Source organism: Azospirillum tabaci, from assembly GCF_014596085.1.
Lineage (GTDB): Bacteria > Pseudomonadota > Alphaproteobacteria > Azospirillales > Azospirillaceae > Azospirillum > Azospirillum tabaci.
This window is the reverse complement of sequence record NZ_JACCJY010000025.1, coordinates 1-56598: the sequence shown is the minus strand read 5'-3', so window position 1 is coordinate 56598 and position 56598 is coordinate 1. Positions and strand designations below refer to the sequence as shown.

Genomic DNA, 56598 nt, shown 5'->3' with positions numbered 1-56598 from the left:
CGCGCCGGAGGTGGTCTTCACGCTGGGCGTTCCGGTCCTGGGCATCTGCTACGGCCAGCAGACGATGTGCCACCAGCTCGGCGGCGCCGTGTCGGGTTCCGACCACCGCGAGTTCGGGCGCGCCTTCATCGAGGTGAAGCAGACCTGCGCGCTGTTCGACGGCCTGTGGGCGGTCGGCTCGCGCGAGCAGGTGTGGATGAGCCATGGCGACCGCGTGACCGCGCTGCCGGACGGCTTCCAGGCCGTGGCGGTCAGCGACGGCGCCCCCTTCGCCGCCATCGCCGACGACGCCCGCCAGTTCTACGGCGTGCAGTTCCACCCGGAGGTCGTGCACACCCCGCACGGCGCGCAACTCCTGTCGAACTTCGTGCACCGCGTCGCCGGGCTGAAGGGCGACTGGACCATGGCCGCCTTCAAGCAGCAGGCCATCGAGAAGATCCGCGCCCAGGTCGGCACCGGCAAGGTGATCTGCGGCCTGTCGGGCGGCGTCGATTCCTCGGTGGCCGCCGTGCTGATCCACGAGGCCATCGGCGACCAGCTCACCTGCATCTTCGTCGACACCGGCCTGATGCGCGCCGGCGAGGCGGAGGAGGTGGTGACCCTGTTCCGCGACCACTACAACATCCCGCTGGTCCACCGGAGCGCGTCCGACCTGTTCCTGGGCAAGCTGGCCGGCGTCACCGACCCGGAGCAGAAGCGCAAGATCATCGGCGGCCTGTTCATCGAGGTGTTCGACGAGGAGAGCGCCAAGGTCGGCGGGGCGCAGTTCCTGGCGCAGGGCACGCTGTACCCCGACGTGATCGAGAGCGTGTCCTTCACCGGCGGCCCGTCGGTCACCATCAAGTCGCACCACAACGTCGGCGGCCTGCCGGAGCGCATGAAGCTGAAGCTGGTGGAGCCGCTGCGCGAGCTGTTCAAGGACGAGGTTCGCGCGCTTGGCCGCGAACTCGGCCTGCCGGCCGCTTTCATCGGCCGTCACCCGTTCCCTGGCCCCGGCCTCGCCATCCGCGTTCCCGGCGAGATCACTCCGGAGAAGCTGGACATCCTGCGCAAGGCCGACACGGTCTATCTGGAGGAGATCCGCAACGCCGGCCTCTACGACGCGATCTGGCAGGCCTTCGCGGTGCTGTTGCCGGTGCGCACCGTGGGCGTGATGGGCGACGGGCGGACCTACGACCATGTGCTGGCCCTGCGCGCGGTGACCTCCACCGACGGCATGACCGCCGACTGGTACCCGTTCCCGCACGACTTCCTGGCCCGTGTGTCGAACCGCATCGTCAACGAGGTGCGCGGCGTCAACCGCGTCGTCTACGACATCACCTCGAAGCCGCCCGGCACCATCGAGTGGGAGTGATCCGCGGCGGTTGCTGTCAATAAGGAATAAACTTCCAACCATCGCCTCTCGGGTGGTGGCGGATGAACAAGGAGGGCCGTCCGGAGCAGCGAAGCCCCGGACGCCCTTTTTCGTGCGCGGACAAACCCCGAAATCGTCCGGTGGAAGCGGCCGGAGCGCCTTCTTCGTGACGTCGCGGCCTACTGGACAGGAAAGGCCAAAAATGACGAAAAATATTTGTTTATTAAAATTTCATAAATCTATCATATCAGTAGATTTTGTTTGACAGGGCGCCGATCGGTTGGTGTGATTGGGGGGTAAATCAACCTCGGCGGCGCCATCTCGGGAGGCTTCGATGACAGCGGATGTGAAATGGCTCGGATACACCGCAAGACGGGCTTTTCTCGGCATGACCCTGGCGGCGGGCATGGCCCTCGTCTCTCCCGGTGGGGCGCGGGCCGAGGCGACGGACCTGACCATCGCCATCCAGTACGGGCTGAGCTACCTGCCGCTGATGGTCGCCAAGAATCAGGGGCTGATCGAAAAATACGCCGCGGCGGAGGGGATCGGGCCGGTCAAGGTCAATTGGCTCGTTCTGAACGGCGGCGTGGCCGCCAACGACGCGCTGCTGAGCGGCAACGCACAGATCGTCTCCGCCGGCATCTCGCCGCTTCTGGCAGCCTGGGACAGGACGCGGGGCGGCATTGGCGTGAAGGCCATCTCGGGGCTGGACTCTTCCGCCTTCTGGATCAACAGCAACAACCCCAACGTCCGCAGCATCCGCGACCTGACCGACAAGGATCGCATCGCGGTGCCGGCGGTGAAGGTCTCGATCAACTCGGTCGTACTTCAGATCGCCGCGGAGAAGGAATTCGGGCCGGGGCATCATTACGATTTCGAAGCGCTGACCACGCCGCTCAGCCCGCCGGACGCCACCGCGGCGCTGGTTTCCGGCAAGACGGAAATCACCGGCCACGTCACCACGCCGACCTACGGCACTCTCCAACTCGCCCACCCGAACGTCCACCGCATCTTCAATTCGCGCGACGTGATCGGCGAGGCGACGCTGGTGCTGAGCTACACCACGCAGAAATTCTACGATGAGAACCCGAAACTCACCGCCGCCGTGGTGAAGGCGATGGGCGACGGCTTCGCGCTGATCAAGCGCGACAAGGCCGAGGCCGCCCGCATCTATCTGGCGGAGGAGCGCAGCAAGCTGACCCAGGACGAGGTCGTGGCGCTGCTCAACAACCCCGACATCAGCTATTCCCAAATCCCGCACAACACCGGCGTGATCGCCGACTACATGCACCGCGTCGGCTCGATCAAGACCAAGCCGGCCTCGTGGAAGGACTACACCCTCCCGATCCTGCACAGCGAAACGGGGAGCTGATCCATGACCAGCGACCGTGAACCGCCGGTGGAGTTGATCTGCCTGCCATTTCCAGAGGCCATGGCGTTGTGGCTGCTCATGTCCAATCCCGGCGAGACCGATCCCTCGCTCGATCTGCGGCGTCTCCACAGCCTGTCGGTGGCCTTCGTGCTGCTGGCCTTCGGCGCCGTCGCTCTGCTCGCCTGGCTCCGCGCCGCCTGACGGGCGGCCGCTTTCCACCCGCTTCTCAGCCAGCCCTTCCGCTTGTCCGTTCCTTCCGCCTTCCCAAAGGAGCCTGTCCGATGAGCCTTCCCAGCGGTTTCCACATCAAGCCCATCAACGGCAACATCGGCGCCGAACTGCGCGGCGTCACCCTGTCCGGCGACCTGCACCCGGCGGTGCTGAAGGTGATCCAGGACGCCGTTTACGAGCACAAGGTGATCTTCGTCCGCGACCAGCACCACATCGACGATGCCCAGCAGGAGGCGTTCGGGCGGTTGTGGGGCACGCTGGTCGGCCATCCGACCGTCCCGTCGCTCGATGGGACCGAAGGCATCTTGGATGTGGACGGCTCCCGCGGGGAACGCGCCAGCTCCTGGCACGCCGACATCACCTTCCTCGGCGATTATCCCAGCATCACCATCCTGCGCCCGCATGAACTGCCGGACCGTGGCGGCGACACGCTGTGGGGCAACACGGTGGCGGCCTACGCCGAACTGCCGGAGCCGTTGCGCGACCTGGCCGACAAGCTGCGGGCGATCCACACCAACCAGTACGATTATGTGGGCGACCGTGGAAACGTCCGCGAGGACGGGCTGAAGCGCTTCAACGAGGTCTTCACCTCGACCGTCTACGAGACGGACCATCCGCTGGTGTCCGTGCATCCGGTGACCGGTGAGCGCACGCTGCTGGTCGGGCATTTCCTGCAACGGCTGGTCGGCTTCGGCACCTCCGATTCCAATCGGTTGATCGGCATCTTCACCGACCACGCCACCCGTCCGGAAAACACGGTGCGCTGGCATTGGTCGCCGGGTGATGTGGCGATCTGGGACAACCGCGCCACCATCCACCGCGCCGTCGACGATTACGGTGACCGTCCCCGCGTCGTCCGCCGCACGACGGTGGCCGGCGATGTGGTGGTCGGCGTCGATGGCCGTCCCAGTGTGACCCGCGTGCTCGGCCGCAAGCCGAGCCTCGCCGCCTGACGTTCGTCTGGTGCGGCATGGGTGGTCCACGCCCCCCAATGCCGCACTGGATCGACGCGGAGCCGGCGGACGTGTATGCCGGCTTCGCATCTTCTGCGGCCATATATAACAAAATGAATTAGTAATTAATGTCTATTTTCGCTGTTGAATCATTCGTGGAATCGTGGTGTCATTTTCCTACTAGAGATTAGGTAAAATTTTCGGAGGTTCGTATGTTCCACCCTGGACGTGTCATCCGCCACGCGCTCTGCGCCTTGGCAGGGCTGGGGCTTGCCGCCGCAGCGCTGGCCGGTCCGGCGGCGGCGGAAGGCCGGATACGGATCGCCGAACAGTACGGGCTGGGTTATCTGCCGCTGCATGTGCTGCGCCACCAGAAGCTGATCGAGAAGCACGGCAAGGAGCTGGGTCTCGACATCAATGTGGAGTGGGTGCAGCTATCCGGCGGCGCGGCGATGAACGACGCGCTGCTGTCGGACAGCATCGATCTGGGGTCGGCGGGCGTCGGTCCGCTGCTGACCATCTGGGACCGCACCAAGGGCAACGCCAACGTCAAGGCCATCGCCGCCCTGAACAGCATGCCGCTGTTCCTGACCACCACAAACACGAACGTCAAGACGCTCAAGGACTTCACCGACAAGGACAAGATCGCCCTGCCGGCGGTGAAGGTCGGCGTCCAGGCCCGCGTGCTCCAGATGGCCGTGGAGAAGGAGTTCGGGGAGGGCAAGTTCGACGCGCTCGACAAGCTGACCGTCTCGCTGCCGCACCCCGACGCCACCGCCGCCCTGCTGTCCGGCTCGTCGGAGATCACCGGCCACATCTCCGGCCCGCCGTTCCAGTACCAGCAACTGCGCAACCCGAAGATCCACAAGGTCTTCAGCTCCTACGACGTGCTGGGCGGGCCGCACACCTTCAACCTGATCTGGGCGAAGGAAGCCTTCCGCACCAAGAATCCTAAGACCTATCAGGCCTTCCTCGGTGCGCTGAAGGAGGCGATGGACGTCATCAACGCCGACCACTCCGCGGCGGCGGACATCTATCTGGCGCAGAACCGGGGCGATCTCGACAAGGCCTTCGTCATCAGCATCCTCGACGATCCGGACAACCAGTTCACTGTCGCCCCCGCCCGCGTCGGGGTCTTCGCCGACTTCATGCACAAGGTCGGCGCCATAAAGAACAAGCCAGCCTCCTGGAAGGATCTCTTCTTCGAAGACCTGCACGGCGAAACCGGGAGCTGATGCGATGAACGCCTTCACCTATCCCGCCAGCGTCGACACCGACGGTGTGGACAGCGCTAGCGTGTCCGAGCGCCCGCTGCTGGACGTGTCCGGCGTGACGCTCCAGTACAAGACGCGCCGCCATCTGGTGACCGCGACCTACCGCGTCGATTTCCAGGTTTTCCAGGCGGAGCGCTACGTCCTGCTGGGGCCGTCCGGCTGCGGCAAGTCCTCCTTGCTGAAGGCGGTGGGCGGCTTCCTGGCGCCGGTGGAGGGCGCCATCCGCCTGAACGGGCGGGCGGTGACCGGTCCGGGGCCGGACCGCATGATGGTGTTCCAGGAGTTCGACCAGCTCCCGCCCTGGAAGACGGTCAAGCAGAACGTCATGTTCCCGCTGCTCGCCAGCGGCAAGGCGTCGCGCCGGGAGGCCGAGGAGAAGGCGCTGGACTGCATCGAGCGGGTGAATCTGTCCAAGTTCGCCGACGTGCATCCGCACATGCTGTCGGGCGGGATGAAGCAGCGCGTCGCCATCGCCCGCGCCATGGCGATGGAGCCGGACATTCTGCTGATGGACGAGCCCTTCGCGGCGCTGGACGCGCTGACGCGCCGCAAGATGCAGGAGGAGCTGCTCCAGCTCTGGGACGATCTGCGCTTCACCGTGCTGTTCGTCACCCACTCCATCGAGGAGGCACTGGTTGTCGGCTCGCGCATCCTCGTGCTGTCGCCGCATCCCGGGCAGGTGAAGGCGGAGCTGAACTGCGACGGTTACGACCATTTCGCCGTGGGCAGCCCGGCGTTCCAGGACACAGCCCAGCGCATCCACACCATGCTGTTCGCCGACGAGGTGGAAACGGTGAAGGGGGCAAGTTCATGAGCGGCTTGTCCTTGGCGCCGGAGGGCCGCCGGGTGCCACCCGTCCGCCCGGAGTATGAGCGGACGGTCGCCACCACCGGCCCCATCGGCGATGTGGCCCGCCCGCTGTCCCTGTGGGAGCGGATCGGCAACATCACAGCGCTCCGCCGCTTCGCCGTTCTGGCGGCGGTGGCGCTGCTCTGGCAAATCGCCGCGACGTGGCAGAACAACCCGCTGATGTTCCCCACCTTCACCGCCACCGTCACGGCGCTGTGGGAGGGGATCTGGCGGGAGAACCTGCTGTCGATGGCCTGGGTGTCGCTGTCGGTGCTGCTGAAGGGCTACGCCATCGCCGTGGTCTTGGCCGTGCTGCTGACCAGCTTCGCGGTGTCCACGCGGATCGGCAACGATGTGCTGTCCACCCTGACCTCGATGTTCAACCCCCTTCCGGCCATCGCGCTGCTGCCCATCGCCATGCTGTGGTTCGGGCTGGGGGCGGTCAGCCTGACCTTCGTTCTGGTCCACGCGGTGCTGTGGCCGCTGGCGCTGAACACGCACGCCGGCTTCACGTCGGTGTCGGAGACGCTGCGCATGGCCGGGCGGAATTATGGGCTGACCGGCATCCGCTACGTCGTCACCATGCTGATTCCGGCGGCCTTTCCGGCAATCCTGACCGGGCTGAAGGTCGGCTGGGCCTTCGCCTGGCGCACGCTGATCGCGGCGGAGCTGGTGTTCGGCGTCTCGTCGGGCAAGGGCGGGCTGGGCTGGTTCATCTTCCAGAACCGCAACGAGCTGTACATCGACAAGGTGTTCGCCGGCCTCGTCACCGTCATCCTGATCGGCCTCGTCGTCGAGAACGTCGTCTTCCGTTGGATCGAGACCCACACCGTCCGCAAGTGGGGCATGGTCCGCTAGCAACCAAATCCCCTCTCCCGCCCCGGGAGAGGGAGGGACCCGCCGCTCCGCGGCGGGCGGGTGAGGGTATCGGCGAGGATCGGTGGTTCGATCCTTGCGCGACCCTCACCCGCCCGCTTCGCGGGCACCCTCTCCCGGGGCGGGAGAGGGGATGCTTCAGCAAGGAAATCCATCCGTGCCTTTCGACAGCAACCTGACCACCGAGCGCCCGACCTTCGTCACGCATCTGGAATGCGCCTACACCGGCGAGCGGTACGAGGCCGACACCGTCCACAACCTGTCCAAGGCCGGCAAGCCGTTGCTGGTCCGCTACGACCTGGAGGGGGTGCGCGGCGCGCTGACCAAGGACGCGCTGGCCGAACGCCCGCAGGACCTGTGGCGCTATCGCGAGCTGCTGCCGGTGCGCCGGGTGCAGGACATCGTCAGCCTGGGCGAGGCGGTGACCCCGCTGGTCGCGCTGCCCAAGCTCGCCGCGAAGCTGGGGGCGGCGGAACTGCTGGTGAAGGACGAGGGGCGTCTGCCCACCGGTTCCTTCAAGGCGCGCGGGCTGGTCATGGCGGTGTCCATGGCGAAGGCCTTCGGCATCAGGCACATGGCCATGCCGACCAACGGCAACGCCGGCGCGGCGCTGGCCGCCTACGCGACGCGGGCGGGCATCAAGACGACGATCTTCTGTCCGGAGGACACGCCGGAGGTCAACGTCTCCGAGATCGAACTCCAGGGCGCCACCGTCTACCGCGTCAACGGGCTGATCGACGACTGCGGCAAGATCGTGGGGGAGGGGAAGGCCAAAGCCGGCTGGTTCGACGTTTCCACCCTGAAGGAGCCCTACCGGATCGAGGGCAAGAAGACCATGGGCCTGGAACTGGCCGAGCAACTCGGCTGGGAGGTGCCGGACGTCATCTTCTATCCGACCGGCGGCGGCACCGGGCTGATCGGCATGTGGAAGGCCTTTGCGGAGCTGGAGGCCATCGGCTTCATCGGGTCCAAGCGCCCGCGCATGGTTGCCGTGCAGGCCGCCGGCTGCGCCCCGATGGTCCGCGCCTATGAGGCGGGGGAGGAGCACGCCCCGCGCTGGCAGGATGCCCACACCATCGCGTCCGGCATCCGCGTGCCGCAGGCGGTCGGCGATTTCCTGATCCTGCGCGCCGTGCGGGAGAGCGGCGGCTTCGCCGTGGCGGTGCCGGACGAGGCCATCCAGTCGGCCCTGGACGAGGCGGCGCGGGAGGAAGGCTTCCTGCTCTGCCCGGAGGGTGCGGCGACCTACGCCGCCTACAAGCAGGCGCTGGCCGACGGGCGGGTGGGCCGCGACGAGCGCGCGGTGCTGTTCAACTGCGCGACCGGGCTGAAATACCCGCTGCCGCCGGTTCACCGGACACTCGACCGCCACCAGCCCATCGACTACTCGGTGTTCTGAGGATGGGACCTTACGCGGCGGACCGTCTGGTGGCTCTGCTCGACGCCATCCTGCAGCGGTCCGGAAGCAGCCCGGAGGAGGCGGCCGTCGTCGCCGCCAACCTCGTGGACTCCGATGCCACCGGCCACGCCAGCCACGGCGTGTGCCAGATCGCCGTCTACGCGAAGAGCCTGGAGCTGGGCCATCTGCAACCCAACCGTCACGCCCGCATCGTCCGCGACGAGGCGCCGTTCCTGGTGGTGGATGGGGAGGTCGGCTATGGGCAGGTGATCGCGCGGGAGGCGACGGACCTCGCCGTCGCGCGGGCCAAGGCGGGCGGGGCCTGCGTGCTCGCCCTGCGCAACGCCCACCACATCGGGCGGGTCGGCTCCTACGGCGAGCAGTGCATCGACGCGGGGTTGATCGGGGTCTTCTTCGTCAATGTGGTCAGCCGGCCGCTGGCCGCACCCCATGGCGGCGGGCGGCCGCGGCTGGGCACCAACCCGATCTGCATCGCCGTTCCCGCCACACCGGGCCATCCGCCTTTCCTGCTGGACTTCGCGACCAGCGCGGTGGCGGCCAACAAGTGCCGCGTCGCCGCGGCCTCCGGCAAGGAGGTCGCCGACGGCCTGCTGATCGACGAGCGGGGCGCGCCGACGCGCGACCCCGGCGTGATGTTCCGCGACCCGACCGGCGCCATCCTGCCCTTCGGCGGCCATAAGGGCTACGGGCTGGCGCTCGCCTGCGAGATCCTCGCCGGGGCCTTGGCCGGCGGGTTGCCGGCCCTGCCGGAGAATCTCCGCCCCGGACGGGTGGTGAACAACGCGCTGGCCTTTCTGATCGACCCGGCGCGGGTGGCCGACGCGGAGAACGGCGGCTGGCGGGCGCTGACCGATGCGGTGCTGGACCACATCCAGGACACCCCGCCGGTGCCCGGGGGTGACGGTGTTCTCGTGCCCGGCGGGCCGGAGCGGCAAAGCCGGGCGCAAGCGGCGGAGCGTGGCATCACGCTCGACCCCGACACCGTGCGCGCCCTGCACGACATCGGGGGCGCGCTCGGCCTCGACGTTCCGGCCTTCCTGGGGGCCTGACGGGGGATCAGGGCAGGATGCGGTTGCGCAGAACCCCATCCTCCAGGAACAGGCGGGCGGTTTCGGCGGCGTTGCGCCGCATCTCGATCGCCGCCTCGTCGGAATGGAAGGCGTTGTGCGGCGTGACCACGAGACGGCCTTCCAGCCAGGACTCCCGCCGGCGCCAAGCGTCCAGCAGCGGGTGAGGGGCGGGCGGTTCGGTCGGCAGCACGTCCGTTCCCACGGCGGCGAGCTGGCCGCTGCGCAGCGCCGATTCCAGCGGATCCAGCCCGGCGAACATCTCGCCGCGCGCCGTGTTGACCAGCAAGGCGCCGGGCTTCAGCTTCGCCAGGAATTCTGCGTCGATCAGTCCGCGGGTCTCCGGCGTCAGCGGGCAGTGGAACGTCACGATGTCGGATTCGGCCAGCAACTCGTCGAGCCGGCGGACACGGTGGTAGCCGACCGCCTTCTCGTGCCCGGCGGGCTGATGCGGATCGTAGCCGAGGATGCGGTAGCCGAAGGGCTTCAGCCGGTTCACCACCGCCGTGCCGATCCGCCCCACGCCGACGACGCCGACCGTCGCCGCGTTGGAGCGCCGCAGCGGGGTCAGTGTGTTGGCCTGCCACGTCGTGCTGTAGCCGCGGGCGCGAGCGTCATGCTCCCACAGGCGGCGCTGGAGGGAGAGCAGCAGGGAGACGGCGTGGTCGGCCACCTCCTCCGTCCCGTAGTCCGGGTTGTTGCAGAAGGGAATGCCGGCGGCCTCGAGCGCCGCCACGTCGACCTTGTCGTAACCTACCCCGAATCGCACGACGATGCGGCAGCGCGGCAACTTCGCCACCGTTGCCGGGCCGATGCGGGTGCTCCACACCAGCAGCGCGTCCAGCCGGGCCAGCCGCTCCGGATCGAGATCCTCTTCGCGGCGGGTGTCGAGGAAATCCACCTCGGCACAACCGTCCAGAACCGCCGCCTCCAGGTCCGGCGGAGGGATCATGTGGTCGGTGATTCCGACAACGAAGGGTGCACGCTTGCCCATGGTCATTCTGCGGTCTGGCTCCTGCCGTTCGAGGGAAAATCAACAAATCTTACAAGTGCTTATTTGCGCATGAGGTATGAAAGCACATGCGATACAGCAAAAGCCAACTTGTTAAATAGGGATTCATGGTGCTCTAATGATGTCAATTCGGGGGCGCCCCGCGGGGTGCTGGACACAGGGAGAGGAACGACGAGCATGCCGTCCCACGACACCGCGCACAGCATCGCCATCGTCGGCGCCGGCTTCACCGGCAGTATCCTGGCGGCCCATCTTCTGCGCAAGGCGGAGGAACCGACGCGCATCCATCTGATCGAACGCGCCGGCACACTGGGCACCGGGCTGGCCTATTCCACCGACAGCGCGGCGCATCTTCTGAACGTGCGCGCCTACAACATGAGCGCCTATCCCGACGACCCGCGCCACTTCCTGCGCTGGCTGTGGGCGAAGGACCTTGGTGGCGACGTGCCGCCCAGCGGCCACGCCTTCGTGTCGCGCCGCCTCTATGGCGAGTACATCCAGGACGTGCTGCGCGAGGCCCAGGCGGAGGCTCCATCCCATGTGGCGCTCGACACCGTGCGGGCGGAGGTGGTCGACGCGGCGGTGGATGGCACGGCGGAGGGTGGCGTTCGTCTGCGGCTCGCCAGCGGGGAAAGCCTCGTGGTGGACCGGGCGGTGCTCTGCGTCGGGCATTTCCCGCCCTCGCCGCCGCCCGTTGCGGCGCCGGAGGTGTTCGCGTCGGAGCGCTTCATCGGCGATCCCTGGAACCGCGAGGCCGTCGCCGCCATCGATCCGGACGCGCCGGTGCTGATCCTCGGCACCGGGCTGACGATGGTGGACGTGGTGCTGTCCCTGGAGAACCAGGGGCATCGCGGCCCGATCCTGGCGCTGTCGCGCCGCGGCCTGCTGCCCACCACCCATCTGGAGACGCGGCCCTTCAAGAGCTTCGTCCATCCTCAGACGATGCCCGGCACGGTGCTGGACGTGCTGATCGCCCTGAAGGCGGACGTCCGCCGCGCGCGGGAGGAGGGGCTGGACTGGCGGGCCGCCTTCGATTCCCTTCGGCCCTTCCATCCGCTGATCTGGAAACATCTGCCGTTGGAGGAGCGGCAGCGTTTCCTGCGCCACGCCCGGCCCTATTGGGAGGTGCACCGCCACCGCATGGCGCCGGAGGTGGCTGCCCGCATCGAAGCCTTGAGCGAGAGCGGACGGCTGACCGTCCGCGCTGGACGCCTCCAGTCGCTGGCCTTGAGGCCCGATGGTGTGGAGGCAACGGTCCGCGCGCGGGGGGCGGAGGATGCGTTCTGGACGCGGACGGTGGGAGCCATCGTCAACGCGACCGGCACCGAATGCGACTTCGGGCGCATCCGCCATCCCCTGATGCGCGCCTTGCTTCAGCAGGGTTTGGCCCGTCCCGACCCGCTGCGCCTCGGCCTCGACGTCACGGAGGAGGGGGCGCTGATCGGCGAGGGCGGCGCCGTGTCCGAACGCCTCTTCGCGCTCGGCCCGGTCAGCCGTGCGCCCTTTTGGGAGATGACCGCTGTGCCCGAACTGCGCAGCCAATGCGCGGAGGCCGCTCTGACGCTTGTCCGCCAGTGTGCCAGGAAACGCCTTTCCGTATAAAAACAGAATATGTATGTAAATAACGCTCTATAAAACCTATTCCAATGATAGATTATTTGTGTCTATCATAAGGTCCAGTGTTGATTCCCGCCCGGCAGCCGGAGGCGTCTCCGGCGGGCCGGCACCGCTCCCGGTCCGCGCGGCTGTTCGCCGCCGCTTCGGTAGAGAAGGAGGATGTCATGCCGGACACAATCTTGCGGCCCGCGGCGGACCGCCTGGACCCGCAGGTGATCGCGATGAACGAGGCGGCGGCCCGTCTCGGCGCCGCTCCGGCCGATCCCTTGAGCCTCCCGCTCGCCGAAGCCCGTGCGGCGGCGGAGCGTTACCACGGCTTTCTGAACGGCCCCACGCCGCTTCCCGCGGAGGTGACGGAGGTGACCGTGTCCGGTCCCGCCGGCCCTCTGCCGTTGCGGCTCTACCGCCCGGCGGGCCGCGGGATGGAAAGCCTGCCCGTCCTGGTCTATTTCCACGGCGGCGGCTTCGTCGTGAACAGCGTGGACACCCACGACCGCCTGCTCAGGGTGCTCGCCCGGCACAGCGGCGCCGTGGTCTGCGCGGTGCGCTACAGTCTGGCGCCCGAGCGCCGCTTTCCCCACCAGCATGAGGAGGCGCTGGCCGCCCTGCGCTGGATTGCCATCGCGGGGCGCGCGCATGGGATCGACCCGGACCGGATCGCGGTGGGTGGTGATTCCGCCGGGGCGAACCTCGCGCTCGGTCTTGCCCTGGCCGCCCGTGCACCGGGGCAGCCGCGGGTGTGTTTCGGGCTGCTGTTCTACGGCATGTTCGCCCACGACTTCGACACCCTGTCGCACCGCCGGTTCGGCGATGGACGCTATGGGCTGACGACGGCGCGGATGCGCTGGTACTGGCAGCAGTATCTCGGCAGCGCGGCCACCCCCGACGATCCGCGCGCCGTGCCGTTGCTGGCCGACCTGCATGGCCTGCCGCCTTTGCTGCTGCTGGCCGCCGACCTCGACTGCCTGCGCGACGACACCCTTCGCTTGGCGGAGCGGCTGGCCGAGGCGGCGGTTCCGCACCGGCTCGCCGTCTATGACGGGCTTCCCCATTCCTTCGCCACCGCGACCCGCCTGGTCGATCGCGCACACGGCGCCGTCCTGCAGGCCGCCCTAGCGCTGCGCCGGCACTTGGACGCCTGACCTCTGCAATGCGCCGCCGGGGCCGGCGTCGGATCGGTTGCCCGACCCGATGCCGTTCCCGGTCAGGGCCAGAGCGTGCGTGTCACCAGCGGTAGCGCAGACCGCCGCTCAGCGTGTGGCCGGTGGCGTCGCGGCGCAACTCCGCGTCGTAGCTGCCATAGGCCTGGAACCGGTCGCCCAGATCCGCCGTCAGGCCCGCCCCCAGCACCGCGGCGTCGCGCCCCGGCTGGGTGCCCGACACCGTGTAGGAGGCGCCTAGCAGGCGTGCGCCGCTGCGCGCAGTCACATCGAGGAAGTCATGGTCCCAGCGGGCGCGCAGCTCAGGCTCCAGCGCCGTCTCGCCGGCCTTCAGGCGCCAGCTCGTCCGCAGGCCAAGGCTGGTCCGCAGCGTGCTCAGATCCGTGTCGTCCACTGAGAGGCCCAGCGCGCCGGCGCCGGTTTCGCTGAAGCCGTCGCGGGTCACCCGGTCGAAGCGGAGCCCGGCGAAGGGCTCGATGCGGGTGCCGTTCCAGAGCATGGCGTAGCCGGTGCCGATGGCGGCCCCGAATGCGTGGCCATCGCTGTCGCTCTGGGCGCTGCCGTTCACGGCATTTGGAGACCCGATCTGGAGGACGCGGCGGCTGTCGTACTGACCGAACCCGTACATGGCCTGGGCATCGACGAACCACGCGCCGACGCGGTAGGTGCCGTAGAGCGCCGCGCCGTAGCTGTCGATGTCCGTCCGGTCACCGCTGTTCCGCACATCCACCGCCGTGCGCTGGTAGCCGAAGGCGGCGCCGGCGGTCATCGTGTCGGAAAGGTCGCGGTCGGCACCCAGCGCGATGCCGCCGGTGCGCTGCCGGTAACCGGCGGCGTTGCCGTCGCCGTCGGAATTGGCGAAGCGGCCCAGCGCCCGCGCCCACAGGCCGAGCGCCGTTCCACCTTCCGCCTCCGGCGTGGCGAGCGGAGCGGCGGACTTGGCGAGACCATCCGCGCGCAGCGCGGCCATGCGCCCCTGCACCGCGTCTCCGAACAGCCGGGCGGAATCGCGAGCGGCGGTCACGGCCTCCGCATGAACGGCGCCGCCCAGGCTGTCGAGCGCCGCGGGGATGGCTTGGCCGGACAGCGGGTAGAGAGCGTCGAACAGCGGCTTCGCCGCGTCCGACGGCCGGGTGCCCGCGGTGGGCCGGACGGAGTCCAGCGCGGCACCGACCGCCGACTGGTTCGACGTGGCCGAGACGCCAGCCGCCGCCAGCCGGGCGTAGCTGGCCGGGGTGGCGGTGAGGGTGATCGTGTTGGGGCCGTAGACGGTGTCGAACCGCGTGCCGACGGGCAGGCCGCTGGTGGGCTGCGCGATGCCGGCGAAGGCGCCGGTCACGCCGCCGCTGGCGGTGACGATGGTGAAGCCCTGGCCGAGGCGCGGCGTGAAGGCGTTGGTTGCGACGCCGCTGATGCCGCGGGTGACCGGGACCAGCGTACCGCCGGCGGCGAAGATGCCGGGCGTGCCGGTGACCGCCACCTGATCGTGGAAGCCGGCGCCGGTCCCGGCGGTCGGCCCGTCGATCTCGACGCGCAGGGTCGATCCGGCGGCGTTGGTGACGGCGCCCTCGACGGTCAGGACGCCCGGCGAGTTGCCGGGGCTGAGCGTGCCGGCGTTGGTCAGCGCGCCGGCGATCCGCCCGCCGCCCGACAGCAGGCCACCGCGCTCCACGGTGACGGTCGGGCTGGCGAGGCGCGTGTTGACGGCAAGCTGGGCGTTCACCTTGACCGTGGTGGTGGCGACCGACTGCGCGCCGGAGGCCAGCGCGACGCTCGTCGCCGTGCCGGTGCTCGTGCCGATCTGGAACTGGGCGAGGTTCGAGACGTCGGCGCGGACGGTGGAGGTTCCTTCCAGCGTCAGGCTGTCGCCGCTGCCCGACCCGGCGATGGCGAAGCCGACGTCCATGTTGGCGATGTTGACGCTGTTGCGCTGCCCGTTGAACGGGTTGCCGGGATTCAACTGGAGCAGGACGGCGTTGCCGGTCTGGCTCAGCGCCAGGGTGCCGGCGCCGAGCGGCGCCGGGTTCAGCCGCTCGACGGCGCCGAACTGGCCGGTCACCCCGCCGGAGGCGGTCAGGATCTCGTAGCTGCGCCCGGTCAGGTACAGCCCGTCGGCCGCCGTCACCTGGACGGTGGCGCCGTTCGACACCGTGGCCGCTCCGCCGACCGCCAGCTTTGAGGCGTTGCCGGCGGGGTCGATGCCGACCTGGAGGCGGGAGCCGGCGGCGAAGGAGAGGTTGCCCGCCACCGCCAGCGCGCCGGACGCGCCGTCGCCCGGTGTCACGGTGCCGGCCACGGTGGCCGCCGGCACGGTGATGGTGCCGGTGCCGGACAGCGTGGCGCCGGAGGCGACCGTCAGGCCGTTGCCGAGAGTCATCGGGGCGTTCACCACCAGCGTGCCGCTGCCGACCGTCGCGGTGGCGAAGCCGCTGTAGACGTCCCGCGCGCCGATGACGTAGCGCCCGCCGCTGCCGAGCTGGACCTCCAGCGCGTCGGTGCCGCCGCCGCCCAGCACCTTGCCGACGATCGAACCGCCCTGGATCACCAGCCGGTCGTTGCCCGCGCCGAAGGCGATGGCGACGGGATCGCCGCCGCCGCCCGTGATGGTGCCGGAATTGGTGATGGTGTTGGCGTAGGGGCCGATCAGTGTGATGGCCGGGCCGTCGCGGCTCTCGATCCGTCCGGCGTTGGTGATGGTGGTGGCGCCATAGGCCGCCCCCTCCGCCCCGTCGTCCACCATGATGCCGTGGCCGGTGCCGGAGATGACGCCGGCGGCGGAGTTGGTGATGGTGCCGCCGCCCATCGCGATGCCGTCGGCGCCGTTCGGGCGTCCGCCGGAATCAACGCCGCCGGCTCCGGTGCCGCGGATCGTCCCCTCGTTGACGATGGTGCCGATGTAATCGATGTCCACGCCGTCGCCATCGCCGTTGGTCGAGGCGATGCCGCTGCTGTTGAAGATGTTGCCCGCCCCGGCGTAGTCGCCGGAGATCAGGCCGCGGTTGATGACCGTGCCGTTGCCGTCGGACCCGACGCCCGAGCCGTTGCGCCCGACGATGGTGCCGCCGGCCTCGTTGATGACGGTGATGTCGGTGTCGGCGGTGATGCCGTGCCGCGCGCCGGAGATCAGGCCGCCCGACCGGTTGGTCACCGTCACGCCGGTCCGCCCGCCCGCGTCGATGGCGTCGGCGGTGCCGTTGGCGCCGCCGCTGGTGTTGGCGCCGGAACTGCGGATGATGCCCGCGTTGTCGATGGTGGCGTTCAGGCCGGGCCGCAGGGCGTCGTCGTTCAGCGCCTCGATCACGCCGGAAGCGCGGTTGATGACGATCAGCGGCACGCCCGCCGTGTTCATCGTGCGCAGGTCGAGCGCCTGCCCCTGCACCGCGCTCGCCGGATCGGTGGGGGCGGCGGCGCGGATGGTGCCGGCGTTGTCGATGGTGACGCCGCCGCTGGTGATGTTGGTGTTGATGCGGACCGCGTCGTTGACGTCCGATTGGATCAGCGCGCCGGCCCGGTTGGTCAGGGTCAGCGTCCGCACCGTGTTGCCGCCCGACGTGTCGAAGCCGCGCCCGCCGGTCGAGCGGATGGTGCCGGCGTTGTCCAGCACCACGTTGCCGGCGGTCCCGCTCTGCGTGACCGCGGCCCCGGTGGTCTGCAGCGTGCCGCCGACGGCGACGGTGCCGGTCTGGGTGCCGGTGAGGGTTTGCGACCCGGTGACCGTGCTTCCGCCCGTCACCGCGAATTGGGCCAGCGCCGGGCTGGACACGAACAGCAGAAGGCCCACGCAGCCGTGCAGCGCCGTGGTTGCCAAGAGCCCTTGGCGGGTCGGCATGGTCACACTCCCTGTGATGACGCGATTCCGCGATGGCGGATGTCTTGCGGACGGGGTGGAGGCGCGCGCGACGGTCGAATCCGCAGCGCGTGCTCAGCCGGCGCGAGTGATAGCGGCCTTGCATGACCGTTCGGTGACGGATCGGTGATGATTGAGGGTGCGAACGGACACGGAAACCGGTCCGGCGGCGGCGGCTCCGCCACAGCCGGGTCATTATTGCAGGCGTGGTGGTTGTCAGCGGGCCGTCACCCACCAATCTGAACGGCAGCCGGGCGGTTCCATGGCCGCCCGGTTCCCCACCGGCATGCCTGCCGTCCGACACTCCACCAAGGAGGCGGCCCGAGAGGCCGAAACTATATGCGTCGTCACCGCCGCGCGAAGATCGTTGCCACGGTCGGCCCCGCCAGCAACACGCCCGAGATGCTGAAGCGGCTGTTCCTGGCCGGCGTCGATACCTTCCGCCTGAATTTCAGCCATGGAACGCACGAGGATCACGCCAAGGTCCACGCCGCCATCCGCGCGCTGGAGGCCGAGATGGGCCGTCCCATCGGCATCCTTCAGGACCTGCAGGGACCGAAGATCCGCGTCGGCACCATCCGTGACGGCAAGATCACCGTCGCCGCCGGCGAATCGATCCGCTTCGTCCTGTCCGGTGCCGACGGCGACAAGACCGCGATCCCGCTGCCCCATCCGGAAATCTTCGCCGCGGTGATGCCGGGCCACAATCTGCTGATCGACGACGGGCGCGTGCGCGTCGCCGTGACCGGGCTGGGCGACGACTACATCGACGCCAAGGTGGTGATCGGCGGGACCATCTCCAACCGCAAGGGCGTCAACCTGCCCGACACGGTGCTGGAGCTGTCGCCCCTGACCGCCAAGGACCGCGTCGACCTCGCCTTCGGGCTGGAACTGGGCGTCGACTGGGTGGCGATGTCCTTCGTGCAGAAGCCGGCGGACCTGCTGGAGGCCCGCGGGCTGATCGGCGACCGCGCCGGGCTGATGTCGAAGATCGAGAAGCCGGCGGCGCTCGACCGCATCGACGACATCATCCGCCTCTCGGATTCCGTCATGGTCGCCCGCGGCGACCTGGGCGTCGAGATCCCGCACGAGGAGGTGCCTGGCCGCCAGAAGGAGCTGGTGCGCGCCTGCCGCCTCGCCGTAAAGCCGGTGATCGTGGCGACGCAGATGCTCGATTCCATGGTCAACGCGCCGACCCCGACGCGGGCCGAGGCGTCGGATGTGGCGACCGCCATCTATGACGGCGCCGACGCGGTGATGCTGTCGGCGGAATCGGCCAGCGGCGCCTTCCCGGTGGAGGCCGTGGAGATGATGGACCGCATCATCCGCAGCACGGAGCAGCACAAGCTCTACCGCTCGATCATCGACGCCTCGGACCCCGGCGAGGAGCAGACCGCGCCCCACGCGGTGGCCGCCGCCGCCGCCGATCTGGCCGAGGTGATCCACGCATCGACCATCGTCGCCTACACCTCCAGCGGCACCACGGCGGCGCGCATCGCCCGGCGCCGTCCGGCGGTGCCGATCCTGGCGATCACGCCGCACGCCGCGGTGTCGCGCCGCCTGTCCCTGCTCTGGGGCGCGCACAGCGTCCTGTCCGCCGACATCCACACCTATGAGGAGATGGTGGAGCGGGCGCTGGGCTTCGCCAAGGAAGAGGGCTTCGCGAAGCCCAACGACCAGATGGTCGTGGTGGCCGGCATTCCATTCGCGCAGGCAGGGACCACCAACAACCTGCGCGTGGTGCAGGTCGAGGGGTAAGGCGCGGGCGGCGGCAACGGTGCCCCCTCCCTAACCCTCCCCCGCTTCGCAGGGGAGGGGACAAATCTCCCTCCCCTGCGTCAGCGGGGGAGGGCCGGGGTGGGGGCAAGGGTCAGCGCCGCCTGTACGTCTCGCTGTCCATGTGAACGAGCTGCGCCTCCGGGTAGCGCTCGCCCGCCGCGGCGCCGGGCGGCAGGGCTTCGGCCAGTTGCGCCAGATCCTCCGCCGACAGGGTGAGGTCCAGGGCGCCCAGCGCCTCGGCCAGACGGTCGCGGCGGCGGGCGCCGACCAGCGGGACGATGTCACGGCCCTGCGCCGCCACCCAGGCGATGGCGACCTGGGCGACCGAACCGCCGATGCGCTGGGCGATGTCCCGCAAACGCTCGACCAGCGCCAGATTCCGGTCGAGATTCTCGCCCTGGAAGCGCGGGCTGCGGCTGCGGAAATCCTGGCCCGTCCGGTCCTTGCTCCAGTGACCGCTGATCAGGCCGCGCGACAGCACGCCGTAGGCGGTGACGGCGATGCCAAGCTCCCGGCAGGTGGGCAGAATGGCCTCTTCGATCCCGCGGGAGATCAGGGAATATTCGATCTGCAGGTCGCTGATCGGGTGCACCGCGGCGGCGCGGCGGATGGTCTCCGGACCGACCTCCGACAGGCCGATGTGGCGGATGTAGCCAGCCTTGACCATGTCGGCCATGGCGCCGACCGTGTCCTCGATGGGAACGCTCGGGTCGAGCCGCGCCGGGCGGTAGATGTCGATGTGGTCCACCCCCAGCCGGCGCAGCGAGTAGGTCAGGAAGTTCTTCACCGCCGCCGGGCGGGAGTCATAGCCGTTCCAGCCCATCTGCGGGTCGCGCAGGGCGCCGAACTTCACGCTGATCAGCAGCTTGTCACGGTCGTGCCCGCGCAGGGCGTCGCGGATGAGCAGCTCGTTGTGCCCCATGCCGTAGAAGTCGCCGGTGTCGAGCAGCGTGATCCCGGCGTCGAGCGCCGCGTGGATCGTGGCAATGCTCTCCTCCTGGTCGGCGGGGCCGTAGAAGTCCGACATGCCCATGCAGCCGAGACCGATGACCGAGCTGGCGGGGCCGGCGGCCCCAAGCGTGCGCTGTTCCATGGTCCTGATCCTCTCCGTCCGTCGCGGCGCCGTTCGAACGCCGCCTTGCCCAGGATGATGACCCGGCGGCATTGATCCGATAAGCTGGACAATGCCGAACGGGCTGTTCACTGAATCGAACAATCGGAATTCGGGATGGACGACACCGACCTGCGCGACCTGCAAGCCTTCGCCGCCGTCGCCCGCCATCGCAGCTTCCGCCGCGCGGCGCTGGAGCAGCGCGTCTCCCTCTCCAGCCTCAGCCAGCGGATGCGGGAACTGGAGGAGCATCTCGGCGTCCGCCTGCTGAACCGCACGACCCGCAGCGTCGCCCCGACCGAGGCCGGGGAGCAGCTTCTCCGCCGGCTGGAACCGGCGCTGGGCGAGGTGGCCGGCGCCCTGTCGGACCTGCGGGAGCGCCAGGGGCGTCCGGCGGGGCGGCTGCGCATCAACGCGCCGGCCCCGGCGGTGGATCTCGTGCTGGCCCCGATGGTCACGCCCTTCCTGACCCGGTTTCCGGATGTGGAACTGGAAATCACCGTGGACATTGCCCTGATCGACATCGTGGCGCAGGGCTACGACGCGGGCGTGCGCTACGAGGAACATCTGGCGCAGGACATGATCGCGGTGCCGCTCGGCCCGCCGCAGCGCTTCGTGCTGTGCGCGGCGCCGTCCGTGCTCGACCGTTTCGGAGTGCCGGAGCGGCCCGAGGACCTGCTGGGCAAGCCGAGCGTCTCCACCGTCTACGCCAGCGGCGCCCACCCGCCCTGGGAGTTCGAGAAGGATGGGCGCATCGTGCGCATTCAACCCGGCGGACCGTTTCACGCCGGGCACACCGGCATTCAACTCCGCGCGGCGCTGGACGGGTTGGGGTTCCTGATGACCTTCGACGAGTATGTGCGGGAACACATTGCCGCCGGCCGCCTCGTCGCCGTGCTGGAGGACTGGAGCCAGAGCTTTCCCGGCCCCTTCCTTTACTACCCCTCGCGCCGCCAGCCCCCGGCGTCGCTGCGCGCCTTCCTCGACTTTCTCAGGGACTGGCGCCGGCAGGCTGCGCCATAGGGTGTCAGACGGTGCAGAGGAAGCGGCGTTCCCCGCCCTCCAGGACGAGCGCGGTCAGCCGGTTGGAGGCGTAGGCGCCGGTGTCAATGCCGATGCGGTTGGACCGGACGTCCGGCTGCTCGACGATGGTGTGGCCGTGCACGATGACCTTGCCATGGTCGAGGTGGGAGGTCAGGAACTCCCGCCGGATCCACAGCAGATCCTCGTCCCTCTGGCGGTGCAGCGGCAGGCCAGGGCGGATGCCGGCATGGACGAACAGATAGTCGCCGATGGCGACGCTGGAGCGCAGCCCGGCGAGGAAGGCCCGGTGATGGGGCGGCAGGGCCGCGGCGAAGCGCTGACGCGCCTCCGCCACATGCTCCGGCGGGGCGTCCTCGACGGGAGCCGGAACGCCGTAGCTGGCCAGCGTCGCCCGCCCGCCATACTCCAGCCAGTCCGGCCCGGTCTCCGGCTTCTCGATGAAGTCCATCATCGCGGCTTCGTGGTTGCCGCGCAGATGGATGGCGCCGAAGCCGGGCAGCGGCTCCCGGCACAGCCGTTCGATGACCATGGCGGAATCCGGCCCGCGGTCCACATAGTCGCCGAGAAAGACCAGATACTTGACGAGGTCGGCGCCGCTCGTCGCGTCCCGGTCGATCTGCACCAGCAACTGGTCCAGCAAATCCAGGCGCCCGTGGATGTCGCCCACCGCGTAGACGCGCACGCCCCGCGGCACAAGGCTCGCGGCGGGTTCCGGGTCCGACCACAGTTTGCGCGCAAAGCCGAACACGCTCCGCTCTCCTCCGTCCTCGATGGGTGGGTCCTGCCTTGACAGGATGGGGATGACGGCGCGCGCTCTCAAGTCGGACACCCGCTTGCCCGGACCGCCCCAACCGATTCATCCACAGCGATGGACTCCGATCAGCATGGACGGGCAACGTCAAGAGGCTGGAATGGTTACCCCGGTCGGCGCGGTCAGGAGCCCGGCATGGCCCGGTCCAGCGCCTCCAGCAGGCCGCCCAGCCGGAACTCCACGGTCCGCCGGTCGAGCCGCGGCCAGTGATAGACCTGGGTCGCGCTGTTCGCCTGCCTCTGAAACTCCAGCCGCAACGGGCGATCCGAGCGGATCAGCGGCATCAGGCGCTCCATCGGGCCGCAGGTCAGGCCGATGCGCCGCGGCTCCTTGATCGCGGCGAAGCGCCTCAGCATCTCAGGCCCGGCGTCCTCGTCGGCGATGGCGCGCTCGGCCACCTGGGTCAGGAAGCGGGTGAACTCAGGCGGACCAGCTTCCGGCCCGGTGCCGGTCTGCGGTCCATCATCAAGCGCGTTGGCGAGGTCGGAAAGCTGCCGCGGCGTGTAGAAACGCTGCGACGGCGCGCCGTCCACCGTCAGGGTGACGGGGCGGGCAAGCGCGATGGGCTCGTCGAACACGATGTAGAGGGACGTGCAGGCCGCGTCGCGCACCGCGCTGATGCTCAGTTCGCCGAGGCCGCCCCGGTTGTCGGCGAAGGGCTGGACGGCGGACACGGTGCAGCGCTGCCCTGCGCCCTCTCCGGCGCAGACGGTGTCGGAGACGGGGGCCTCCACGGCCAGGGCGGACGTGGCCGTTCCCAGTCCGGCCACCAAAAGGAACAGCCCGATCCGGCGCGTCATTGGCAAATGAACCCTCCTTCGGCGCATGATCTGAACGGGGGGACGCTACCAGGGCCGGGCTTTCGTCCTGGTTAATGGTCCGCATCGATTGGGATGGCGCGAACGCCCGGCAATCCCACCTTGGTGCCGCGTTTTCGCCGGTCCGGACTCTGCTAGGATGTGGGAAAAGAAGGACAAGGGGGAGGGGCCATGGACGAGAGCCCGATCCGCGTGCGCCGGTTTCGCGAAATCCTGCTGTGGCCGGTGCAGTTGATGCCGCTGAAGGCGGGCGCACAGATCCAGAACCATTGGGAATGGCTGGGCGGGCCGGACTGTCCCTGGCAGGAGGTGGCGGACGAGTTCACCCAGGACCCCGGCCAGTTCAGCGAGCGCCATTACAGCGAGTTCGTGTCCTTCCTGCCCTATGTGCAGCGCTTCCTCTATGGCGAGGGGGAGTCGCGCGACCAACAGCCCGGCTATGGCGGTTCTCCGATCCGCGTCTTCCGGCGGCGCGATGTGGCGGCGCTGACGGTCACCCTGCGGCGGGGGCAGGCGCCGCTCCGCTTCGGCATCGCCCATGTCGATCTGCACTTCTTCCACGACGTCGATGTGGCGATCCTCGTCGTGGAGCTGTTCGGCGAGGATCTGCCGCTCGACCGCGTGCAGGACACGCTGTTCCGGTTGGGCCGCACCTACCCGCCCGCCTGGGAGCCGGATGGCAGCGCCGCGCAATGCCCGCACCGCGTCGAATGGATCGGTGCCGATGGCGCCGTGCTCGCCGTCTCCGACTATGAGCGGAAGGCGGACTATCTGTCCTTCGTGTGCCGTCACCGGGCGCCGCGCATCGCCGCCCACTGGTCGTTCCTTCTGCGCCCGCTGGTCCATCACCATTCGGAGGAGATCGGGCTGCTGCGCTACCGCCAGCTCGAGTATCAGCGGATGCCGGCCATGGCCTATCTGTCGCTGGACGATCCGGAACGGCTGGAGCGGGCGGACTGGGTGCGGCTGGGTTTCGCCACATCGCCCGGGCTGGGGCCGAAGCCGGGGGAGGTGATGCCCTTCGCACCCGCGTTCCTGGAGGGCTTCGAGCAGCGCTACTGCTACGACCGCTATTGGGACCCGCGGGCGCCCGGTGCCTGGACGCGCAGCCGCATCCTATGCTGCGGCCATTCGCTGGTCATGGTGGGGCCGGAGGGCGACCCCTTCTTCACCGACGCGGAAACCGGTCTGCTAGGGCAGTTCCGGCACCAGTATTTCCTGCTGGGGCTGGTTGTGCATTTCCACCGGGCGGCGCTGGTGATGCTGTCCGACCGGCTGGTGCTAGCGGTCAGCCAACTCGACATCGGGACCGTGGAATCGGTGAAGCGGTTCAAGCGGGACATCCGGCAGGTGTTCGAGATCTTCCTGCGCTTCACCCACCGCTACTGGTTCCATGAGCTGTCGATCCAGGGGCCGCTGAGCGACCTGTTCCGCCTGTGGGCCGGGCATCTCGGCACCGACCGCCTCTACGCCGAGGTACGGGACGAGGTTCAGGACATGTCGGATTATCTGGACAGCGACGGGCTGCGGCGGCAGGCCAACACGGTGCTGCGGCTGACCGTGGTCACGGTGGTCAGCACCATCGGAACGCTGGTCACCGGCTTCCTTGGCATGAATCTGCTCGCCATGGCCGAGGACCCGCTGCCGGAGCGGATCCTGTTCTTCCTGTTCGTCCTGCTGGCGACGGTCGGACTGATCGCCTTCAGCGTGATGCGGTCCAAGCGTCTGGCCGATTTTCTGGAAGCCCTGTCGGACGAACGCCTGCCGGGGCGGAGCAAGCTGGCGCTGCTGACGAAGGTGTGGGAGCGCCCGAGTCGCCATGCCGGACCACCTGTCTGAACCGGGGGCGGCAGATGAAACCCTTTTTCGAAGAAACGCCGGAAGGGTAGGGCGCCCCTGCCCCGAATGGAGATGGTGGGCGCCAAAGAACAGGCGGGAAGCAGGAACCAGCCGGCCAAGCTCGCGTTCTTGTCAGCGAAAGCTCCACATTTGGGAGGACGCCATGAGCATCGGCACCATTCTGCTCATCATTTTGATTCTCGTTCTAATCGGCGCGGTTCCGGCCTGGCCGCACAGCCGCGGTTGGGGCTATGGCCCCAGCGGTATCCTCGGCGTGCTGCTGCTGATCCTCATCGTGCTTCTGCTGATGGGCCGAATCTGACGGGCGAGCCATCCCGGCAACCCATCCCGGCAAGCCAGCGCACGGGCGCCGTTCCCGTTCCGCCACCGGCCCTTGGGCGTCACGCTCCGGGGCTGCGGCCGGGACGGGAACGGCGCCCGTTGCGCATGACGAACATCAGCCAGCCGATCGGCCCGAGGATCAGCACCATCACCACCCAGCCGGCCCGCGGACCGAAGGGGCAGCGTGTGCCGGGCGGCGGACGCCAAGGACCGCCACGCCGCGACAGCATCACATGAAGGAGAGGCGCGCCGTAGACGGCGAACAGGATCAGCCAGGGTGCGAGGTCTTGTGCCATGGCGGCATGCTACCCCAGAACGGGTGGCCGCTCCCACCACGGAGCGACGGGAACTGCGTCGTGGGCGCTTGTCCGATGATGTGTCCAAATGGTAATACCGCAACGCAGGAATGGACTTCATGCGTATGAGGCATGGTTGCGCCGCATCGGAGTGGGCGATTATCCTCAACGGCGTCCGATATGCCGAAAGGCGGATATCATGGCGGTTGAGATCGAGCGGCGGTTTCTGGTCCGGAGAGACGTCCGTCCCTTGTGCCGAAACGGGCTGTCCATCGTCCAGGGCTATCTGCCCTCCGACGATGGCCGAACGGTGCGGGTCCGGGTGGCGGGCCCGGATGCCATGTTGACGGTCAAAGGCCCCCGCCGCGGCCTGTGCCGCGAAGAGGTCGAACATCCGCTCCCCCTCGACCTCGCCCTCGGTCTGCTGCGCCACAGTTGCCGTGGCGGCCTGATCGAGAAGACCCGTTACCTCATCCCCCACCACGGTCTCTGCTGGGAAATCGACGTGTTCGGTGGCGAGAACGCCGGTCTGGTGATCGCCGAAGTCGAACTGTCCCATCCTGACCAAGTCGTTCCGCTTCCCGATTGGGTGGGAGCGGAGATCACGCACCGGGCGGCCTACAGCAACTCCGCCCTGTCGCGCAGCCCGATCCGCCGCCGGGTCAGCGCGGCCTGATCCTCCTCTCGGTGAAAAAAAGCCCCGGTCCGAAGGGGGACCGGGGCCAAGGCTGCGTGGATGACTGTGTGCAATGCAGCAATCCGTGTGCCAGATGGTGCGGAAACTCCGGCGATGCGCCGAAAGGGGAACGCAGCCCAGCGCCGTTCTGTTGAAAAGGGGCCGTCCGGACGGGCGGCGGGCAACGGCGAACGGGAGTCTGGCAGGATGGCTCAACACGAAAACCGGTGGAAGGACGAAGCCCGCAACGTGGACGAAGACGACCGTCGCGACGTCCGCGAACGCAACGAATTTGGGCGCGGCGCCTACGGCGCAGGCGGTTACACCCGGAGTGACTACGAAAGCGGCGGTTCCGGCGGGCGCGATCCCAGCCGCCGCTGGGGCAGCGACTGGGGCCATGCCGAGCGCGGATGGCATCGGGACGACCGCATGCGGGATGACCGGATCCACAACGAGCGCTATCGCGACGAACCCGTCGGCATGGCGCGGGAGCGCAACTTCTGGGAGCAGGCGGGTGACGAGGTTGCCTCCTGGTTCGGCAACGACGACGCCGAACGCCGCCGCGAGGAGGACGAGCGGCGCGCCCAGTTCCGAGGGCGCGGCCCACGGGGCTACACCCGGTCGGACGAGCGAATCCGCGACGATCTGAACGACCGGCTGACGGAGGACCCCTATCTCGACGCCACCGACATCACGGTGTCCGTATCGGGCGGGGAGGTCACGTTGGACGGCACGGTGGACGACCGCATGGCGAAGCGCCGCGCCGAGGATCTGGCCGACGCCGTCTCCGGCGTCCGTCACGTCCAGAACAATCTGCGCCTTCGTGAACCGGGCGGTACCATGGCTTTTTGATTGGGTGCTGCCGCTGAGCGCTGACGAAGCGCCCTCGCGCCGGTCGGAGCGGGGGCGTTCGCGCGTCCGCTCAATGGGCGGCGGCGTTGCCGGTGTCTTCGGCCATGAAGGGGCTGTACTGCTTGTCCACCGACTGGATGTGTTCGATGAACCACTCCTTCAGGAGCAGGATCAGGTCGATGCGCAGCATCATCTCGTTGCTGTCGTCATCGTCCAGCGACAGCTTGTGCACCTCGTCGATGAAGTAGCGGTGTGCGGCCCGGTGGGCGTCGAGGCCGGGATAGCCCTGTTGCTCCATCAGCGCCTCCTCCCGCGTGAAATGCACGGTGGTGTATTCCTGCAAGCCCCCCAGCAGTCCGGACAGGCTGGAGCGGTCCTTCTCCGCGATGCCGGCCTGCAGTAGCCGGTTGAACATGTCGAGCAATTTCCTGTGGTCGTCGTCGAGGACTTCGACGCCGACGCTCATCGATTTATCCCAGGCAACATGTTGCATCGGATCAATCCTTCCAGAGGACCGGGGCAGGCGAGTATAGAGGGCGCGGAAATCTTGTATTGCGATGTTAAAACCGGCAACCGCGGCGGCACAAGCGGCAAAAAACCGCAGGCCGGAGGTTGCAACGCACCCTGTTGAGCTTGTGGGCCGGCAAAGGATGTGCTTCCCCGCGCGCCGTCCAGGCATTATGAAAATGCAAGGGATCTGCGGAGTTCGGGACGATGGCGCTGCTGGACGATATTCTGGAGAAGAAGCGGGTTCTGGACGACGCCCGGCCGATGCCGTTGACGGTGGTCCGCGATCTGGCCGACCGTTTCGAGCGCGGCCTGACCACCGCCTGCCTCCTCGTGGAGGGAGTGGAGTTGTCCCCTGAGGACATCCGCATGGTGCTGGACCGCGGCGCGGTTCTGCGCAGCCGTCCGGCCGAGCCGCAGCGCCTCGTGCTCAACCACCGCGCCGCGCTGGAGCTGATGGCCCGCCTGTCCTTCCAGGGCGGCGGGGTGGTGACGGAGCGCACCATCGCCGCCTTCCACGGTGTGCTGTATCAGGGGATCGACACGAATGCCGGGCGCTACCGGGACGGCGCGTTGAAGGACGACGCCGGCGCCTCCCCTGATCCGGCCAAGGTGCGGGTGTCGATGTCGGCGCTGTCGGGCTGGCTGCGCCGGACGGAAGCGGGGCCGGAGGCCGCCTTCGAGGCGCATCACCGGCTGATGAGCGTCCGCCCCTTCTTCCAGGGCAACGCCGCGACCGCGCTTCTGCTGTGCAACCTGATCCTGAACCGTGCCGGCTTCCCTCCGGTGGTGGTCACGGACGAGGATCGCGAGATGTACGCCGCGATGGTGGAGCGCGCCTGGTCGCTCGGCGACAAGACGCCGTTCCGCGACCTGATGATGCGCCTGCTCGACCGCAGCCTGAACCTGTGCCTGCGCAGCGCCGCCCGCGCCCTTCGCGATTTCGAGCCGGCTGACGAGGACGAGCACGGCTTCGGCGGCGACCATGAGCATGACGAGGGCTATGGCCGGCGTCCCTGATGGGGCTGACGGTCAGGCTTGGACCGGCAGCAGCAGGCGCGACGGGCGGGCGCCGCCGCCGTGGATGAGCAGGGTGATCGGCTGCGCGTCCACCAGCCGGGTTTCGCCCGGCTCCGCCCCCGTCCCCGGATTGACCGGGTAGGCCGGGAAGCAGGACCCGGCGAGGCTGAGACGCAGCGCGCTTCCGGCGGGCAGGGTCGCGCAGAGGGCGCGAAGGGCCACCGGCATGGGGCGCTGTTCGCCGCCCGGCTCCACCCGCGCGTGGCCCTGGCTGAGCGGCAGGACGCGCCCATCGGGCAGCACGGCGGAGAGGACGGCGCTGACGTCGAAGGACGGCGCGTCCGCCTCCACCCAGATTTCCAGGGCGGCCAGACCGGACAGCGTCAGCGGCGCCGTGAGCGGAGCGGTGTCATAGACTGCCACGTCGGGACGGGCGTCGACGGCGGCGCGGTCGCGCGGCCCGGCGTCCGGCACGGCGTGGCCGCCCACGGTGGGCACCGGATCGCGCGGGTCATGGACCAGCACGTCGAGGAACGCCTCGTCCGGCGCGCCCTCGCGCAGGGCGCCGCCGCCGTGCCGCGTGGCGAGGCCGTCGCTCGACAGGTGCAGCGGGTGTGCGGCGGGCGGCATGGCCGGCAGGTCGCGCCAGCGGCGTTCCAGAACGTCGAACAGGCGGATCGGGCCGCCGCGCTCCGCCCCGTTCATCTCCCCCTTCAGGAAACGCTCGAACCAACCCAGTTGCAGGGTGTCGAAGGACGGCACATCGGTCGGCTTCAAGCTGTCGAGCCCGGCACGGGCCGCCACCCCGTGGCGGTCCCACGGGCCGACCAGCAGGCGGACGGTGCCGTCGCTGCCGGCGGACAGGGCCTCGTGCGCCGCCAGCGTGCCGGTCAGACGCGGGTCGTACCAGCCGCCGACCTGAAGCACGGAGACTTCCCCGACGCCGCCGGGTAAGGCGTGCCGGGGCGACAGCCCGTCCCAACTTCCACCCGGGCCGGGCGTGGTCAGCCAGTCGTCGTAATGGCAATGGCGCGCGTAGTCCCGCAGCACCCGTGGGCGGGACGGGATCTCGTCGTCCAGCGGCAGGCTTCGGATCGCCTCCAGGAGCGCGCGGTAGGCCGCGCCATCCTCCAGCCGGCGGGCGGATTCCGCCGCGCAGCGCAACGCCCAGTCCATCGCGTCGGCCAGCCGGAAGGCGCCGCCCTCCGTCGCCCAGTCGGTGAAGACGTCCCAGCCGGCCAGCGCTGGAACCACGGCGCGCAGCGCGGCGGGCCGCTCGGCCAGGGCCAGAAGCTGAGCCATCCCGGCGTAGCCGCTGCCATACATGCCGACCGTACCGTTGGAGCCGGGCAGGGACGCCGCCCAGGCCACCGCGTCGGCGCCGTCCTCGCGCTCCGCCTCGAAGGGACGGAACCGCCCCTCCGACGTGCCGCGCCCGCGCACGTCCTGCACCACGACGACATAGCCGCGGGCAGCGTACCAGCGCGGATGCGCGTAATGGCTGGTCATCGCCGTGCGCCGCCCGCAGGCCAAACGCAGCAATAGGACGGGCCAGGGGCCAACGCCGTCGGGCCGGTAGAGGTCGGCGTCGAGCCGCAAGCCGTCGCGCGTCCGCATGGAAACGGTTTCGGGAGGCCGGACGGCCAGAAGGGGCGGCTGTTCGAGAATCACCGGGGCCATATGGGTCATGGAGCGCCGTGCCGAGCAACAGTGACCGGCAACACTCGCAAGCGCTATGCCATGACCGGCGCATTGCCGTCGCGATGTTCCCTCTCCCGCCCCGGGAGAGGGAAGGGACCCGCGCAACGCGCGGGAAGGGTGAGGGTATCGGCAACGGGGCGGTGTCCGATCCTCGGCAGCACCCTCACCCGGCGCCGTTGGCGCCACCCTCTCCCGGGTCGGGAGAGGGTGCTTAAAGGATGGGCAGACGCCTCTCCGGAAGGCGCTTTTACGAATCGTAGCTCATCAGTGAGACGCTGGGCACGTCCAGCTTGTCCCGGCCATTGAGGAAGGTCAGCTCGACCAGGAAGGCGGCGGCGCGGACGTCGGCGCCGACGCGGCGCAGCAGGCTGATCGCCGCGGCCATCGTCCCGCCGGTGGCCAGCAGATCGTCCAGGACGACCACGCGCTGGCCAGGCTTCACGGCGTCGGCCTGAACCTCGATGGTGTCGGTGCCGTATTCCAGGTCATAGGAATGGGCGACCTTATCGCCGGGCAGCTTGCCGTGCTTGCGCACCATGATGAAGCCGGTGCCGAGCGCCAGGGCCAGCGGCGCGGCGATCAGGAAGCCGCGGGATTCGATGCCCACCAGCAGCTCGGGCTTGTGCGGGCGCAGCGCCTCGGCCAACTGGTCCACCGCTTCCTTCCACGCCTCGGCGTGAGCCAGCAGCGGGGAGATGTCGTAGAAGAGGATGCCGGGCTTGGGGAAGTCGGCGATGCCGCGGATGTGGTTCTTCAGGTCGATGGGGTTCGGCATGGTGAAAAGGTTCCTGTGCAACGGCGGCGTCATACTATCGGGGCGGACCTCCGCGTGCAAACCACCGCTGTGCGGCTGTTTTTCCCCGGCTTGAGGTTGACCATCGGGGGGGCTTGCGGCCAAGTTCCTCTCCACAAGCATGAGCATCGCCGCATGGCGGCACCGGATGGGAAGGGCAGGACGGGGCATGGCGCGCGAAAGGGCGTGGTTGGAGTCGTCGCGCGCCGGCGACGGTGAATGGCTGCTGACGGCTCTCGGCCATTGGGATTTGAAGGCCGCCGGGTCCCTGTCGGGCACGCTCGACCGCTTCGCGCTGGACGGCGGCGGGGCGGTCAGCCTCGACCTGTCGCGGCTGGACGCCATGGACACGGTGGGCGCCTATCTGCTGTCCGCCCTGTCCGACCGGCTGAAGGCGGCGGGCCACGGCGTCGATCTGGCCGCCATCCGCCCCGAGCACGCCGCCCTGTTCGACGCCGTCCGCGAGGTCGGCCCCCCGCCGGTCGAGCGGGCGGAGACGCACCACCCCATCCTCGATATGCTGGAGCGCACCGGGCGCACCGCCGTCGACGGGCTGCGCGAGGGGCGGGACCTGCTGTCCTTCCTCGGCCTCATCGCGATCACCTTCGGGCGGCTGATCGTCAATCCGCGGCGGCTGCGCTTCCGCTCGGTGATGTTCCACATCGAGCAGACCGGGCTGAACGCCCTGCCGATCCTCGGGCTGCTGTCCTTCCTGATCGGCGTGGTGCTGGCCTTCCAGGGGGCGGACCAGCTGCGCCGCTTCGGGGCGGAGCTGTTCGTGGTCAACCTGTTGGGCGTGTCCATCCTGCGCGAGATCGGCATCCTGATGACCGCGATCATCGTGGCGGGGCGCTCCGGCTCCGCCTTCACCGCGCAGATCGGCACCATGAAGGTCAACCAGGAGGTGGACGCCATCAGCACGCTGGGCTTGGACGTGGTGGAGCTTCTGGTGGTGCCGCGCGCGCTGGCCCTGATGATCACCCTGCCGCTGCTGGCCTTCTACGCCGACATCATGGGGCTGTTCGGCGGCGCCGTGATGAGCTACGCGACGCTGGACATCACCTTCGGGCAGTTCATCCGCCAGCTTCACGGCGCCGTCACGCTGCCGCATTTCCTGGTTGGACTGGTGAAGGCGCCGGTCTTCGCGCTGGTGATCGCCATGGTCGGCTGCTACGAGGGGCTGAAAGTCTCCGGCAGCGCCGAGAGCGTGGGCACGTTGACCACCAAGTCGGTGGTGGAATCCATCTTCCTGGTGATCGTGCTGGACGCGGTGTTCTCCGTCCTGTTCTCCTTCCTCCGGCTGTGAGGGACCGTGGCGCCGTTTGACGACAAACAACCGGATGCGCAGGACGCGGTGATCCGCGTGCGCGGGCTGGTCACGCGCTTCGGCCCGCAGGTGGTCCATGACGGGCTTGACCTCGACGTGCGGCGGGGCGAGGTGCTGGGCGTCGTCGGCGGGTCCGGCACCGGCAAGTCGGTCCTGCTGAAGGAGATCCTCGGCCTGATCCGCCCGGCGGACGGCCGGATCGAGCTGTTGGGCCGCGACACCGCCGACCTTCCGGAGGCGGAGCGGGTGGCGCTCCAGGCGCGCACCGGCGTGCTGTTCCAGAACGGCGCTCTGTTCAGCTCCATGACCGTGGCGCAGAACGTCATGGTGCCGCTGCGCGAGCACACCGACCTCTCGGCAGCGCTGGCGGCGGAGATCGCGCGGGTCAAGATCGCCATGTCCGGCCTGCCGCCCAACGCCGGGGCGAAGTTCCCGTCGGAGCTGTCGGGCGGCATGATCAAGCGCGCCGGGCTGGCCCGCGCGCTGGCGCTCGACCCCGACATCCTGTTCCTGGACGAGCCGACCGCCGGGCTGGACCCCATCGGTGCCGCCGCCTTCGACCAGCTGATCCGCAACCTGCAGCGCAGCCTGGGGCTGACCGTCTTCATGGTCACCCACGACCTGGACAGCCTGACCTCCATCTGCGACCGCATCGCCGTGCTGGTCGACAAGAAAATTCGCGTGGGCACGCTGGAGGAGCATCTCCGCGACCCGCATCCCTGGATTCACGACTATTTCCACGGACCGCGCGGCCGCGCCGCGCGCCATGCAGAAAGCTGACCGGACGCCATGGAAACCCGCACCAGCTACATCCTCGTGGGCAGCTTCGTGTTGGCCTTGCTCGCCGGCCTCTTCGTCTTCACGGTCTGGGTCGCCAAGATCCAGTTGGAGGAGACGCGCCAGCCCTATTACATCTACTTCACCGGCTCGGTGACCGGCCTTCAGGAGGGCAGCCCGGTGCGCTACCGCGGCATTCCCGTGGGCACGGCGACCGACATCCGCCTGGACCCCAACGACGTCAGCCGCGTGCGCGTGCGGATCGAGGTTCAGGAAGGCACGCCGATCAAGACCGACTCCATCGCCTCGCTGGAAGTGCAGGGCATCACCGGCGGCGCCTATGTGCAGATTTCCGGCGGCACGGAGATGAGCGAGCTTCTGCGCACGGCGCATGACGGCGGCATCCCGGTGATCCCGTCGCGCCCGTCGTCGCTGACGGTGTTCGTCGACGCCGCCCCGCAGCTTCTGAACCGCGCGCTGGACCTGACCAACCGGGTGGCGGACCTGCTGACCCCGCAGAACCAGGCGGCCATCGCGGAAATCCTGGCCAACACCCGCACGTTGACCGGCGAGCTGGCCCGCGCCAGCCAGGGGCTGGACGGCACGCTCGCCCAGGCCAACCGGACGCTCCAGGGCTTCGAGACGGTCGGTCCGCAGCTCGGCCAGACGATGGAGCAGGCGCAGCGCACGCTGGCCGCGGTGGAGAGCGGCACCAAGACGCTGACGGGCGACCTGCACACGTTGGCCGGATCGCTGAACAAGACCGCCAACCAGCTCAACGCCATGATCGGGGAGAACCGCGGGGCGCTGCGCGACTTCACCGGCGGCGGGCTGTATGAACTGACCTTGCTGATCTCGCAGTTGCGCGACCTGTCGGGGCAATTGTCCCGGGTCGTGACGCGGATCGAGAACGACCCGTCGAACTTCCTGTTCGGCGGAACCCGCCAGGGCGTGGAGGTGCGTGGACGATGACGAGCCGTTTGATGAAAGGAGTGGGAGCGGCGCTGCTGGCGGTCGGCCTGATGACCGGCTGCGCGGCGTTGAACCCCACCGCGCCCAGCCTCTACACGCTGACGCCGGGAAAGGTGGCGGAGTCCCTGTTGCCGCCGGTAAGGTGGCAATTGCTGGTGGAGCCTCCGGCGGCCAGCGCCGGGATCGATACGCCGCGCATCGCGGTCACCCGCTCCGCCACCGCGCTCGATTACTTCGCCGGGGTGTCCTGGGCCGACCGGGCGCCGAACATGGTGCAGGGGCTGATCGTCCAGTCCTTCGAGGACAGCCGGCGGATCGTCTCGGTCGGGCGGGATTCCGCGGGGCTGCGCTCCGACTTCGTGTTGAAGACGGAACTGCGTGATTTCCAGGCGGAATTCGGTGACGCCAGCGCCGTGGCGCCGGGCCGGGTGCGGGTGCGGCTGTCGGCCAAGCTGGTCGCCATGCCCAACCGGGCCATCGAGGCGGGCGAGACCTTCGACGCCGTGGTGCCGGTGCGCGGGCCGGATTTCACCGACGTGATCGCCGCCTTCAACACGGCGCTGGGTCAGGTGCAAGGCGCGCTGGTGGACTGGACCCTGCGGCGGGGCGAGGCGGTGTTCCGTACGGACTCCGGCCGTGTCGGTTCGGCGCTTTCCCGTTAAGGAAAGCGCTTGCTATGCGTACAAAGCCTCATACGTAATAGGGATCAAGGAAGGGCAGGGGCTGACGGGACAGAGCATCCGATGATGGAGCTTTCTGAGCTTTCGCGCGACGAGTTGCAGGCGATGTCGGAGGCCGCGCGGGAGGTCCGGCTGTGCCAGCGCGTGCTCGCCAAGACCGGCGACACGGTGGTGGGGGAGCTTCTGCGCGGGCACGGCACGCTCTACGAATGGCGGCACTACCCGCCGGGCGACGTCTACGATGCCGAATACCATGCCCAGTACTATTACCACTGCCACCCCGAGGACGAGCGGCCCGACGGCGAGCACGGGCACTTCCACACCTTCCTGCGCCCGCTGGGCATGCCGCCGGGCATGGAGCCGGTGCCGCTGAAGGATTACGAGGAGCCGGACAACCCCAACGACGCGCTGTCCCATCTGGTGGGGATCGCCATGGACGTGGCGGGGCAGCCGGTGCGCCTGTTCACGACGAACCGTTGGGTGACGGGGGAGACGTGGTACGCGGCCGACGACGTGATCCGCATGCTCGACAGCTTCACCGTGGACCACGCTCGGCCGTCCTGGCCGGCGAACCGCTGGATCACCGCGATGGTGCGGCTGTTCCGGCCGCAGATCCTCAGCCTGCTGCACGAGCGCGACCGGACGGTCGCCGCCTGGAGCGATCGGCATCCGGAGGGCTGGGTCTACGAGGATCGGGCGCTGGAGGTTACCTCGCAGATCCTGATCTCAGTGGAGGAGCAGATCGCGGCGGTGGAGCACGCGTTGCGCGGCGTGCGGCGGCGGTCCTCCGTGCTGCCGGAACCGCCGCGCTTCGTCACGCCTTGATGAAATACCCTCTCCCGCCCCGGGAGAGGGAAGGGGCCCACGCATCAGCGTGGGAAGGGTGAGGGTGCCTGCAATGGGCCAGCGCTTGATCTTTGCGCGACCCTCACCCGGCTCTCAGCGGATGCCGGAGGCATCCGCCTGTCGCCGTCAGCGCTGGCTTTCAGCCAGCGTGAGAGGCGCCTCCGGCGCCACCCTCTCCCGGGACGGGAGAGGGCTTTCCTCACACCGGCAGCAGCGCCTTGCCCGTGCTGCCCGGAACCTGCCGGGCCTGGGCCATCACCGCCTTCTGGACCTTCTCGAAGGCGCGCACCTCGAGCTGGCGCACGCGCTCGCGCGAGACGTGGAAGTGCTGGCTCAGCTCCTCCAGCGTCAGCGGCTCGTCGCGCAGGCGGCGGGCCACCAGGATCTGCCGCTCGCGGTCGTCCAGAACGCCCAGCCCCAGCTTGAGGAACTGTTGGCGACGCTTGCGCTCCTGCGCACCGGCCAGGATCGCTTCCTGGTCGGGGCTCTCGTCCGCCAGAAGGTCCAGCCATTCGCTGTCGCCATCCTCGGCCAGGGTGGCGTTCAGCGAGCGGTCGGTGCCCAGCCGGCGGTTCATCTCGATCACGTCGGCCTTGGAGACGTCCAGCTCCGTCGCGATGCTCTCCACCGCTTCCGGAGACAGGTCGCCGCCGAAGGTGCCGTTCTCGGCGTCCTGCAACTGCGCCTTCAAGCGGCGCAGGCTGAAGAACAGCTTCTTCTGGGCCGCCGTGGTGCCGATCTTCACCAGCGACCAGTTGTGCAGCACATATTCCTGGATCGCCGCCCTGATCCACCAGGAGGCGTAGGTGGCGAAACGGAACCCCTTGTCGGGGTCGAACTTCTGGGCCGCCTGCATGACGCCGACATTGCCCTCGGCGATCAGGTCGGACAGGGGCAGGCCGTAGCCCTGATAGCCGCGGGCCATTTTGAAAACGAGCCGGAGGTGGCTGCCGATCAGCTTGTCGAGGGCGCGGCGGTCCTGCCGCTCCCGCCAGCGGATGGCGAGGTCGCGTTCCTGCTCAGGGGTGAGGTAGTCGTACTTGCGGGTTTCTTTTAGAAAGAGGGTGAGGGGTTCGCCAGAAACTGCCAGTTCCGTCAAAGAGCTTCTCCTGATTCCGGCATCCTCGGGAAACACCCTGCAATGGACCGATGGCCCCCGGCCCGGCTGGCCGGCGGGGCCATCGGAGCGGGGTGGGATCGGCTGTGGCCCAGGGCCGGCCGTGACTGTGTGGATGTCGGCAAGAGCTTAGAAATAAGAGATCGCAGGCGCGGTTCAAGGGGTGGGGGGAAAGAAAGTATCCGCAACCGGAAAACGGGAACTCCCTGAGACAGGCCGCGTTTGGGGTCGGTCGGGCCGGCTGGAATCGGCCCTGTGACCGTCAACGGAGGACCGCGGCCATGGAGCTCGATCCGCTGCTTCTGTCGCGAATCCAGTTCGCTTTCGTGATTTCTTTTCACATTCTTTTCCCCTCTTTTACGGTAGGGCTGGCCTGCTGGATCGCGGTTCTGGAGGCGCGGTGGCTGATCACCGGCAAGGCCCTGTACCGCAGCCTGTCGGAATTCTGGACGCGGATCTTCGCCATCTCCTTCGGCATGGGCGTGGTGTCCGGGATTGTGATGACCTACCAGTTCGGCACGAACTGGAGCCGCTGGTCCGACATCGTCGGCAATGTGCTGGGTCCGCTGATCCAGTACGAGGTGGTGACCGCCTTCTTCCTGGAGGCCGCCTTCCTCGGCATCCTGCTGTTCGGGCGGGACCGCGTGCCGCGGGGCATCCATTTCATGGCGGCCGTGCTGGTGGCCACCGGGACGGTGCTGTCCTCCTTCTGGATTCTGTCGGCGAACAGCTGGATGCACACCCCGGCGGGGGCGGAACTGCGCGACGGGCGGTTCTTCGTCACCGACTGGTGGGCGGTGGTGTTCAACCCGTCCTTTCCCTACCGTCTGGCCCACATGCTGACGGCGATGTTCCTGACCACCGGATTCGTGGTGGCCGGCATCAGCGCCTATTACCTGCTGCGCAACCGCTTCCTTGAGCACGCGCGGGTCGGGCTCAGCATGTCGCTGGCGCTCATCACCATCCTGGCACCCTTGCAAATCTTCCTCGGCGATCTGCACGGGCTGAACACGCTGGAACACCAGCCGGCCAAGATCGCCGCGATGGAGGGCCATTGGGAGGGCGGGGCGCGGGCGCCGCTGATCCTGTTCGCCATCCCCGACAACGAGGCGGAGGCCAACCACGCGGAAATCGCCATTCCCGCCCTCTCCAGCCTGATTCTGACCCACGAGTGGGACGGGGTGGTCCCCGGCCTGAAGAATTTTCCGGTGGAGGACCGGCCCAACCCGGAGATCCTGTTCTGGACCTTCCGCATCATGGTGGCGATCGGCATGATCATGCTGACGGTGGCGCTGATCCATCTGGTGCAGCGCGTGCGCGGGAAGCTCTACAGCCCGCACTGGTTTCACAAGCTGCTGGTCGGCTGCATGCCGCTGGGCTTCATCGCCATCCTGGCCGGCTGGTTCACCACCGAGATCGGGCGCCAGCCCTGGGTGGTCTACGGCATGATCCGCACGGCGGACGCTGTGACCCCAGCCTTGACCGGCGGGGCGGTGCTGACCTCGCTGATCGTGTTCATGATGGTCTACGCCATCATCTATGGGGCCGGGACCTATTACCTGTTCCGGCTGCTGACCATCGGACCGTCGCGGTTGAACGACGAGGATCTGGAGATTCCGGCGGTGGCGCAGGGCCACCAGCCGAAGCGGCCCCTGTCGGTGCCCGGCGAATCCATCGAACCCGCGGAGTGACGTCCATGGAAGGCAGCCTGCTGACCCTCGCCTGGGTCGCCATCGTCGGTTTCGCCGTCTTCATGTATGTGCTGATGGACGGCTTCGACCTCGGCATCGGCATCCTCTACCCCTTCGCCCCCAGCGAGGAGGCGCGGGACGTCATGATGAACTCCGTGGCGCCGGTCTGGGACTTCAACGAGACGTGGCTGATCCTCGGCGGGGCGGGGCTGTTCGCGGCCTTCCCCATCGCCTACGCCGTCGTTCTGCCGGCGATGTATCTGCCGCTGCTGGTGATGCTGATCGCGCTGATCTTCCGCGGCGTCGCCTTCGAATTCCGCTTCAAGGCGCGGAGCAGCCGCCATTTGTGGAACAAGGCCTTCTTCCTGGGTTCGCTGCTCGCCACCTTCGCGCAAGGGGTGGTTCTCGGTTCCTTCATCCAAGGGATCGAGGTGGAGGGACGCAACTTCGCCGGGACCATGCTGGACTGGCTGACCCCCTTCAGCCTGTTCTGCGGCGTGGCGCTGATCGCCGGCTACGCGCTGCTGGGAAGCACGTGGCTGATCTGGCGGACCATCGGCATCCTGCAGGACTGGTGCTTCCGTGTGGCGCGACGGCTCCTCATCGTGGTGCTGGTTCTGGTCGCGGCGGTCAGCCTGTGGACGCCCTTCCTGGACGCTTCCATCGCCGCGCGCTGGTTCTCGGTTCCCAACATCCTGCTGCTGTCGCCGGTGCCGCTGATGGTCGGCTTCCTCGCCTTCGGCCTGTGGCGGGCGCTGGACGAGGGGCGGGAGGTGCTGCCCTTCGCCTTCGCCATGGGGCTGTTCGCCCTGTCCTATCTGGGGCTGGCGATCAGCCTGTGGCCGGTGCTGATACCGCCGGGGATCACCGTGTGGCAGGCGGCCGCCCCGCCGGAAACCCAGGTCTTCCTGCTGATCGGCATGGCTTTCCTGATTCCGACAATCCTGATCTACACCGCCTACAGCTACTGGGTTTTCCGCGGGAAGGTGACGGGCGCGATCGGTTATCATTGATGGCGGCGATCATTGAGAACCCGCCCAACGCTGGCGTACAACAGCCGACCCCTTTCGACGGAGACCGCGCCATGACCCCAGACACCGCCCCGGACATCAGCTTCGCCGAGGTGATGCTGCGCAAGGGCGCGGAACTGCTGCAGGACACCATGCCGGACGATGCGTCGGAGGAGGCGGTGAACATCATGGCCCGCCGTCTCGCCATCGCCGCGACAATGGATGCGCCATTGGTTGTCCACGCCGAGGGCGGTGGGCGGCCCGAGATGTTCGAGGAGGCGATGCGGCTGGCCGGAGTCTCCGCCGGGGAGCGCGCCGCCGCCCTGGCCGAGGCCCGGCAGGACGAACGCGCCGTGGTGTTCGAGTTCGACGGCACCGGCCCGCTGACCGGCAACCGCGTGATCGCCGCGGTGATTCGCCCGGAGGACCGGACGGACCTTCTGGAGGCCTACATCGCCATCGGGCGCCTGCGCGACGGGACCGCCCAGGTGACCGTCGCCCCGGCAACCTTGCGCCTGGACGCCCGCGCGCTGGCGGAGACGCTGGCGCTGATCGGTCCGGCGGCGCAGCACAGCGTCAACGCCGCCAACGCCGCCATGGCCCACGCGGCGGGCATCACCGCCCTGCCGGGCCATGAGCTGGACAGCCTGCCGGGCGCCCTGATCGCGCTCTACTGGCACGCCTTCTGCCTGTCCTCGGCCCGCACGCGGCTGCGGCCCACCGGGCCGAACGCGCCGACCCTGCATTGAGCTCCGGGAATCAGCGCATGAGGGTGCTGTTCCGCGCCGACGCCGGGGCATCCATCGGGGCCGGGCATGTCATGCGCTGCCTCGCCGTGGCGGAAGCCGTGCAGGAATTGGGCGGCGACGCCCTGTTCGCCGTGGCGAGCCTGCCTCCGGCTTTGGAAGAGCGGCTGCACGCTGCCGGCATGGCCACGCACCGGATCGACGCCGCCCCTGGCAGCGCCGCCGACCTTGCCGCGACCCGCGCCATCGCGGTGGAAGCCGGTGTTGCCGCCGTCGTGCTGGACGGCTACGGGTTCGGGGAAGACTGGCGGGCCGGACTGGCCGGTACGGGGCTGTGCATCCTGGCCTTCGACGACGCAGGATCGGGGGAGCCCATCCACGCCCGACTGATCGTCAACGCCGCGCCGGACGCCGCGTCGCTGCCTTACCGTAAGGGCAACCCGGACGCCCGGCTGCTGCTCGGCCCCGCCCACGCGCCGTTGCGGCGGGAGGTGCGGGAGGCCGCGGCGGCGCCCAAGCCGCCGCTGGAGGAACGCCGCGGCCTGCTGGTCACCTTCGGCGGCTCCGACCCGCTGGGGCTGACGGCTCCGGTGATCGAACGCCTCGCGCCCCGCCTGCCGCCCGGCGTCTGGCTGGATGTGGCGGTCGGCGGGGCGGTGCGCGACGCGGCCGCGGTGGAGGCCGCGGCGGGATGTTTCAAAGACAGCGTGCGGCTGCACCGCGACACGCCGCGCATGGGGCACCTGATGGCGCAGGCCGGGCTGGCCGTTTCGGCGGCGGGCACCACGACGGGGGAGCTGGCGGCCATCGGCACGCCCGCCGTCCTCGTCACCATCGCCGACAACCAGTTGGAGGCCGCCCGCCAGTCGGAAGCCCTGGGCTGGTGCGCCCTGGTGGCTGGGCAGACCGAAGGCGCGGCCGAGCGGATCGCTGACATGGCGCTGGAGCTTTGGGCCGATCCGGCGCGGCGGCGGACCATGGCGGGCAAGCTGGCCGGGATCGTCGATGGCCGGGGCGCCTTGCGCATCGCGCAGGCGCTGGCGGAGGCCGTCACGAACGCCGACGCTCCCATTAACCCTCTCCCCTCCGGGGAGAGGGGAGGGTGAGGGCGATGGTGGTCGGGCGCGGTTACCCCGCGGTGAAGCCGCCGTCCACCGGAAGCACGGTCCCGGTTATCCAGCGCCCACTGTCGGCCAGCAGATAGGCCACCGCGTCGGCCACGTCCTGCGGCGCGCCGTAGCCCAGCGGGTGGGCGGCAGCCAGCGCCGCGTTCTGCTCCGCCGGCAGCATGGCGAACTGCTTCTCCGCCTTGGCGCCCAGCACCACCGCCGGGGCGACCACATTGACGCGGATTCGCTTGTCGGCCAGTTCCAGCGCCAGCGATTGCGCCACCGAGACCAGCGCAGCCTTGCTCGCGGCGTAGAGTGAGCGGCCCTTCTGGCCCTTCAGCCCGGCGACCGACCCGACATAGACGATCGACCCGCCGCCCGGAGCGAAGACGCCCTTCTGGTGGAAGCCGCGCGCCAGCATCAGCGAGGCCCCGACATTGAGCGTGAAATAACGGTCGAACTGCGCCCGGTTGACCTGCCGCAGCACGGAATAGCCCTGCTCAGACGCGGAATGGACCAGCCCGGCGAAGGGGCCGCCCGCCTCCGCCAGACCCTTCATCCAACCGGGGACGGCGTCGAGGTCGGTCAGGTCGAAGGGTGCGACGCTGTGCCGCTCCGGTTCGTCCAGAAGCGCGCGTGTGGCCTCCAGCGCGTCGGCGCGGCGGCCGACCAGCGTGAGGGCGGCGCCCAGCCCGGCCAGGGTCCGGCAGATCTCCCGCCCTATGTCGCTGTCGGCGGACGCTCCGGTCACCAGCAGGCGCCGTCCCGTGAGGTCGAGCGGGTTGCGCATGGTTCGGCGGCTCAGGGAGTCAGCAGGGGGAAATCGTCGGGGATCTCCTGCACCTCCGGGGCCGGGATCGGCCCGACGTCGGCGACCACGGCGCCCCAGGACCAGCCGACGCCGAAGCCGGCCAGCAGCATCTTGCGCGTGCCGGTGGACAGCGCCTCGCCCAGCCGATGGCTGACCGCCAGCGGGATGGAGGCGGAGCTGGTGTTGCCGAAATCGTGCATGTCCACGAGGAATTTTTCCGGCGGGAACTTGGTCTTCTTACGCAGATGCTCCAGCATGAAGGCGTTGGCCTGGTGCATCACGCAGAGGTCGATGTCCTCGACCCCCACGCCGGCGAACTCCAACGTCTCGCGGACCAGCGGCGGCACGGCGCGCAGCGTGAAGGCGAAGACCTCCGCCCCATTCAGCGCCAAGCGGGAGTCGGTGAACATGCGCTCCTGCTTCTCCGCCGGCCAGGGCTCGCGGCCCGGCACCAGCGAGTTGCGGCGCCCGCCGGCTTTGACCCAGATGTTCTTGGCGCCGCCGCCGTCGGTACCGACGACGACGTGGATCGGCGCGGCCCCTTGGCTGACCTCCAGCGCCACGGCTCCGCCTGCGTCGCCGAACAACGGTAGGGTGGAACGGTCGCCTGGCACGAGGTGGCGCGAGCTGGTGTCGCCGCACAGCACGATCGCCCGCCGGCCCGTCGATCCGCCGAGCAGCCGCCCGGCCATCCACAGCCCGTAGACGAAGCCGGAGCAGCCCAGATTGACATCGAAGCAGGCCGCTCCCGTGGGCAGTCCCAGCCGCTTCTGCATGACGCAGGAGGTCGCGGGCACGTTGTAGTCGGGGTCCTGCGACACGAAGACCAGCACGTCCACGCTGGACGGGTCCCAGCCGAGCTGGGCGAGCAGCCCCTCCGCGGCCGCCACGCACATGTCCGACGCGCAGATGTGCGGCGGGGCGATGCGCCGCTCGTACACGCCGGTGGTGGCGAACAGCTTCTCCGCCTCCTCCGCCGTGAAGAGGGAGTGGTCCTCCAGGAAGGAATGGCGGTGCGGCGGCACGGCGGCCCGGAAACCCGCGATGCGCACGCCCTCGATGATGGCCTTCACCGGATGCTCCCTCCCTCCGCCGCCTTTCCGTCCGTCCTGGACTTGGGCGAATTCGGAGACTATTAACCGAAAGAACGCTAAGGGTCGAATGATTAACGAACCGATAAATGGGATCAGCCATGGATGACCGGGTTCAGCAAAGCCGGCTTTCGCCCCCGCCCGACATGGTGATCCCGCCGCAACGTTACTCCGGCGAGGCCAATCACGCCGAAGAGGCGGCGCGAATCTTCCGCCGCTGCTGGATGTTCGTTGGATTTACGGACGACCTGCGCAACGACAACGACTTCATCACCGCCGACATCGCCGGCACCTCGGTGCTGATTCAGAATTTCGACGGGGAGCTGCGGGCCTATCACAACGTCTGCACGCACCGCTATTCGCTGATCCATCTGCGACCCTGCGGCAACGGCAAGCCGGTCTGCCCCTATCACGGCTGGGTCTTCAACCGCGACGGCGTTCCTGTCGGCATCCCCGGCAACCGCGAGCATTTTGGGCTGGATGACGCCGCGAAGAAGCGTCTCGCCCTGCGGCGCTTCGAGGTGGCGGTGCGGGGCCGCTTCGTCTTCATCCGGCTGGAGCCGGCCGGGGCGGGGCTGGACGAGCAGCTGGGGGCTTACGGCGCCGTCCTCGACCATCTGTCGGAGCTGTTCACCGACCGTATCGACGAGGGCGTGCTGCCCTGGAACGCCAACTGGAAGGCGGCGCTGGAAAGCGCGCTGGAGGTCTACCACGTCGACGCCACCCACCCGGAAACCTTCAAGGGCTACGTCAAGAAGGTGTGGATCTGCTCCTACGAGGGCGAGCATTCGCGGGGCGTCAGCCAGCTTTCCGATGGCTCGGCGCGCTGGTGGGACGGGGTGACCCAAAAGATGGGTTTGCCGCGCAGCGACCGGCTGGAAAGCTACGACCATTATCTGATCTTCCCCAACCTCGCCATCGGCGTCTCCCACGGTGCGCTGATGAGCGTCCAGACCTACGACCCCGTCGGGCCGGACCGCTGCGACCTGCATTACCGCCTGTTCCTGGGCGAGACGTCCAAGCCGCAGACCAAGGGCGGGGCCGCGCGCAAGGCGGTGGAGGCCAACGTCGCCGGCTTCAACCGCACGATCCTTGGCGAGGACCAGCGCGTCGCCGAATCCACCCATAAGGGGCTGAAGCAAGCGCAGGCTCCGGCCGTTCTCGGCTCCTGCGAGGAGCGCATCGCCGCCTTCCACCGGGCGTGGCTCGCCCGCATGGCCGCCGAATGAGCCGAGACATGACCAAGGACATGAGCCCGCTCGTCGATCTCACCGGACGGCACGTCCTGGTCACCGGCGCCTCCGCCGGGATCGGGCGGGCGACGGCGCTGCTCGCTGCCAAACTCGGCGCGCGGGTCACCCTCAACGGGCGCGACGCCGGGCGGCTCAATGAAACGCTGGCGCTTCTGCCGGGGGAGGGGCATCGGAGGGCCGCGTTCGACCTGTCGGACAGCGATGCCATCCCCGGCTGGGTCAAGGCGCAGGCGGAATCCGGCGGCCCCATCGCCGGGCTGGCCCATTGCGCCGGGGTTCAGATCGGCAAGCCGGTGCGCGGCGTCGATCAAGCCTTCTTCGACGGCATCCTGCACGCCAACCTGCTGAGCGCGCTGGCGTTGGCCCGCGGCCTGCGGCAGAAGGGCTGCCACGCCGAACCGGCGGCGCTGGTGCTGGTGTCCTCCGTCGCGGCGGAGATCGGGCAGCCGGGCAACGTGGTCTATTCGGCGGCCAAGGGCGGGCTGGTCTCGGCCACCCGCGGGCTGGCCATGGAGTTCCTGCGCGACGGCATCCGCGTCAACTGCGTCGCCCCGGCGATGGTCGAGACGGAGATGATGGAGCGCTTCCGCCGCACCACCACGGCGGAGCAGTTCGAGGCGATCCGCGCCGCCCATCCCATGGGCTTCGGCAAGCCGGAGGACGTGGCCTCGGCTATCGCCTTCCTGCTGTCGTCGGCCAGCGGCTGGATCAACGGGGTGATGCTGCCGGTGGATGGCGGTTATCTGGCGACGTGACGCCGCACGCGTTCGAAGGGTAAGGGTTCATGTTCCGCTTCCGCCGACCGACGACCGACGATGCCGAGATGCTGCTGCGCTGGCGCACCGAGCCGTCGATCACCCGCTTCATGTTCACCGATCTGGAGAACCCGGACGTCGAGCGGCAGCGCGCGTGGCTGGCCGCGATGGATGCCCGCGCGGACTTCCGCCATTTCATCATCGAGCATGAGGGCCGCCCGGTCGGCTATCTTTCCTACTATGACATCGATCGAGTGCATCTGCGCTGCTCCTCCGGCTCGTACATCGTCGAGGAACGGGACCGGCGGAAGCTTGCCGGCTTCCTGCACTGCTTCATCATGGACTATTGCTTCTATGGATTGGGGATGAACAAGCTCTTCAACTATTTCATGGAGGGCAACGACACGGTCATCCGCATCCAGAGGGTTGTGAAAGCGCGCGAGGTCGGGGTGCTGCGTCAGCATGTTCACAAATATGGCCGTTTCCACGACGTCCATGTGTTCGAGACGCTGCGCAGCGATTGGGAGGGGCACCCCCATATCTTTTCGCGCGAAACCACGCTGACCGCCTTCGCGGAATAGGCTGTGCGGCGGGGGGCTTACGGTGGGCGGTCGGCCGGGAAAGTTCGCCGTCACCCCCACCGAATGTTTGACCAATCCACCGCCGACGCGGTATGCGGCGGGGGTGGGGGCGGCGCCGTGGCGCCGGAAGCATGAGGGGAAGCACGGTGCGGCCTGAGGAAGCCTTGACGGACATCGACGTCACGCTGCTTGCCGGCGGTCTCGGCTCGCGCATGCGGGGCGTCTCGGGCGACACGCCCAAGGTGCTTGCGCCCATCGCGGGCCGCGCCTTTCTCGGACATCTGCTGGACCATCTGGCGGCCTACGGCGCGCGCCGGGTGGTGCTGTGTCTGGGCCATCTGGCCGACCGGGTGACGGCGTGGCTGGCCCAGGGCGACACCAACCGGTCGTTGGACGTCGTCTGCCAGATCGAGCCGAGCCAGATGGGCTCCGCCGCGGCGCTCGCCTACATCCGCAAGGACCTGAAGGCCGGCACCGTCCTGGTGATGAGCGGCGACACCTTTCTAGACGCCGACCTGCGCGCCTTCGTCGCCTCGCACCGCCTGTCGGGAGCGGAGGCGTCGGTCCTGTGCGTGGAGGTGGAGGACGCCGCCCGCTTCGGCCGGGTGGAGGTCGGTCCGGACAGCCGGGTCCGCCAGTTCCTCGACAAGGCGCCGGGGCGCGGGGTCATCAACGCCGGGGTCTATCTCTTCTCCGCGGCCTTCCTCGACCGCATCGCGGCCTCCGGGGCCAGTTCGCTGACCCGCGACGTGCTGCACAAGATGCCGCCGGGAACGCTGCACGGCCACGTCGCCAAGGCGCGCTTCATCGACATGGGCACGCCGGAAAGTCTGGCGGTCGCCGCCAGCGTGATCGGCGGCCGCGAGACCTGAGCGGAGCGGGCGCCGTGGCGACGCTGGACGAGGCGCTGGCCACCGCGCTCGACCTTCACACCGCCGGGCGGACGGAGGAGGCCGAGACCCTCTACGGGCGAATCCTCGACGCCGTTCCGGACGAGCCGAACGCCCTCCACCTCTATGGCCTTCTCTGCGCCCAGGGCGGGCGGTTTGAGCAGGCCGCCGGACTGCTGGGTCGGGCGGTGGCGCTGCGCCCCGGCCTGCCCGAATACCGCGCCAACCTCGCGAAGCTGCATCAGGCCCGCGGCAATCCCGCCGCGGCGACGGAGGAATACCGCGCCGCCCTGTGTCTTTGTCCCGATTCGGCGGCGCTCGCCTTTCCGTTGGCGGGAGCGGCGCGGCAGGCGGGGCAGGGTGGGCTCGCCGTGGCGGCCTACCGCCGCACGATCATCATCCAGCCCGACCTTGCCGAACCGATGGTTCAGACCGGCATCCTGCTGCGCTACGAAGGTCGGACCGGCGAAGCGGTGTCCGCCTTGCGCCGCGCCGTCCGGCTGCGCCCCGACCATGGGGAGGCGTGGCACCATCTCGGCGTGGCGCTTCAGCGCGTCAAGGACCCGGCGGCGCTGGCGGCGCTGATGCACGCCGCGGCCCTGCTGCCGGAAGACGCCACGGTTCGGCTCAATCTCGGCCGCGCCCATTATGACGCGGGGCGCTGGGACGCCGTCGCTGCGGCCTTGCGCAGCGCGCTGGCGCTCGACCCGGCGCACGACGGTGCGTTGGAGCTTTTCGCCGCTGCCCGGCGCAAGACAGGTCGGGAGGAGGAGGCCATGACGGCGCTGCGCCGTCTGCTGCGGCTGCGTCCGGACGCGGCGAACGGCTGGCACGTGCTGTCGTTTGCCGAACCGGGCGGCTTGCGGACGCTCCACCGCGCTCTGGCCCTTCAACCGGATCACCGCAACGCGCTGAGCGGTCTGGCGAACCGGTTGCGCGACCGGCGGGAGGTCGTCGCGTCGCTGCGCCTGCACGATCGGGCCGTCCGCCTTCAGCCGGCCAGCGCCGAGGCGCGCTGGAACCGTTCCCTGGCCCGGCTCCTGGCCGGTGACTTGGCGGGCGGTTGGGAGGATTACGAGGCACGCTGGGGCGTGGCCGATTTCCCGACGAAGCCGCGCGGCCTGCCGCAGCCGCTGTGGAGCGGCGAGGACATCGCCGGGCATACCATCCTGCTGCACGAGGAGCAGGGGCGCGGCGACGCCATTCAGTTCGTCCGCTACGCCCCGCTGGTGGCCGCCCGCGGTGCCCGCGTGCTGTTGGAGGCCGGGGCCGATCTGGTTCCCCTGTTTCGCGGTCTGCCGGGAGTGGAGCGGGTCTTCGCGCGCGGCGAGCCCTTGCCGGGGTTCGACTGGCAATGCCCGCTGCTCAGCCTGCCGAGAGCCTTCGCCACCCGGCTGGAGACTATTCCCGCCGCCGCTCCCTACCTGACCGCGGACCCGGCGCGCGCCGCGGCGTGGCGGGAGCGGCTGGCCGGTGACGGTCTCAAGGTGGGGCTGGTCTGGGCTGGCAACCCGCAGTTCGCCGGTGACCGGGAGCGGTCGCCGGGGCTGGCGGCGCTGGCCCCGCTGTTGGCGGTGACGGGCTGCCGCTTTTTCGGCCTGCAACTCGGCCCCGGCCATGACGAGCTGGCGCAGCGGGCGATGCCGCCGTCGTTCACCGATCTGGCGCCGGAGATCCGCGACTTCGCCGACACCGCGGCGATCATGGCGTCGCTGGACCTCGTGGTGTCCTCCTGCACCGCGCCCGCCCATCTGGCCGGGGCGCTGGGCGTCCCTCTGTGGGTGCTGCTGTCCCACGCGCCGGACTGGCGCTGGCTGCTCGACCGCGCCGACAGCCCCTGGTACCCGACCGCCCGCCTGTTCCGCCAGCCCCGCCCCGGCGATTGGGGCGCGGTGGCGGGAGAGGTCGCGGCGGCGCTGGCCGAGCGGGTCTCCGCGCATTCTTGAAACCTTAACCACGCCGGGGCTATCAGGAGGCGGGGCGCAACACAGGCGCCGGTTGGGGGAACAGCATGTCCGACATCGCCGGGGAACAGGCCGTCACGCTGAAGGCCCTGCTGGCCGAGCGCCAGTTCAACGCCGACCGCCTCAACACCCTGTCCGCCCACTGCGAGCGCATGCGCCGCGAGCTGGAACTGGACGCCCGCCTGTCCATCGCCGAGGCGCTTCGCCGCGACCCGCCGACCGGGGAGACGGTGCTGATCCACTCCGTTCTGTTCCAGCTGACCGGCGACCTCTACCACTACGAGCGCATTCTCCATTACCTGCTGCTGGGCGGGGAGCGGGTCGGACCGCAGCTGATGCACTACACCTACTGGTGCATGGCGCGGCAGCTGTTCCTGGCGGCCTCGGCGCCGGACAAGCTGAGCGCCTTCGGCCCCTGCGACCTTTTCCGCTTTTATGAAGAACTGGTGTCGGCGGTGGCGCGGCGCTGGGGCGTCGTTCCGCCGCGCCACGCGCCGCGCGACGGGCCGATCCGCCGGGTGGCCGTGCTGACCAACCAGTTCACCAACGACCAGCACCAGCCCTCGCGCGACTGCTTCGACTACGCCAGCCGGCTTCAGGATGACTTCGGGCTCGACGTCGCCATCATCAACTGCAACACCATGCCGCTGCGGGCCGAGAGCCTGTTCGTTCCGCCGATGATCGCGGAGCTGGTCGCCGATTACGAGGGCGTCTTCGCGCTGAAGATGTTCGGTCGGCAGGTGAAGATGGCCTCCTTCACCGACCGCGCCTTTTCCAAGGACAAGCTGTCCACCATCGTCGGTGCCGTCGACGGCTATGACCCCGACCTGCTGGTCACCTTCGGCGGGGCCAACGTGGTGGGCGACCTGTTCGCGGTGACCGGCGCGCGGCCGGTGGTCTGCCTGCCCACCACCTCGGGCATGACCATCTCGCTGGCCCATCTGGTGCTGGGCTACGAGGAGGGGAACCACACGGACGCCATGCCGGCGCTTTACCGAGGCCCCTTCGCGCGGCGCTTCCGGCCCTTCACGCTGGGCTTCTCCCCACCCCCCACGGCGGGTGTCGGGGGCGATCTCGATCTGGGCGATGCCGCCTTCGTCTTCGCCGTGGTGGGCACCCGCCTGGATTTTGAGGTGACCGGGGAATTCCTCGCGCTGGCCGATTCCATCCTCGACCGCTGCCCCGGCGCAGTGATCGTCTTCGCGGGGGAGGCGGAGCAATTGCCGGCCCGGCTGACGGCGGCGCGCAACGGCGCGCGGATGCGCAGCCTGGGCCATCTCAAGGACATTCGCGCCTTCTACCGGCGCTGCCACGCCTACCTCAACCCGTCCCGCCAGGGCGGCGGCGGCAGCGCCGCCTACGCCATCGCGGAAGGGCTGCCGGTGGTCACGCTGGCCTGGGGCGACGTGGCGAGCGTGGCGGGGGCGGGCATTCCCGTGCCGGACGCAGCCGCCTATGTGGAGCGCGCCGCCGCCCTCGTCGCCGACCCCGCGCTGCGGGAGCGGCAGGCGGAGCTGTCGCGCATCCGTTTCCTGACCGTCGGCGACCGCCACCGCTGCGCCGAACGGCTGCTGGCCTATGGCGAGGAGGCGCGGGACCTTCTGCGGGCTGCCGCACAAAAGGAAGACCCGCCGTCCGCTTCCGTGGCAGAGTGATTCACGACCTTTACAGAGAGACCGTCCTCCGTGCCGCGCGACGTCATCATCAACGGCCGCCCCATCGGCCCCGGGCATCCGCCCTATCTGATCGCCGAGATGTCGGGCAACCACAAGGGCGACCTGAACCGGGCGCTCGCCCTGGTCGACGCCGCCAAGGAGGCCGGCGCCGATGCGGTGAAGCTGCAGACCTACACCGCCGACACTCTGACCATCGACCATGACGGGCCGGGCTTCCTGCTGGAGGGTGGGTTGTGGAAAGGCCGCACCCTGCACGACCTCTACCGCGAGGCCCACACGCCGTGGGAGTGGCACGGGCCGCTGTTCGAGCGCGCCCGCGCCATCGGCCTGACCATCTTCAGCTCCCCCTTCGACGACACGGCGGTGGAGCTGCTGGAGCGGCTGGACGCCCCGGCCTTCAAGATCGCCTCCTTCGAGATGAACGACCTGCCGCTGATCCGCCGTGCTGCCCGCTCGGGCAAGCCGCTGATCCTGTCCACCGGTCTCGCCACGCTGGGCGAGATCGGAGAGGCGGTGGAGGCCGCGGGCGACGCGCCGCTCGTTCTGCTCCATTGCGTCAGCGGCTACCCGACCCCGCCCGAGGACTGCAACCTGCGCACCATCCCGCATCTGGCGCAGGCCTTCGGTGTCGACGTCGGCCTCTCCGACCACACGCAAGGCATGGCGGTGCCGGTCGCCGCGGCGGCGCTGGGCGCGGTGGTGATCGAGAAGCATTTCACCCTGTCCCGAGCCGACGGCGGGGTGGACAGCGCCTTTTCCCTGGAGCCGGCGGAGTTCAAGGCGATGGCCGACTCCGTCCGCACCGCCTGGGCGGCTCTGGGCCGCGTCCATTACGAGGTGAAGCCGAGCGAGGCGGGGGGGCGCGACTACCGCCGCTCCCTCTACGTCACCGCCGAAGTGGCGGCGGGCGAGGCGCTGAGCGCCGCCAACCTCCGCTCCATCCGTCCCGGCTTCGGCATGGAGCCGAAACATCTCCCCGTCGTGCTTGGCCGCCGGGCCGCCCGTCCGCTGAGGCGCGGGGAGCCGCTGCGCTGGGACATGCTGGCCCCGGAGGACGAATGAGCGCCGCCACGGCCAAGCCGCGCGTCGTCTGCATCTCGCAGGCCCGCATGACCTCGACCCGCCTGCCCGGCAAGGTGTTGATGGACGCGGCGGGGCAGCCATTGCTGACGCATCATTTGGGCCGCTTGGCGCGCTGCCGGTCGCTCGACGCGCTGGTTCTGGCGACCACGGTGAACGGCACCGATGACCCGGTGGCGGAACTGGCGGGATCGCTCGGCGTGCCGGTTTTCCGGGGCGATGAGCAAGACGTTCTCGGGCGCTTCGCCGGGGCCGCCGCCATGGCTGGCGCCGACGTGGTGGTGCGCGTCACCGCCGACTGCCCGCTGATCGACCCGGCTCTGGTGGACCGCGTGGTGACCGCCTTCCTGGGATCGGCGCCGCCGCTGGACTATCTCAGCCTGGACGTCACCCGCTTCCCGCGCGGCCTGGACAGCGAGGTCTTCACCCGCGCCGCTCTGGACGAGGCCGCCGCCAACGCCAGTGAAGCGGCGGAGCGCGAGCATGTCACCGCCCACCTCTACCGCCGCCCGGAGCGCTTCCGCATCGGCGCCCCCCTGGCGCCGGAGGACGGCAGCGTCCTGGACCAGCGCTGGTGCGTGGACGAGGCCGCCGACCTGGAGCTGGTCCGCCGCCTGATGGGGGCGCTTCTTCCCGAAAATCCCGGCTTCGGCTGGCAGGATTGTTGCAAAGTTCTGCGTCAGCACCCTGAATGGGCCGACCTGAACGGCAGCGTGCGTCAGAACACGCTCCACTGAAACGGAGACACCACCATGGACCGCAAGGAATTCCTGCTCGCGCTCGACGAGATGCTGGAACTGGACGCCGGCACCCTGACGGGGGCGGAGGAGCTCGAATCGATCGATTCCTGGGACTCGCTGGCCGTCATCAGCTTCATCGCCCTGGTCGATGAAAAGCTGGGCCACGTCGTGGAGGGCGAGAAGCTCGTCAAGGCGAAGACGGTGGACGACCTTCTGGGTCTGGCCGGCATCGCCGTCACGGCCTGACGCTCCGGTGACGTCGACGGTTGAGCGTTCCCCGCGGCGCGGACGGGCCGACATCGAGGGTGGTCCCGCCTCCTATCTGTCGATGGGGCGGGGCGGCGTTCCGGCCCTGCTGCTGCACGGCTTCGCCGGGGATTCGCTGACCTGGCAGTTCAACGCCGCGGCGCTGGCCGCCGACCGCCGGGTGCTGGCGGTGGATCTGCCGGGGCACGGCGCCTCGACCCTGGAGGTCGGGGACGGGCGGGTCGGCGCCTTCGCGCCCTGGCTGCTGCGCTTGCTGAACGCGTTGGAAATTCCGCGGGTCCATGCGGTCGGCCATTCGATGGGCGGTTACGTCGCGTTGGAGCTGGCGCGGCTGGCTCCGGAGCGGGTGGCGAGCCTGTCGCTGGTCGCCAGCGCCGGCCTCGGCCCCGACTTCGACCTGGAGTTCCTGCGGCGGGTCGCCGCGCTGGAGACGGTGGAGGAGGGGCGGGACTGCGCCGCGCGCCTGTTCGCCCGGCCCTGGCTGCTGGCGGGACGCGTCGGCGAGGTGATGCACGCCCAGGCCGCCGATCCCCGCCGCCGCGCCGCCCTGGAGCGGATCATCGCCGGCTCCTTCGCGGAGGCGCACCGGTCGCCCGGTCCGGTGGACTGGACGGCCTTCCCGATGCCGATTCAGTTGTTGTGGGGGCGTGAGGACCGGATCATTCCGGTGCCGACCGCCGACCGTCTGCCCCCCGCTGCGCCGCTTCATCTCTTCGACAAGGCCGGGCACTTGCCGCATAGTGAGGCGGCAACCCCCGTCACGGCCATCCTCCGCGACTTCCTTTCCGCATGCGACTCCCAATGACCGATTCCATGTTCGCGCTGATCGCCGAAGAGCTTGCCCGCATCGCCGCCGACAAGGGGGAGACCCTGCCGGCGCTCGACCCGGATACGCGCTTCCTCGGCGGCGATCTGCCGATCGACTCCCTCGACCTCGCCACGCTGCTGGTGGTGCTGGAGCAGCGCACCGGCCAGGATCCCTTCCGCGCCGGCTTCGTCCAGTTCAACACGATCGGGGAACTGGCGGCCCTCTACCGTCCGGGCGTGCCCGCCGGGGCTGCATGAGCCTGCGGCCACCACCCTCCTGGCTGCATCCCGGTGTTCGTCTGATCGAGGCGGAGCGAAGCGTGGGATGGGGGGAGATCGCCGCGCAGGCCGACGCTTTCGAAGCGGCGTTTCGGGCGGCGGGCGGGCGGGTGGCCCTGCCGCCGCGGGGCGTGCCGGCCTTGGTCGCCGCCTTGGTCGCCGCCGAGCGGGCCGGGGTGGAATTGCGTCTGTCGCGCCGCACCACCGCCGCGGAGGCAGAGATCCCACACCACGAGCCGGGTTTCGCGGTGCTGCTGGAGACCTCCGGCACCACGGGCGCGCCGAAGCTGATACGGCATGACTTCCAACGCCTGCGCGGACGCCTGCGCGGTGCCACCGATCCGGACGCGCGCTGGCTTCTGGCCTACGAACCGGCGGCCTTCGCCGGGCTTCAGGTGATCCTGACGGCGCTGGCGGCGGGGGCGACCCTGGTGTCGGCGCCCGGCGCCGGAGCGGCGGACCTGGCGCGCCTCGCCGTGAGGCACGCGGTGACCCACATCAGCGCGACGCCCAGCTTCTGGCGCGCCTTCCTGCTGGCGCTCGATGGCGACGCACCGCCGCTGGCGGCGGTCACGCTGGGTGGGGAGGTGGCCGACCAGCCGTTGCTCGACCGGCTGGCGGAGCGTTTCCCGACCGCGAAGCATCGGCACATCTACGCTTCGACGGAGGCCGGAGCCCTTTTCGCGGTCGGCGACGGCAAGGCCGGTTTCCCCGCCGCGTGGCTGGACGGCGGCATCGACGGGGTGGGCCTGCGCCTGCGCGACGGCGTGCTGGAGGTGAGCAGCCCCCGCGCGATGCTCGGCGGTGACGGCGGCTGGCTGTCCACCGGCGACGTCGTGGAGGTGCGCGGCGACCGCGCCCTGTTCGCCGGGCGGCTCGACGGGCGGGTCAATGTCGGCGGCATCAAGGTCTCCCCGGAGGTGGTGGAGCAGGTGCTGCTGGACGTGCCGGGCGTGCGGGATGCCCTGGTCCAGGCCGCGGCCAACCCGGTCACCGGCCACATCCTGACCGCCCTGGTGGTCCCGGCGCCCGGGGTGGAGGAGGCCGTCTTGCGCGCCGCGATCCGCACCGCCGTGGCCGACCTGCCGTCCGCCGCGCGACCCCGTCTGGTGACCATGACCGGGAGCATCGCCCTGGGGGCGGCGGGCAAGAAGACGCGGAAAGGAACGGCATGAGCGGCAAACGGCACGTCATCGTCACCGGCGGCAGCCGCGGGCTGGGGCTGGGGATCGTCGAGGCGTTGCTGGCCGAGGGCTACCGCGTCTCCACCTGCAGCCGTGTGCCGAGCGAGGCGTTGGAGCGGCTGGCCGGGCCCGACCTGTTCTGGCAACCCTGCCGCATCGGCGACGGGGAGGCTGTGCGGGCCTTCATGGAGGCCGCGCTGGACTGGGGCGGCGCGTCTCCGCTCTGGGGGCTGGTCAACAACGCCGGGATCGCGCGCGAAGGCGTGCTGGCCACCTTCCCCGAGATCGACGTGGAGGAGGTCATCCAGGTCAACCTGACCGGGGCCATCCAGGTCGCCCGCGCCTTCCTGCGCGCCAAGCTGGTGAAGCGGGGGCCGGGGCGGATCGTCAACATCTCGTCGATCATCGGGCAGCGGGGCTACACCGGCCTGTCCGCCTACTCGGCTTCGAAGGCCGGGCTGGACGGGCTGACCCGCGCGCTGGCGCGCGAGGTCGGGCGGCTCCAGGTCACCGTCAACTCGGTCGCGCCCGGCTATCTCGCCACCGAGATGTCAGGCACGCTGGCCGAGGGGCAGCGCGACCAGATCGTGCGCCGCACGCCGCTGGGCCGTCTCGGCGAGGTGGCCGACGTGGTGCCGGTGGTCCGTTTCCTGCTGGGCGACGGGGCGGGCTTCGTGACCGGCCAGACCATCGTCGTGGACGGCGGCATCACCGGCTGACGGAAGGAGACGCCCATGGTGGCCAGCGTGATCGAGGGCGTCGCCCTGACCGGACTCGTCGCCTGCGTCCCGGAACGACGCGAGACGGTGGAGGATCTGGCCGTCCGCTTCGGCGAGGACGCCGCCCGCCGGATCGCCAAGGCGACCGGCATCGAAGCCCGCCATCTCGTGCCCCCTCATCAATGCACCTCCGACCTGGGGGAGGCCGCAGCGCGACGCTTGATGGACCGGCTGGGCTGGGCAGGGGACAGCGTTGACCTGCTGGTCATGGTCACCCAGACCCACGACCATGTCCTGCCGGCTTCGGGCTATCTGCTCCACCATCGGCTGGGGCTGGGCAAGGGGGCGGCCGTGCTCGATCTGACTCTCGGCTGCTCGGGCTACGTCCACGGCCTGTGGACCGCGTCGGCGATGCTGAAGGCGGCGGGTGGGCGGCGCGCCCTGCTGATCGCGGGCGACACGACGTCGCGTGTGATCGACCCCGACGACCGCGCCGTGGCGCCCCTGTTCGGCGACGCCGCCACGGCGACGGCGCTGGTGGCGGAGGAAGGAGCCGCGCCCATGGTCTTTGCGCTGGGCAGCGACGGTGCCGGCGCTCCCTATCTGGCCGTGCCGGGCGGCGGGCTGCGGCGCCCCGGCGAGCCCGCGCACCTGTTCATGGACGGCACCCAGGTCTTCGCCTTCACCCTGCGGGAGGTGCCGGGCAACATCCGCGCCGTTCTGGAACGGGCCGGCTGGACGATGGAGGCTGTGGACCGTCTGGTCCTGCATCAGGCCAACGCCCAGATGATCCGTCACCTCGCGCAGAAGCTCGGCGCCACGCCCGATCAGACGGTGGTCGGGCTTGCCGGATTCGGCAACACCAGCTCCGCTTCCATTCCTCTGGCGCTGGCCTCCGAATTGGATGCGGCGCTGTGCGGCGGCCCGTTGCGCCTCGTCCTGTCGGGATTCGGCGTCGGCTGGTCTTGGGGAAGCGTGGCGCTGACCACCGGCCCGCTCGCCGTCTGCGAGGTGGTGACCCTCCCTGCAAGCCCGGCAGAATCTGCCGGATCGGATGCGCAACCGGCAAAGGGTGCCGAGCGGTCGGCAATTCCTGCCGAGTCCCCGGCAAAATTTGCCGCCCCCTGATTTTCCCAGAGGCAGGATTTTCCCGGCGCTGGCGGCAATTTTGATCTGGCCCGTTTATTGCCTAGCGGTAGCCCGAGGGAATTAGTCCCTCTCCGTGCGCGCAACGTCGTACGGATCGACATCCTCCAAAAGGAGTGACTTCCATGGCTACCAGCGACATCTCCCTGTCTTCGTCGATGCGCACGAACCTGCTGCAGCTGCAGGGCGTCCAGGACTCGATCGCGAAGAAGCAGAACATCCTCGCCACCGGCAACAAGATCAACTCGGCGCTCGATGGCCCGACGTCGTTCTTCGCGGCGAAGAACCTGACCCAGCGCGCCGGCGACCTGACCGCGCTGAAGGACACGATGGGGCAGGCCATTAGCACCATCAAGGCCGCCGACAAGGGCTTGACCTCGATCGACGACATGATCGAGCAGGCGCGCGGTCTGACCACCGCCGCCTATTCCGCTCTGGGCACCGACGCCGGCTCCGTCG

54 protein-coding genes (1 of these 54 only partly in view) are annotated in these 56598 nt (G+C 69.3%); 42 read left to right on the top strand and 12 right to left on the bottom strand.

Features of this window, described 5'->3' with window-relative positions:
• The 9 genes from guaA to H0B54_RS21050 all read left to right on the top strand — a co-directional run.
• Positions 1 to 1354, top strand: partial view of a glutamine-hydrolyzing GMP synthase gene (guaA, locus tag H0B54_RS21090; protein WP_188261954.1) — the 3' portion only. 197 nt of this gene lie to the left of the window's left edge; 1354 of the gene's 1551 nt are visible here — the last part of the coding sequence; its start codon lies off the left edge, out of view; the stop codon is at positions 1352 to 1354.
• A 388-nt stretch (positions 1355 to 1742) separates the two neighbouring features.
• Complete coding sequence (locus H0B54_RS21085; protein ID WP_246472661.1) at positions 1743 to 2726, top strand: ABC transporter substrate-binding protein; 984 nt, start codon at positions 1743 to 1745, stop codon at positions 2724 to 2726.
• A 3-nt stretch (positions 2727 to 2729) separates the two neighbouring features.
• Positions 2730 to 2927: a hypothetical protein gene (locus H0B54_RS21080; RefSeq protein WP_094306419.1), complete on the top strand. Its 198-nt coding sequence runs from the start codon at positions 2730 to 2732 to the stop codon at positions 2925 to 2927.
• 80 nt (positions 2928 to 3007) lie between these two features.
• The gene (locus H0B54_RS21075) at positions 3008 to 3910 is read left to right on the top strand and encodes a TauD/TfdA dioxygenase family protein (RefSeq protein WP_188261953.1); all 903 of its coding nucleotides are present in this window, start codon (positions 3008 to 3010) and stop codon (positions 3908 to 3910) included.
• Between the two features lie 212 nt (positions 3911 to 4122).
• Positions 4123 to 5145, top strand: a complete 1023-nt coding sequence (locus H0B54_RS21070; RefSeq protein WP_188261952.1) for an ABC transporter substrate-binding protein — start codon at positions 4123 to 4125, stop codon at positions 5143 to 5145.
• A gap of 4 nt (positions 5146 to 5149) precedes the next feature.
• Positions 5150 to 5998, top strand: coding sequence for an ABC transporter ATP-binding protein (locus H0B54_RS21065; RefSeq protein ID WP_188261951.1), 849 nt, complete (start codon positions 5150 to 5152; stop codon positions 5996 to 5998).
• The gene (locus H0B54_RS21060; protein WP_188261950.1) at positions 5995 to 6891 is read left to right on the top strand and encodes an ABC transporter permease; all 897 of its coding nucleotides are present in this window, start codon (positions 5995 to 5997) and stop codon (positions 6889 to 6891) included. The genes H0B54_RS21065 and H0B54_RS21060 overlap by 4 nt, the downstream gene beginning before the upstream one ends.
• Before the next feature lie 175 nt (positions 6892 to 7066).
• Positions 7067 to 8308 (top strand): threonine synthase, encoded by a 1242-nt coding sequence (locus H0B54_RS21055; protein WP_188261949.1) that lies wholly within the window; start codon positions 7067 to 7069, stop codon positions 8306 to 8308.
• Between the two features lie 2 nt (positions 8309 to 8310).
• Positions 8311 to 9378, top strand: a complete 1068-nt coding sequence (locus H0B54_RS21050) for a malate/lactate/ureidoglycolate dehydrogenase (protein WP_188261948.1) — start codon at positions 8311 to 8313, stop codon at positions 9376 to 9378.
• Positions 9379 to 9385: 7 nt separating this feature from the next.
• Here H0B54_RS21050 and H0B54_RS21045 read toward each other — a convergent pair whose 3' ends face one another.
• Complete coding sequence (locus H0B54_RS21045; protein ID WP_246472660.1) at positions 9386 to 10396, bottom strand: C-terminal binding protein; 1011 nt, start codon at positions 10394 to 10396, stop codon at positions 9386 to 9388.
• A gap of 189 nt (positions 10397 to 10585) precedes the next feature.
• Here H0B54_RS21045 and H0B54_RS21040 point away from each other — a divergent pair, with 189 nt between their 5' ends.
• A complete protein-coding gene (locus H0B54_RS21040; RefSeq protein ID WP_188261947.1) occupies positions 10586 to 12010 on the top strand; it encodes an FAD/NAD(P)-binding protein in 1425 nt (474 codons plus the stop codon).
• Between the two features lie 179 nt (positions 12011 to 12189).
• Positions 12190 to 13167, top strand: coding sequence for an alpha/beta hydrolase (locus H0B54_RS21035; RefSeq protein ID WP_188261946.1), 978 nt, complete (start codon positions 12190 to 12192; stop codon positions 13165 to 13167).
• Positions 13168 to 13249: 82 nt separating this feature from the next.
• Here H0B54_RS21035 and H0B54_RS30315 read toward each other — a convergent pair whose 3' ends face one another.
• Positions 13250 to 17014 carry an autotransporter outer membrane beta-barrel domain-containing protein gene (locus tag H0B54_RS30315; protein WP_188261945.1) on the bottom strand — a complete coding sequence of 1255 codons (3765 nt, stop codon included), beginning with the start codon at positions 17012 to 17014 and terminating at the stop codon, positions 13250 to 13252.
• Positions 17015 to 17371: 357 nt separating this feature from the next.
• Here H0B54_RS30315 and pyk point away from each other — a divergent pair, with 357 nt between their 5' ends.
• Positions 17372 to 18790 carry a pyruvate kinase gene (pyk, locus tag H0B54_RS21025; protein ID WP_174438207.1) on the top strand — a complete coding sequence of 473 codons (1419 nt, stop codon included), beginning with the start codon at positions 17372 to 17374 and terminating at the stop codon, positions 18788 to 18790.
• A 112-nt stretch (positions 18791 to 18902) separates the two neighbouring features.
• Here the strand turns inward: pyk and H0B54_RS21020 are convergent, their stop codons facing one another.
• Positions 18903 to 19904: an aldo/keto reductase gene (locus H0B54_RS21020; protein WP_188261944.1), complete on the bottom strand. Its 1002-nt coding sequence runs from the start codon at positions 19902 to 19904 to the stop codon at positions 18903 to 18905.
• 135 nt (positions 19905 to 20039) lie between these two features.
• Here H0B54_RS21020 and H0B54_RS21015 point away from each other — a divergent pair, with 135 nt between their 5' ends.
• Complete coding sequence (locus tag H0B54_RS21015) at positions 20040 to 20945, top strand: LysR family transcriptional regulator (RefSeq protein ID WP_188261943.1); 906 nt, start codon at positions 20040 to 20042, stop codon at positions 20943 to 20945.
• A 4-nt stretch (positions 20946 to 20949) separates the two neighbouring features.
• On the opposite strand, the gene H0B54_RS21010 is transcribed toward H0B54_RS21015, so the two are convergent.
• Both H0B54_RS21010 and H0B54_RS21005 read right to left on the bottom strand, forming a co-directional pair.
• A complete protein-coding gene (locus H0B54_RS21010) occupies positions 20950 to 21714 on the bottom strand; it encodes a metallophosphoesterase family protein (RefSeq protein WP_094306408.1) in 765 nt (254 codons plus the stop codon).
• 185 nt (positions 21715 to 21899) lie between these two features.
• Positions 21900 to 22577, bottom strand: coding sequence for a hypothetical protein (locus H0B54_RS21005; protein WP_188261942.1), 678 nt, complete (start codon positions 22575 to 22577; stop codon positions 21900 to 21902).
• Between the two features lie 189 nt (positions 22578 to 22766).
• Between H0B54_RS21005 and H0B54_RS21000 the strand changes: the two genes are divergently transcribed.
• Together H0B54_RS21000 and H0B54_RS20995 are read left to right on the top strand one after the other, a co-directional pair.
• Positions 22767 to 24434 carry a CorA family divalent cation transporter gene (locus H0B54_RS21000; protein WP_188261941.1) on the top strand — a complete coding sequence of 556 codons (1668 nt, stop codon included), beginning with the start codon at positions 22767 to 22769 and terminating at the stop codon, positions 24432 to 24434.
• Positions 24435 to 24597: 163 nt separating this feature from the next.
• The gene (locus tag H0B54_RS20995) at positions 24598 to 24756 is read left to right on the top strand and encodes a DUF3309 family protein (protein WP_188261940.1); all 159 of its coding nucleotides are present in this window, start codon (positions 24598 to 24600) and stop codon (positions 24754 to 24756) included.
• Positions 24757 to 24835: 79 nt separating this feature from the next.
• Here H0B54_RS20995 and H0B54_RS20990 read toward each other — a convergent pair whose 3' ends face one another.
• Positions 24836 to 25072, bottom strand: a complete 237-nt coding sequence (locus H0B54_RS20990) for a hypothetical protein (RefSeq protein WP_188261939.1) — start codon at positions 25070 to 25072, stop codon at positions 24836 to 24838.
• Between the two features lie 199 nt (positions 25073 to 25271).
• Between H0B54_RS20990 and H0B54_RS20985 the strand changes: the two genes are divergently transcribed.
• Positions 25272 to 25748 carry a CYTH domain-containing protein gene (locus tag H0B54_RS20985; protein ID WP_188261938.1) on the top strand — a complete coding sequence of 159 codons (477 nt, stop codon included), beginning with the start codon at positions 25272 to 25274 and terminating at the stop codon, positions 25746 to 25748.
• Between the two features lie 207 nt (positions 25749 to 25955).
• Positions 25956 to 26600 (top strand): BON domain-containing protein, encoded by a 645-nt coding sequence (locus H0B54_RS20980; RefSeq protein ID WP_188261937.1) that lies wholly within the window; start codon positions 25956 to 25958, stop codon positions 26598 to 26600.
• A 70-nt stretch (positions 26601 to 26670) separates the two neighbouring features.
• Here the strand turns inward: H0B54_RS20980 and H0B54_RS20975 are convergent, their stop codons facing one another.
• Positions 26671 to 27093, bottom strand: coding sequence for a bacteriohemerythrin (locus H0B54_RS20975; RefSeq protein WP_143272003.1), 423 nt, complete (start codon positions 27091 to 27093; stop codon positions 26671 to 26673).
• 221 nt (positions 27094 to 27314) lie between these two features.
• Here H0B54_RS20975 and H0B54_RS20970 point away from each other — a divergent pair, with 221 nt between their 5' ends.
• Complete coding sequence (locus H0B54_RS20970) at positions 27315 to 28127, top strand: Fic family protein (RefSeq protein ID WP_188261936.1); 813 nt, start codon at positions 27315 to 27317, stop codon at positions 28125 to 28127.
• Between the two features lie 12 nt (positions 28128 to 28139).
• Here the strand turns inward: H0B54_RS20970 and H0B54_RS20965 are convergent, their stop codons facing one another.
• Together H0B54_RS20965 and H0B54_RS20960 are read right to left on the bottom strand one after the other, a co-directional pair.
• Positions 28140 to 29816 (bottom strand): CocE/NonD family hydrolase, encoded by a 1677-nt coding sequence (locus H0B54_RS20965; protein ID WP_188261935.1) that lies wholly within the window; start codon positions 29814 to 29816, stop codon positions 28140 to 28142.
• Between the two features lie 259 nt (positions 29817 to 30075).
• Positions 30076 to 30591 (bottom strand): adenine phosphoribosyltransferase, encoded by a 516-nt coding sequence (locus tag H0B54_RS20960; RefSeq protein ID WP_035678983.1) that lies wholly within the window; start codon positions 30589 to 30591, stop codon positions 30076 to 30078.
• A gap of 199 nt (positions 30592 to 30790) precedes the next feature.
• Between H0B54_RS20960 and H0B54_RS20955 the strand changes: the two genes are divergently transcribed.
• The 5 genes from H0B54_RS20955 (at position 30791) to H0B54_RS20935 (ending at position 35202) form a co-directional block, all read left to right on the top strand.
• Complete coding sequence (locus tag H0B54_RS20955) at positions 30791 to 31927, top strand: MlaE family lipid ABC transporter permease subunit (protein WP_246472659.1); 1137 nt, start codon at positions 30791 to 30793, stop codon at positions 31925 to 31927.
• 6 nt (positions 31928 to 31933) lie between these two features.
• On the top strand, positions 31934 to 32728 hold the full coding sequence (locus H0B54_RS20950) for an ABC transporter ATP-binding protein (RefSeq protein ID WP_094306398.1): 795 nt from the start codon (positions 31934 to 31936) through the stop codon (positions 32726 to 32728).
• Positions 32729 to 32737: 9 nt separating this feature from the next.
• Complete coding sequence (locus H0B54_RS20945; protein WP_094306397.1) at positions 32738 to 33697, top strand: MlaD family protein; 960 nt, start codon at positions 32738 to 32740, stop codon at positions 33695 to 33697.
• Positions 33694 to 34359, top strand: coding sequence for an ABC-type transport auxiliary lipoprotein family protein (locus tag H0B54_RS20940; protein ID WP_188261934.1), 666 nt, complete (start codon positions 33694 to 33696; stop codon positions 34357 to 34359). Before H0B54_RS20945 ends, H0B54_RS20940 begins: the two co-directional genes overlap by 4 nt.
• Before the next feature lie 81 nt (positions 34360 to 34440).
• On the top strand, positions 34441 to 35202 hold the full coding sequence (locus tag H0B54_RS20935) for a DUF6969 family protein (protein ID WP_188261933.1): 762 nt from the start codon (positions 34441 to 34443) through the stop codon (positions 35200 to 35202).
• A 220-nt stretch (positions 35203 to 35422) separates the two neighbouring features.
• Here H0B54_RS20935 and rpoH read toward each other — a convergent pair whose 3' ends face one another.
• Complete coding sequence (rpoH, locus tag H0B54_RS20930; RefSeq protein WP_094306394.1) at positions 35423 to 36322, bottom strand: RNA polymerase sigma factor RpoH; 900 nt, start codon at positions 36320 to 36322, stop codon at positions 35423 to 35425.
• Between the two features lie 299 nt (positions 36323 to 36621).
• On the opposite strand from rpoH, the gene H0B54_RS20925 reads away from it, so the two are divergent.
• The 4 genes from H0B54_RS20925 (at position 36622) to pseG (ending at position 40893) form a co-directional block, all read left to right on the top strand.
• Positions 36622 to 38031, top strand: coding sequence for a cytochrome ubiquinol oxidase subunit I (locus H0B54_RS20925; protein ID WP_188261932.1), 1410 nt, complete (start codon positions 36622 to 36624; stop codon positions 38029 to 38031).
• Positions 38032 to 38036: 5 nt separating this feature from the next.
• Positions 38037 to 39044, top strand: a complete 1008-nt coding sequence (gene cydB, locus H0B54_RS20920; RefSeq protein ID WP_188261931.1) for a cytochrome d ubiquinol oxidase subunit II — start codon at positions 38037 to 38039, stop codon at positions 39042 to 39044.
• A gap of 71 nt (positions 39045 to 39115) precedes the next feature.
• Positions 39116 to 39790: a hypothetical protein gene (locus tag H0B54_RS20915; protein ID WP_094306391.1), complete on the top strand. Its 675-nt coding sequence runs from the start codon at positions 39116 to 39118 to the stop codon at positions 39788 to 39790.
• 17 nt (positions 39791 to 39807) lie between these two features.
• Entirely contained in the window at positions 39808 to 40893 is a 1086-nt protein-coding gene (gene pseG, locus H0B54_RS20910) for a UDP-2,4-diacetamido-2,4,6-trideoxy-beta-L-altropyranose hydrolase (RefSeq protein WP_188261930.1), read from the top strand.
• Positions 40894 to 40915: 22 nt separating this feature from the next.
• Here the strand turns inward: pseG and H0B54_RS20905 are convergent, their stop codons facing one another.
• Together H0B54_RS20905 and H0B54_RS29965 are read right to left on the bottom strand one after the other, a co-directional pair.
• Positions 40916 to 41686 (bottom strand): SDR family NAD(P)-dependent oxidoreductase, encoded by a 771-nt coding sequence (locus tag H0B54_RS20905; protein WP_188261929.1) that lies wholly within the window; start codon positions 41684 to 41686, stop codon positions 40916 to 40918.
• A gap of 11 nt (positions 41687 to 41697) precedes the next feature.
• On the bottom strand, positions 41698 to 42780 hold the full coding sequence (locus H0B54_RS29965) for a 3-oxoacyl-[acyl-carrier-protein] synthase III C-terminal domain-containing protein (RefSeq protein ID WP_188261928.1): 1083 nt from the start codon (positions 42778 to 42780) through the stop codon (positions 41698 to 41700).
• A gap of 119 nt (positions 42781 to 42899) precedes the next feature.
• Between H0B54_RS29965 and H0B54_RS20895 the strand changes: the two genes are divergently transcribed.
• The 15 genes from H0B54_RS20895 to H0B54_RS20825 form a co-directional block, all read left to right on the top strand.
• On the top strand, positions 42900 to 44027 hold the full coding sequence (locus H0B54_RS20895; protein WP_188261927.1) for an aromatic ring-hydroxylating oxygenase subunit alpha: 1128 nt from the start codon (positions 42900 to 42902) through the stop codon (positions 44025 to 44027).
• A gap of 8 nt (positions 44028 to 44035) precedes the next feature.
• Positions 44036 to 44806: an SDR family NAD(P)-dependent oxidoreductase gene (locus tag H0B54_RS20890; RefSeq protein WP_188261926.1), complete on the top strand. Its 771-nt coding sequence runs from the start codon at positions 44036 to 44038 to the stop codon at positions 44804 to 44806.
• A gap of 29 nt (positions 44807 to 44835) precedes the next feature.
• Positions 44836 to 45387 (top strand): GNAT family N-acetyltransferase, encoded by a 552-nt coding sequence (locus H0B54_RS20885; RefSeq protein WP_188261925.1) that lies wholly within the window; start codon positions 44836 to 44838, stop codon positions 45385 to 45387.
• A 164-nt stretch (positions 45388 to 45551) separates the two neighbouring features.
• Positions 45552 to 46259 carry a sugar phosphate nucleotidyltransferase gene (locus tag H0B54_RS20880; RefSeq protein ID WP_236778230.1) on the top strand — a complete coding sequence of 236 codons (708 nt, stop codon included), beginning with the start codon at positions 45552 to 45554 and terminating at the stop codon, positions 46257 to 46259.
• Positions 46260 to 46273: 14 nt separating this feature from the next.
• The gene (locus H0B54_RS20875; protein ID WP_343068990.1) at positions 46274 to 48223 is read left to right on the top strand and encodes a tetratricopeptide repeat protein; all 1950 of its coding nucleotides are present in this window, start codon (positions 46274 to 46276) and stop codon (positions 48221 to 48223) included.
• Positions 48224 to 48288: 65 nt separating this feature from the next.
• Positions 48289 to 49896: a glycosyltransferase gene (locus H0B54_RS20870; RefSeq protein WP_188261924.1), complete on the top strand. Its 1608-nt coding sequence runs from the start codon at positions 48289 to 48291 to the stop codon at positions 49894 to 49896.
• A gap of 30 nt (positions 49897 to 49926) precedes the next feature.
• On the top strand, positions 49927 to 50979 hold the full coding sequence (gene pseI / locus H0B54_RS20865) for a pseudaminic acid synthase (protein WP_188261923.1): 1053 nt from the start codon (positions 49927 to 49929) through the stop codon (positions 50977 to 50979).
• Positions 50976 to 51734: a cytidylyltransferase domain-containing protein gene (locus H0B54_RS20860; RefSeq protein ID WP_188261922.1), complete on the top strand. Its 759-nt coding sequence runs from the start codon at positions 50976 to 50978 to the stop codon at positions 51732 to 51734. Before pseI ends, H0B54_RS20860 begins: the two co-directional genes overlap by 4 nt.
• 15 nt (positions 51735 to 51749) lie before the next feature.
• Positions 51750 to 51983: an acyl carrier protein gene (locus H0B54_RS20855; RefSeq protein WP_188261921.1), complete on the top strand. Its 234-nt coding sequence runs from the start codon at positions 51750 to 51752 to the stop codon at positions 51981 to 51983.
• A 7-nt stretch (positions 51984 to 51990) separates the two neighbouring features.
• Positions 51991 to 52809, top strand: coding sequence for an alpha/beta fold hydrolase (locus H0B54_RS20850; protein WP_188261920.1), 819 nt, complete (start codon positions 51991 to 51993; stop codon positions 52807 to 52809).
• Positions 52806 to 53069: an acyl carrier protein gene (locus H0B54_RS20845; protein ID WP_188261919.1), complete on the top strand. Its 264-nt coding sequence runs from the start codon at positions 52806 to 52808 to the stop codon at positions 53067 to 53069. Before H0B54_RS20850 ends, H0B54_RS20845 begins: the two co-directional genes overlap by 4 nt.
• Positions 53066 to 54265 carry an ANL family adenylate-forming protein gene (locus H0B54_RS20840; RefSeq protein WP_188261918.1) on the top strand — a complete coding sequence of 400 codons (1200 nt, stop codon included), beginning with the start codon at positions 53066 to 53068 and terminating at the stop codon, positions 54263 to 54265. The genes H0B54_RS20845 and H0B54_RS20840 overlap by 4 nt, the downstream gene beginning before the upstream one ends.
• Positions 54262 to 54993, top strand: a complete 732-nt coding sequence (locus H0B54_RS20835; protein ID WP_188261917.1) for an SDR family NAD(P)-dependent oxidoreductase — start codon at positions 54262 to 54264, stop codon at positions 54991 to 54993. Before H0B54_RS20840 ends, H0B54_RS20835 begins: the two co-directional genes overlap by 4 nt.
• A 15-nt stretch (positions 54994 to 55008) precedes the next feature.
• Entirely contained in the window at positions 55009 to 56121 is a 1113-nt protein-coding gene (locus H0B54_RS20830; RefSeq protein ID WP_188261916.1) for a 3-oxoacyl-ACP synthase III family protein, read from the top strand.
• A 143-nt stretch (positions 56122 to 56264) separates the two neighbouring features.
• The coding region (locus H0B54_RS20825; RefSeq protein ID WP_484463095.1) for a flagellin N-terminal helical domain-containing protein at positions 56265 to 56598 on the top strand (334 nt) is incomplete at its 3' end.

Coding starts and splice junctions, on each gene's coding strand:
- H0B54_RS21050 (WP_188261948.1), top strand. CDS start 8,311: ATGGGACCTTACGCGGCGGACCGTCTGGTGGCTCTGCTCGACGCCATC.
- H0B54_RS20870 (WP_188261924.1), top strand. CDS start 48,289: ATGTCCGACATCGCCGGGGAACAGGCCGTCACGCTGAAGGCCCTGCTG.
- H0B54_RS20945 (WP_094306397.1), top strand. CDS start 32,738: ATGGAAACCCGCACCAGCTACATCCTCGTGGGCAGCTTCGTGTTGGCC.
- H0B54_RS20985 (WP_188261938.1), top strand. CDS start 25,272: ATGGCGGTTGAGATCGAGCGGCGGTTTCTGGTCCGGAGAGACGTCCGT.
- H0B54_RS20885 (WP_188261925.1), top strand. CDS start 44,836: ATGTTCCGCTTCCGCCGACCGACGACCGACGATGCCGAGATGCTGCTG.
- H0B54_RS20965 (WP_188261935.1), bottom strand. CDS start 29,816: ATGACCCATATGGCCCCGGTGATTCTCGAACAGCCGCCCCTTCTGGCC.
- H0B54_RS21070 (WP_188261952.1), top strand. CDS start 4,123: ATGTTCCACCCTGGACGTGTCATCCGCCACGCGCTCTGCGCCTTGGCA.
- H0B54_RS21085 (WP_246472661.1), top strand. CDS start 1,743: ATGACCCTGGCGGCGGGCATGGCCCTCGTCTCTCCCGGTGGGGCGCGG.
- H0B54_RS20975 (WP_143272003.1), bottom strand. CDS start 27,093: ATGCAACATGTTGCCTGGGATAAATCGATGAGCGTCGGCGTCGAAGTC.
- H0B54_RS21020 (WP_188261944.1), bottom strand. CDS start 19,904: ATGGAACAGCGCACGCTTGGGGCCGCCGGCCCCGCCAGCTCGGTCATC.
- H0B54_RS20925 (WP_188261932.1), top strand. CDS start 36,622: ATGGAGCTCGATCCGCTGCTTCTGTCGCGAATCCAGTTCGCTTTCGTG.
- cydB (WP_188261931.1), top strand. CDS start 38,037: ATGGAAGGCAGCCTGCTGACCCTCGCCTGGGTCGCCATCGTCGGTTTC.
- H0B54_RS20995 (WP_188261940.1), top strand. CDS start 24,598: ATGAGCATCGGCACCATTCTGCTCATCATTTTGATTCTCGTTCTAATC.
- H0B54_RS21065 (WP_188261951.1), top strand. CDS start 5,150: ATGAACGCCTTCACCTATCCCGCCAGCGTCGACACCGACGGTGTGGAC.
- H0B54_RS21000 (WP_188261941.1), top strand. CDS start 22,767: ATGGACGAGAGCCCGATCCGCGTGCGCCGGTTTCGCGAAATCCTGCTG.
- H0B54_RS21045 (WP_246472660.1), bottom strand. CDS start 10,396: ATGACCATGGGCAAGCGTGCACCCTTCGTTGTCGGAATCACCGACCAC.
- H0B54_RS21060 (WP_188261950.1), top strand. CDS start 5,995: ATGAGCGGCTTGTCCTTGGCGCCGGAGGGCCGCCGGGTGCCACCCGTC.
- H0B54_RS21040 (WP_188261947.1), top strand. CDS start 10,586: ATGCCGTCCCACGACACCGCGCACAGCATCGCCATCGTCGGCGCCGGC.
- pseG (WP_188261930.1), top strand. CDS start 39,808: ATGAGGGTGCTGTTCCGCGCCGACGCCGGGGCATCCATCGGGGCCGGG.
- pyk (WP_174438207.1), top strand. CDS start 17,372: ATGCGTCGTCACCGCCGCGCGAAGATCGTTGCCACGGTCGGCCCCGCC.
- H0B54_RS20845 (WP_188261919.1), top strand. CDS start 52,806: ATGACCGATTCCATGTTCGCGCTGATCGCCGAAGAGCTTGCCCGCATC.
- H0B54_RS20860 (WP_188261922.1), top strand. CDS start 50,976: ATGAGCGCCGCCACGGCCAAGCCGCGCGTCGTCTGCATCTCGCAGGCC.
- H0B54_RS20830 (WP_188261916.1), top strand. CDS start 55,009: ATGGTGGCCAGCGTGATCGAGGGCGTCGCCCTGACCGGACTCGTCGCC.
- H0B54_RS20955 (WP_246472659.1), top strand. CDS start 30,791: ATGGCGCGCGAAAGGGCGTGGTTGGAGTCGTCGCGCGCCGGCGACGGT.
- H0B54_RS20895 (WP_188261927.1), top strand. CDS start 42,900: ATGGATGACCGGGTTCAGCAAAGCCGGCTTTCGCCCCCGCCCGACATG.
- H0B54_RS30315 (WP_188261945.1), bottom strand. CDS start 17,014: ATGCCGACCCGCCAAGGGCTCTTGGCAACCACGGCGCTGCACGGCTGC.
- H0B54_RS21075 (WP_188261953.1), top strand. CDS start 3,008: ATGAGCCTTCCCAGCGGTTTCCACATCAAGCCCATCAACGGCAACATC.
- H0B54_RS20970 (WP_188261936.1), top strand. CDS start 27,315: ATGGCGCTGCTGGACGATATTCTGGAGAAGAAGCGGGTTCTGGACGAC.
- H0B54_RS21035 (WP_188261946.1), top strand. CDS start 12,190: ATGCCGGACACAATCTTGCGGCCCGCGGCGGACCGCCTGGACCCGCAG.
- H0B54_RS21080 (WP_094306419.1), top strand. CDS start 2,730: ATGACCAGCGACCGTGAACCGCCGGTGGAGTTGATCTGCCTGCCATTT.
- H0B54_RS20980 (WP_188261937.1), top strand. CDS start 25,956: ATGGCTCAACACGAAAACCGGTGGAAGGACGAAGCCCGCAACGTGGAC.
- H0B54_RS20935 (WP_188261933.1), top strand. CDS start 34,441: ATGATGGAGCTTTCTGAGCTTTCGCGCGACGAGTTGCAGGCGATGTCG.
- H0B54_RS20835 (WP_188261917.1), top strand. CDS start 54,262: ATGAGCGGCAAACGGCACGTCATCGTCACCGGCGGCAGCCGCGGGCTG.
- H0B54_RS20990 (WP_188261939.1), bottom strand. CDS start 25,072: ATGGCACAAGACCTCGCACCCTGGCTGATCCTGTTCGCCGTCTACGGC.
- H0B54_RS21005 (WP_188261942.1), bottom strand. CDS start 22,577: ATGACGCGCCGGATCGGGCTGTTCCTTTTGGTGGCCGGACTGGGAACG.
- H0B54_RS20855 (WP_188261921.1), top strand. CDS start 51,750: ATGGACCGCAAGGAATTCCTGCTCGCGCTCGACGAGATGCTGGAACTG.
- H0B54_RS20940 (WP_188261934.1), top strand. CDS start 33,694: ATGACGAGCCGTTTGATGAAAGGAGTGGGAGCGGCGCTGCTGGCGGTC.
- H0B54_RS21015 (WP_188261943.1), top strand. CDS start 20,040: ATGGACGACACCGACCTGCGCGACCTGCAAGCCTTCGCCGCCGTCGCC.
- H0B54_RS20840 (WP_188261918.1), top strand. CDS start 53,066: ATGAGCCTGCGGCCACCACCCTCCTGGCTGCATCCCGGTGTTCGTCTG.
- H0B54_RS20915 (WP_094306391.1), top strand. CDS start 39,116: ATGACCCCAGACACCGCCCCGGACATCAGCTTCGCCGAGGTGATGCTG.
- H0B54_RS20890 (WP_188261926.1), top strand. CDS start 44,036: ATGACCAAGGACATGAGCCCGCTCGTCGATCTCACCGGACGGCACGTC.
- H0B54_RS20905 (WP_188261929.1), bottom strand. CDS start 41,686: ATGCGCAACCCGCTCGACCTCACGGGACGGCGCCTGCTGGTGACCGGA.